This is a genomic window from Arcobacter aquimarinus (assembly GCF_013177635.1).
Lineage (GTDB): Bacteria > Campylobacterota > Campylobacteria > Campylobacterales > Arcobacteraceae > Aliarcobacter > Aliarcobacter aquimarinus.
In genome coordinates, this window is the sequence record NZ_CP030944.1 from 1,210,273 (window position 1) to 1,267,943 (window position 57,671).

General features: G+C 26.5%; 53 protein-coding genes and 1 other RNA gene (2 of these 54 only partly in view). 42 read left to right on the forward strand and 12 right to left on the reverse strand.

Translation table 11 applies throughout. The features are described 5' to 3' along the window. Positions 1 to 1,127, reverse strand: partial view of an ABC transporter permease gene (locus AAQM_RS05960; protein ID WP_129095621.1) — the 5' portion only. It extends 79 nt beyond the left edge of the window; only the first 1,127 of its 1,206 coding nucleotides appear in the window; the start codon lies at positions 1,125 to 1,127; the stop codon falls past the left edge of the window. 1 nt (position 1,128) lies between these two features. Further along, complete coding sequence (gene secA, locus AAQM_RS05965) at positions 1,129 to 3,747, reverse strand: preprotein translocase subunit SecA (RefSeq protein ID WP_129095622.1); 2,619 nt, start codon at positions 3,745 to 3,747, stop codon at positions 1,129 to 1,131. A gap of 57 nt (positions 3,748 to 3,804) precedes the next feature. Here secA and lolA point away from each other — a divergent pair, with 57 nt between their 5' ends. The 5 genes from lolA (at position 3,805) to AAQM_RS05990 (ending at position 9,798) form a co-directional block, all read left to right on the forward strand. Then, positions 3,805 to 4,338, forward strand: coding sequence for a LolA-like outer membrane lipoprotein chaperone (gene lolA, locus AAQM_RS05970; protein ID WP_129095623.1), 534 nt, complete (start codon positions 3,805 to 3,807; stop codon positions 4,336 to 4,338). 31 nt (positions 4,339 to 4,369) lie between these two features. Next, positions 4,370 to 4,694, forward strand: an RNA gene (gene rnpB / locus AAQM_RS05975) — RNase P RNA component class A. A 40-nt stretch (positions 4,695 to 4,734) separates the two neighbouring features. After that, entirely contained in the window at positions 4,735 to 6,183 is a 1,449-nt protein-coding gene (gene dgt, locus AAQM_RS05980) for a dGTPase (protein WP_129095624.1), read from the forward strand. Between the two features lie 87 nt (positions 6,184 to 6,270). Continuing rightward, a complete protein-coding gene (locus AAQM_RS05985) occupies positions 6,271 to 7,227 on the forward strand; it encodes a substrate-binding domain-containing protein (RefSeq protein ID WP_129095625.1) in 957 nt (318 codons plus the stop codon). Then, positions 7,228 to 9,798: a PAS domain-containing sensor histidine kinase gene (locus tag AAQM_RS05990; protein WP_129095626.1), complete on the forward strand. Its 2,571-nt coding sequence runs from the start codon at positions 7,228 to 7,230 to the stop codon at positions 9,796 to 9,798. Between the two features lie 3 nt (positions 9,799 to 9,801). On the opposite strand, the gene AAQM_RS05995 is transcribed toward AAQM_RS05990, so the two are convergent. Beyond that, complete coding sequence (locus tag AAQM_RS05995) at positions 9,802 to 10,980, reverse strand: glutathionylspermidine synthase family protein (RefSeq protein WP_129095627.1); 1,179 nt, start codon at positions 10,978 to 10,980, stop codon at positions 9,802 to 9,804. 3 nt (positions 10,981 to 10,983) lie between these two features. Continuing rightward, complete coding sequence (locus tag AAQM_RS06000; protein WP_129095628.1) at positions 10,984 to 11,625, reverse strand: UPF0323 family lipoprotein; 642 nt, start codon at positions 11,623 to 11,625, stop codon at positions 10,984 to 10,986. Positions 11,626 to 11,783: 158 nt separating this feature from the next. Here AAQM_RS06000 and AAQM_RS06005 point away from each other — a divergent pair, with 158 nt between their 5' ends. The 7 genes from AAQM_RS06005 (at position 11,784) to AAQM_RS06035 (ending at position 18,885) form a co-directional block, all read left to right on the forward strand. Further along, positions 11,784 to 12,092 (forward strand): ArsR/SmtB family transcription factor, encoded by a 309-nt coding sequence (locus tag AAQM_RS06005; protein ID WP_129095629.1) that lies wholly within the window; start codon positions 11,784 to 11,786, stop codon positions 12,090 to 12,092. A gap of 60 nt (positions 12,093 to 12,152) precedes the next feature. Further along, on the forward strand, positions 12,153 to 13,403 hold the full coding sequence (locus tag AAQM_RS06010) for an arsenic transporter (protein ID WP_129095630.1): 1,251 nt from the start codon (positions 12,153 to 12,155) through the stop codon (positions 13,401 to 13,403). A 19-nt stretch (positions 13,404 to 13,422) separates the two neighbouring features. Continuing rightward, entirely contained in the window at positions 13,423 to 13,884 is a 462-nt protein-coding gene (locus AAQM_RS06015) for an arsenate reductase ArsC (protein ID WP_129095631.1), read from the forward strand. 8 nt (positions 13,885 to 13,892) lie between these two features. After that, positions 13,893 to 15,038, forward strand: a complete 1,146-nt coding sequence (gene chrA / locus AAQM_RS06020) for a chromate efflux transporter (protein ID WP_129095632.1) — start codon at positions 13,893 to 13,895, stop codon at positions 15,036 to 15,038. Next, the gene (locus tag AAQM_RS06025; RefSeq protein ID WP_129095633.1) at positions 15,031 to 15,996 is read left to right on the forward strand and encodes a permease; all 966 of its coding nucleotides are present in this window, start codon (positions 15,031 to 15,033) and stop codon (positions 15,994 to 15,996) included. The genes chrA and AAQM_RS06025 overlap by 8 nt, the downstream gene beginning before the upstream one ends. Before the next feature lie 5 nt (positions 15,997 to 16,001). Further along, positions 16,002 to 16,235 carry a thioredoxin family protein gene (locus AAQM_RS06030; RefSeq protein WP_129095634.1) on the forward strand — a complete coding sequence of 78 codons (234 nt, stop codon included), beginning with the start codon at positions 16,002 to 16,004 and terminating at the stop codon, positions 16,233 to 16,235. Between the two features lie 106 nt (positions 16,236 to 16,341). Continuing rightward, positions 16,342 to 18,885, forward strand: a complete 2,544-nt coding sequence (locus AAQM_RS06035; protein ID WP_129095635.1) for a methyl-accepting chemotaxis protein — start codon at positions 16,342 to 16,344, stop codon at positions 18,883 to 18,885. Between the two features lie 15 nt (positions 18,886 to 18,900). On the opposite strand, the gene AAQM_RS06040 is transcribed toward AAQM_RS06035, so the two are convergent. Then, on the reverse strand, positions 18,901 to 19,290 hold the full coding sequence (locus AAQM_RS06040) for a hypothetical protein (protein WP_129095636.1): 390 nt from the start codon (positions 19,288 to 19,290) through the stop codon (positions 18,901 to 18,903). Between the two features lie 128 nt (positions 19,291 to 19,418). Between AAQM_RS06040 and AAQM_RS06045 the strand changes: the two genes are divergently transcribed. From AAQM_RS06045 to AAQM_RS06065, 5 genes are read left to right on the forward strand one after another with little or no spacing between them, the layout of a single operon-like run. After that, positions 19,419 to 19,781, forward strand: coding sequence for a YbgC/FadM family acyl-CoA thioesterase (locus tag AAQM_RS06045; RefSeq protein WP_129095637.1), 363 nt, complete (start codon positions 19,419 to 19,421; stop codon positions 19,779 to 19,781). 10 nt (positions 19,782 to 19,791) lie between these two features. Further along, positions 19,792 to 20,262, forward strand: a complete 471-nt coding sequence (locus tag AAQM_RS06050; protein WP_128986192.1) for a phospholipase D-like domain-containing protein — start codon at positions 19,792 to 19,794, stop codon at positions 20,260 to 20,262. Between the two features lie 57 nt (positions 20,263 to 20,319). Continuing rightward, positions 20,320 to 21,543 (forward strand): M48 family metallopeptidase, encoded by a 1,224-nt coding sequence (locus tag AAQM_RS06055; RefSeq protein WP_129095638.1) that lies wholly within the window; start codon positions 20,320 to 20,322, stop codon positions 21,541 to 21,543. Continuing rightward, a complete protein-coding gene (locus tag AAQM_RS06060) occupies positions 21,544 to 22,764 on the forward strand; it encodes a DNA recombination protein RmuC (RefSeq protein ID WP_129095639.1) in 1,221 nt (406 codons plus the stop codon). It abuts the gene before it with no gap. 3 nt (positions 22,765 to 22,767) lie between these two features. Continuing rightward, positions 22,768 to 23,826 carry an SO_0444 family Cu/Zn efflux transporter gene (locus tag AAQM_RS06065; protein WP_129095640.1) on the forward strand — a complete coding sequence of 353 codons (1,059 nt, stop codon included), beginning with the start codon at positions 22,768 to 22,770 and terminating at the stop codon, positions 23,824 to 23,826. On the opposite strand, the gene AAQM_RS06070 is transcribed toward AAQM_RS06065, so the two are convergent. The 3 genes from AAQM_RS06070 to AAQM_RS06080 are packed head-to-tail and all read right to left on the reverse strand — an operon-like array spanning position 23,823 to position 26,140. Continuing rightward, complete coding sequence (locus tag AAQM_RS06070; protein ID WP_129095641.1) at positions 23,823 to 24,716, reverse strand: DMT family transporter; 894 nt, start codon at positions 24,714 to 24,716, stop codon at positions 23,823 to 23,825. The two genes, AAQM_RS06065 and AAQM_RS06070, sit on opposite strands and share 4 nt — an antisense overlap. Next, positions 24,716 to 25,936: a molybdopterin molybdotransferase MoeA gene (locus AAQM_RS06075; protein WP_129095642.1), complete on the reverse strand. Its 1,221-nt coding sequence runs from the start codon at positions 25,934 to 25,936 to the stop codon at positions 24,716 to 24,718. Before AAQM_RS06075 ends, AAQM_RS06070 begins: the two co-directional genes overlap by 1 nt. A gap of 9 nt (positions 25,937 to 25,945) precedes the next feature. Continuing rightward, positions 25,946 to 26,140 (reverse strand): hypothetical protein, encoded by a 195-nt coding sequence (locus AAQM_RS06080; RefSeq protein WP_129095643.1) that lies wholly within the window; start codon positions 26,138 to 26,140, stop codon positions 25,946 to 25,948. Between the two features lie 118 nt (positions 26,141 to 26,258). Between AAQM_RS06080 and AAQM_RS06085 the strand changes: the two genes are divergently transcribed. Next, positions 26,259 to 27,044 (forward strand): tRNA 2-thiocytidine biosynthesis TtcA family protein, encoded by a 786-nt coding sequence (locus AAQM_RS06085; RefSeq protein WP_129095644.1) that lies wholly within the window; start codon positions 26,259 to 26,261, stop codon positions 27,042 to 27,044. Further along, positions 27,041 to 27,535, forward strand: coding sequence for a 2-thiouracil desulfurase family protein (locus tag AAQM_RS06090; RefSeq protein ID WP_129095645.1), 495 nt, complete (start codon positions 27,041 to 27,043; stop codon positions 27,533 to 27,535). The genes AAQM_RS06085 and AAQM_RS06090 overlap by 4 nt, the downstream gene beginning before the upstream one ends. Before the next feature lie 3 nt (positions 27,536 to 27,538). Here the strand turns inward: AAQM_RS06090 and trxC are convergent, their stop codons facing one another. Genes trxC through AAQM_RS06105 form a run of 3 tightly spaced genes read right to left on the reverse strand, consistent with a single transcriptional unit; the run spans position 27,539 to position 28,696 of the window. Continuing rightward, entirely contained in the window at positions 27,539 to 27,970 is a 432-nt protein-coding gene (trxC, locus tag AAQM_RS06095) for a thioredoxin TrxC (RefSeq protein ID WP_171920663.1), read from the reverse strand. 2 nt (positions 27,971 to 27,972) lie between these two features. Next, complete coding sequence (locus tag AAQM_RS06100) at positions 27,973 to 28,212, reverse strand: hypothetical protein (RefSeq protein WP_129095646.1); 240 nt, start codon at positions 28,210 to 28,212, stop codon at positions 27,973 to 27,975. After that, complete coding sequence (locus AAQM_RS06105; RefSeq protein ID WP_129095647.1) at positions 28,199 to 28,696, reverse strand: putative metalloprotease CJM1_0395 family protein; 498 nt, start codon at positions 28,694 to 28,696, stop codon at positions 28,199 to 28,201. Before AAQM_RS06105 ends, AAQM_RS06100 begins: the two co-directional genes overlap by 14 nt. 100 nt (positions 28,697 to 28,796) lie before the next feature. Here AAQM_RS06105 and AAQM_RS06110 point away from each other — a divergent pair, with 100 nt between their 5' ends. From AAQM_RS06110 to AAQM_RS06120, 3 genes are read left to right on the forward strand one after another with little or no spacing between them, the layout of a single operon-like run. Then, complete coding sequence (locus tag AAQM_RS06110) at positions 28,797 to 29,906, forward strand: GGDEF domain-containing protein (RefSeq protein ID WP_171920664.1); 1,110 nt, start codon at positions 28,797 to 28,799, stop codon at positions 29,904 to 29,906. Further along, positions 29,906 to 30,463 (forward strand): CDP-alcohol phosphatidyltransferase family protein, encoded by a 558-nt coding sequence (locus AAQM_RS06115; protein ID WP_129095648.1) that lies wholly within the window; start codon positions 29,906 to 29,908, stop codon positions 30,461 to 30,463. Before AAQM_RS06110 ends, AAQM_RS06115 begins: the two co-directional genes overlap by 1 nt. A 12-nt stretch (positions 30,464 to 30,475) precedes the next feature. Next, a complete protein-coding gene (locus tag AAQM_RS06120) occupies positions 30,476 to 31,396 on the forward strand; it encodes a Ppx/GppA phosphatase family protein (RefSeq protein ID WP_129095649.1) in 921 nt (306 codons plus the stop codon). On the opposite strand, the gene AAQM_RS06125 is transcribed toward AAQM_RS06120, so the two are convergent. After that, complete coding sequence (locus tag AAQM_RS06125; protein ID WP_129095650.1) at positions 31,393 to 32,193, reverse strand: hypothetical protein; 801 nt, start codon at positions 32,191 to 32,193, stop codon at positions 31,393 to 31,395. The genes AAQM_RS06120 and AAQM_RS06125 overlap by 4 nt on opposite strands. A gap of 173 nt (positions 32,194 to 32,366) precedes the next feature. On the opposite strand from AAQM_RS06125, the gene AAQM_RS06130 reads away from it, so the two are divergent. The 20 genes from AAQM_RS06130 to AAQM_RS06225 all read left to right on the forward strand — a co-directional run. After that, entirely contained in the window at positions 32,367 to 34,064 is a 1,698-nt protein-coding gene (locus tag AAQM_RS06130) for an acetolactate synthase large subunit (RefSeq protein ID WP_129095651.1), read from the forward strand. Further along, positions 34,064 to 34,561 (forward strand): acetolactate synthase small subunit, encoded by a 498-nt coding sequence (ilvN, locus tag AAQM_RS06135; protein WP_128986209.1) that lies wholly within the window; start codon positions 34,064 to 34,066, stop codon positions 34,559 to 34,561. Before AAQM_RS06130 ends, ilvN begins: the two co-directional genes overlap by 1 nt. Before the next feature lie 42 nt (positions 34,562 to 34,603). Beyond that, positions 34,604 to 35,551 (forward strand): UDP-3-O-(3-hydroxymyristoyl)glucosamine N-acyltransferase, encoded by a 948-nt coding sequence (gene lpxD / locus AAQM_RS06140; RefSeq protein WP_129095652.1) that lies wholly within the window; start codon positions 34,604 to 34,606, stop codon positions 35,549 to 35,551. Positions 35,552 to 35,672: 121 nt separating this feature from the next. Further along, positions 35,673 to 37,763, forward strand: coding sequence for a DNA translocase FtsK (locus AAQM_RS06145; protein WP_235684810.1), 2,091 nt, complete (start codon positions 35,673 to 35,675; stop codon positions 37,761 to 37,763). Between the two features lie 110 nt (positions 37,764 to 37,873). Further along, positions 37,874 to 38,416, forward strand: a complete 543-nt coding sequence (hpf, locus tag AAQM_RS06150) for a ribosome hibernation-promoting factor, HPF/YfiA family (RefSeq protein ID WP_129094268.1) — start codon at positions 37,874 to 37,876, stop codon at positions 38,414 to 38,416. Positions 38,417 to 38,503: 87 nt separating this feature from the next. Further along, positions 38,504 to 39,967: a ribosome biogenesis GTPase Der gene (der, locus tag AAQM_RS06155; protein ID WP_129094267.1), complete on the forward strand. Its 1,464-nt coding sequence runs from the start codon at positions 38,504 to 38,506 to the stop codon at positions 39,965 to 39,967. Between the two features lie 21 nt (positions 39,968 to 39,988). Beyond that, positions 39,989 to 41,560 carry a SulP family inorganic anion transporter gene (locus tag AAQM_RS06160; protein WP_129094266.1) on the forward strand — a complete coding sequence of 524 codons (1,572 nt, stop codon included), beginning with the start codon at positions 39,989 to 39,991 and terminating at the stop codon, positions 41,558 to 41,560. Next, positions 41,553 to 42,185, forward strand: a complete 633-nt coding sequence (locus tag AAQM_RS06165; RefSeq protein WP_129094265.1) for a uroporphyrinogen-III synthase — start codon at positions 41,553 to 41,555, stop codon at positions 42,183 to 42,185. Before AAQM_RS06160 ends, AAQM_RS06165 begins: the two co-directional genes overlap by 8 nt. A gap of 233 nt (positions 42,186 to 42,418) precedes the next feature. Continuing rightward, entirely contained in the window at positions 42,419 to 43,684 is a 1,266-nt protein-coding gene (gene purD / locus AAQM_RS06170) for a phosphoribosylamine--glycine ligase (protein WP_129094264.1), read from the forward strand. A gap of 6 nt (positions 43,685 to 43,690) precedes the next feature. Then, positions 43,691 to 44,128: an RDD family protein gene (locus AAQM_RS06175; RefSeq protein WP_129094263.1), complete on the forward strand. Its 438-nt coding sequence runs from the start codon at positions 43,691 to 43,693 to the stop codon at positions 44,126 to 44,128. After that, positions 44,121 to 46,253: an LPS-assembly protein LptD gene (locus tag AAQM_RS06180; protein WP_129094262.1), complete on the forward strand. Its 2,133-nt coding sequence runs from the start codon at positions 44,121 to 44,123 to the stop codon at positions 46,251 to 46,253. Before AAQM_RS06175 ends, AAQM_RS06180 begins: the two co-directional genes overlap by 8 nt. Beyond that, positions 46,253 to 46,906 (forward strand): phosphoribosyltransferase, encoded by a 654-nt coding sequence (locus AAQM_RS06185; RefSeq protein ID WP_129094261.1) that lies wholly within the window; start codon positions 46,253 to 46,255, stop codon positions 46,904 to 46,906. Before AAQM_RS06180 ends, AAQM_RS06185 begins: the two co-directional genes overlap by 1 nt. A 2-nt stretch (positions 46,907 to 46,908) precedes the next feature. Further along, entirely contained in the window at positions 46,909 to 49,080 is a 2,172-nt protein-coding gene (locus AAQM_RS06190) for a polyribonucleotide nucleotidyltransferase (protein ID WP_129094260.1), read from the forward strand. 167 nt (positions 49,081 to 49,247) lie between these two features. After that, positions 49,248 to 49,616 carry a response regulator gene (locus AAQM_RS06195; protein ID WP_129094259.1) on the forward strand — a complete coding sequence of 123 codons (369 nt, stop codon included), beginning with the start codon at positions 49,248 to 49,250 and terminating at the stop codon, positions 49,614 to 49,616. 14 nt (positions 49,617 to 49,630) lie between these two features. Continuing rightward, positions 49,631 to 51,730, forward strand: a complete 2,100-nt coding sequence (locus AAQM_RS06200) for a chemotaxis protein CheA (RefSeq protein ID WP_129094258.1) — start codon at positions 49,631 to 49,633, stop codon at positions 51,728 to 51,730. A 5-nt stretch (positions 51,731 to 51,735) separates the two neighbouring features. Beyond that, a complete protein-coding gene (locus AAQM_RS06205) occupies positions 51,736 to 52,581 on the forward strand; it encodes a CheR family methyltransferase (RefSeq protein ID WP_129094257.1) in 846 nt (281 codons plus the stop codon). Continuing rightward, positions 52,578 to 53,255, forward strand: a complete 678-nt coding sequence (locus AAQM_RS06210) for a chemotaxis protein CheD (RefSeq protein ID WP_129094256.1) — start codon at positions 52,578 to 52,580, stop codon at positions 53,253 to 53,255. The genes AAQM_RS06205 and AAQM_RS06210 overlap by 4 nt, the downstream gene beginning before the upstream one ends. A gap of 30 nt (positions 53,256 to 53,285) precedes the next feature. Next, on the forward strand, positions 53,286 to 54,359 hold the full coding sequence (locus tag AAQM_RS06215; RefSeq protein ID WP_129094255.1) for a protein-glutamate methylesterase/protein-glutamine glutaminase: 1,074 nt from the start codon (positions 53,286 to 53,288) through the stop codon (positions 54,357 to 54,359). 160 nt (positions 54,360 to 54,519) lie between these two features. Beyond that, the gene (gene gmtY / locus AAQM_RS06220; RefSeq protein WP_129094254.1) at positions 54,520 to 55,971 is read left to right on the forward strand and encodes a gamma-mobile-trio recombinase GmtY; all 1,452 of its coding nucleotides are present in this window, start codon (positions 54,520 to 54,522) and stop codon (positions 55,969 to 55,971) included. Continuing rightward, positions 55,968 to 57,671, forward strand: the 5' portion of a protein-coding gene (locus tag AAQM_RS06225) for a VPA1269 family protein (RefSeq protein ID WP_129094253.1). Its footprint extends 933 nt past the window's final position; 1,704 of the gene's 2,637 nt are visible here — the first part of the coding sequence; its start codon is at positions 55,968 to 55,970; its stop codon lies off the right edge, out of view. Before gmtY ends, AAQM_RS06225 begins: the two co-directional genes overlap by 4 nt.

Below are 57,671 nucleotides of genomic sequence, written 5' to 3' on the forward strand. Positions count from 1 at the left end.
ATAATAGCTCCAACAATAATAGAAATAAAATCACTCATAGCTAAATCAAGAGGTAATTTTGCACTTCCATAAACATCAGCAGGAAGAGTAACAATATCAAAGTTATCTAAAAACCAATAACCAATAAATCCTAAAATAATTCCAGTTATAATTCCTGAAAAACCTATAATTGTTCCAACTCTTAAAAATATAGATTTAATTTCTTTAGTTGAAGCACCCATTGATAAAAGTAGGGCAATCTCTTTTCTTCTACTCATAACAGTCATCAATAAAGAAGAGATAATATTTAAAGATGCAACTAAAATAATGAGCATTAAAACTATAAATAAAGCAGTTTTTTCCATTTTCATAGCAGCAAAGAAGTTACCATTTTGTTGCCACCATCCAACTATTCCTGTATTAGTTCCTTCTAATGAGATTTTTAATTTTTCAATATCAGCAAAAGCATCATCAGAGTGTATATGGATTCCATCATAAGTAAATGGTTCTTTTTTTAAAAGAGTTTGTAAAGCTTCAATTGATGTATACATATATGCTTTATCATAAGCATTTAATCCTGAAGTAAAAGATGCTATATATGTAAATCTTTTCATTTTAGGCATCATAGAAAAACCAGTAGGATTTAACTCTGTAAAATATAAAGTTGTTTTAGAACCACTATTTAAATACAATTTATCAGCAATTCCAGAACCTGTTATCACATCATATTTATTTATGAGTAAATCAGAAATAGCCTCTTTATATATTGGATTAATTGAAGCTTCTTTTTGTGGATCAACTCCAAAAATCATACCACCACTCATAACATCACCGTTTTGAATAATTGCTTGAGAAGATACAAATGGTGAAAATTTAAGTTTTGGATACTCTTTTTGAAGTTTTTCCACCAATTCTTCATTTACAGAATTTTCAAATTTTGGATAAATTGTTAGAGGATAATTCATAGTAAAAAGTTTTCTTTCAAACTCTTTTGCTGTTCCATTCATAATAGCCATTGATAGAATTAGAACCATTACTCCAATAGAAACCCCTATAAATGCTAAAATAGCACTTATAGAAATAAAAGGGTTTTTTTTATCAAATCTTAAATATTTTTTTACAATAAAATTTACTAATTTTTTATTCAAATTACTTTCCTGCAGCAAGACCAACTTTAGGTCCACTTTTACCACAACATTGTTTATATTTTAATCCACTTCCGCAAGGACAAGCTTCATTTCTAGCTATTTTTTTATCACTATTTTTTACAGCTTCTTGAGCAACATTTGTTGTTATATGTTCTGTTGAACTCTCCATTTGCTCTTTCATTTTTGCAATTGCTTCTTGCTCTTTTTGTCTATCTTCATTTGATTGAAGTTGGATTGTAAACAAAATTTTTATAATTTCATGTTTAATATTTGCTATTAGTTCAATAAACATATTATAAGACTCTTTCTTATACTCAACAAGTGGGTCTTTTTGGTTGTAACCTCTAAGTCCAATACCTGCTTTTAGCGTATCCATTGAGTATAAATGTTCTCTCCAAGCATTATCTAAAATTTGTAAATACAAAATTCTTTCAATTTCACTTTTTTGTTCAGGAGCAGCCATCGACATTTTTCTTGTATATACTTCTTTTAAGAATGAATTTAAATTCTCTTCTAAATCTTCATAAGAATCACTTTTCATATCTTCAATATCAACAAGAAGTCTTAGTTCTTCTTCAAATTTTGTTTTTATAAATTCATAATTAAAGTCTTCACTTGGCATTCCAGGAATTATATGAGCTTCAGACAATAAATTTTGAATATATTCAATTCTATTTTCATCCAATTTAGAATCGATATCATAATCAGGTCTTAATAAGTCATTTCTAAATGAATAGATTACTTTTCTTTGTTCATTTGCAACATCGTCATATTCAAGTAAGTGTTTTCTACTTTCAAAATGCATTGATTCAACTTTTTTCTGAGCATTTTCAACGGCCCTTGTAACCATTCTTGACTCAATATGTTCACCTTCTTCAATACCAAGTCTTTCCATAATACCTTTTATTTTATCACTTCCAAAAATTCTTAAAAGATTATCTTCTAAAGATAGATAAAATTGAGATTCTCCAACATCACCTTGACGTCCGGCTCTTCCTCTTAATTGATTATCAATTCTTCTAGACTCATGTCTTTCAGTTCCAATAATCGCTAATCCACCAATGTCTAAAATCTCTTGAGTAAGTTTAATATCAACTCCACGTCCTGCCATATTTGTAGCAATTGTAACTGCACCTTTTTGTCCAGCATCAGCGATAATCTTTCCTTCTTTTTCATGTTGTTTTGCATTTAAAACTGTATGAGGGATTTTTTTATCAACTAAAATTTTATGTAATTTTTCTGATTTTTCAATTGAAGCAGTTCCAACTAAAACAGGTTGCCCTTTTTCGTGTAAAACTTTTATTCTATTACAAACAGCTTCAAATTTTTCTCTTTCACTTTTATAAATTAAATCATTTTTATCTATTCTTTTAACAGGTACATTTGTAGGAATTGAAACAACATCTAATTTATAAATTTCAGCAAATTCGGTTGCTTCTGTTTGAGCAGTTCCTGTCATACCAGCTAGTTTTTTATACATTCTAAAATAGTTTTGGAATGTAATATCAGCTAAAGTTTGAGATTCATCTTGAATTGCTACACCTTCTTTTGCTTCAAGTGCTTGATGAAGACCTTCTGAAAATCTTCTTCCTTCACTCAATCTTCCTGTAAATTCATCAACAATAACTATTTGATTATCTTTTACAACATAATCAACATCTTTTACAAAAATAAAATTTGCTTTTAATGCTTGGTCAAGTGAGTGAGAAAGCATTGCATTTTCAATAGAATAAAGATTATCTACACCAAAAAGTTTTTCTGCATTTTCATGACCTTGTTCTGTCAAAATAACAGATCTATTTTTTTCGTCAACTATAAAATCACCTGTTGTCGTAGGTTTTTCAGCAGCACTTTTAGGCTCAATTAATTCACCTCTTTGTAATTTTAAAGCTATTTCATTTGCTTTAATATAATTTGCATTTTTTCTATTTGTCGGACCTGAAATAATAAGAGGAGTTCTTGCTTCATCAATTAAAATAGAGTCAACTTCATCTACGATTACGAAGTTATGTCCTCTTTGAACTTTTTCACTTATATCATAGTTCATATTATCTCTTAAATAGTCAAATCCAAACTCATTATTTGTTCCATAAGTTATGTCACAAGTATATTGTTCTCTTCTTTCAACATCATTTTTTAAACCACCAACAACAGCTCCAACACTAAAACCTAAAAAATTATATAAAGGTTTTAATTCATTTGCATCTCTACTAGCTAGATAATCATTTACAGTTACAACATGAACACCTTTTCCTGTTAATGCATTTAATGAAACAGCTAAAGAACCAACCAAAGTTTTACCTTCACCTGTTTTCATTTCAGCAATTCTTCCTTCGTGTAAAACCATTGCACCTATTAATTGTACATCATAAGGTCTCATACCTAATGCTCTTTTACTTGCTTCTCTTGTAATTGCAAAAGATTCAATTAATACATCATTTAATGATTTTTCTTCTTTTTGTACAAGCTCTTTTAGCTTATTAAATTCATTTTTTAATTCTTCATCACTTAAACTTGCATAATTACTTTCTATTGCTGTAATTGCTTCAGCTTTCTTTCTATATTTTTTTACTTCTCTATCATTTCTTGTACCAAAAATTTTTGAAAAAACATTTAACATAAAATTAGTTCCTTTTCGTTATAATCGCAAAGATTATATAAAAAAAAAGGTTAAAGTATGTTTTATAAATTGCTAATTATTTTATCGTCTATTTTTATTTATAGTTTTGCTTCAAATGATATTAAAGATTTGGATTCTTTCCAAGCTAATTTTGTTCAAAGTATAACTTCTGATTCAAAAAATGTGATTGAATATAAAGGTGAAGTTTTTATTAAAAAAAGTGGAAAAATTTTATGGAAATATAAAACACCTGTAGTAAAAAATGTTTATATTGATAATAACTATGCTTTAGTGGATGAGCCAGAACTTGAACAAGCTATATTAACTCAACTTGAAGATGAGATAAATATAATAAAATTATTGAATAGTTCAAAAAAAATAGGTGAAAATAGTTATATAACAAATATTGATGATATTGATTATTCTATAAAAACTTCAAAAAATGAAAATAAAATAGAAGAGATTAGATATAAAGATAAGCTTGAAAATAGTGTGCTTATACTTTTTTATGATACAGTACAAAATGTTGAGATTTCAGATGAAATCTTTAAATTTGAAATACCTGATTATTATGATGTTATAAGAAAATAGAGTTTAAGAATTAGTGGCTATAATTTCAACTTAGGTAAACCAGACAATAGCTTGAGTAAAATCAAGAGGAAAGTCCGGGCTGCTGTGAAGTATGGTTCCATTTAAATAATGGCTAGGGTAACCTAAGGGATAGTGCAACAGAGAGTAGACAGCCGATTTTTCGGTGATGGTGAAACGGTAGAGTAAGAGCCTACCAGCATTTTGAGTAATCTTAATGGCTTTGTAAACCCAACCTGCAGCAAGAAGACTAGGTATTTACTTCACATCTTATTGGTCTTCGCAAGACTACTAAAGTAATTTAGTAGCTAGATAAATTATTGTCCTTGACAGAACGCGGCTTACGGTTTACCTATCTTCTTCATCATTAATCAAAATAAATTTTACAAAAGAGAAAAAATGATTAATTATAAAGAAAAACTTACATTACACAGAGAATTTTATCCATCAAAAGATATTGAAACTTCAATAGAGAGTGATAGAGGTAGAATATTATCTTCATCTGCTTTTAGAAGATTACAAAAAAGAACTCAAGTTTTTGCATTAGAATTAAATGCTTCTATTCGTACAAGATTAACCCATTCAATAGAAGTTGCACAAAATGCAAGATATATTTCAAAAACAATTTTATCTTTATTAAAACAACAAAATAAATTAGAAGAGTACAATTTAATTGAACTTGAAAATGCTTTTATTTCAACAGCTGAAATGTCAAGTATTTTACATGATATTGGAAATCCACCTTTTGGGCATTTTGCAGAAGAAACTATAAATAAGTGGTTAAAAACAAACGTAATACCTATTTTTGAAAATTTAAAAAGTTCAACAAAAGAGTTGCAAGAATTAAAAAATATATTAATAAAAGATATTTGTAACTATGATGGAAATGCTCAAGCTATAAGAATTATCACAAAACTTCAAAGATTAAATCTTTCATATTCTCAAATAATATCTGTATTAAAATATACAAGAGCTGCGTATGAGGATAAGCCTTCAAATCAAGAGAGTTTAAATTATTTAAAAAAGAAACCTGGTTTTTATTTTAGTGAAAAAGAGATAATTGAAAAAATACAAAAAGAGTTAAATATAAAAAAATCTCATAGATTTCCAATTACATATATAATGGAAGCAGCTGATGATATCTCTTATTTAACAGCTGATTTAGAAGATTCCGTTGAAAAAGGTATTTTATCATTAGATGATATTTATAGAATCATTAAAAATGAATGTATAAAACAAAATGATACTTTTCTTTTACAAATAGTTGAAAAACAGTATGAAAAAGCGAAAAAAAATGAAGAACCTTATCAATTTAATATGTTCTTTACTTTTTTAAGGGTTAATCTTGTTACTAATTTTGTAAATCATGTAGCAAATATTTTTATAAATAATCACGAATCTATATTTGAAGGAAGTTTTAATTTTGCACTTTTAGAATATGACAAACAAAGTGATTATTTTAAAGCTTTACAAATTATAAAAGAGGTTTCGACTAAATATATTTATCAAAATAAAGATGTTCAAACTTTAGATTTAAAAGCATATAAAATTATTAATAGTTTATTTGATATTTATTTCCCGTTATTAAAATTAGATTCACATGATTTTGCTAAATTATTAAAAGATGAAAAAATAGATTGTTTTATTTCTAGAAGATTAATAAAAAGAGTATCTTCTAAACAAATAGTTGCATATAAAAATGAAATTGAAAAGATAGATAGGTTGAATGATGAAGAGGTTGAGATATTTGAGAGATATTATAGGACAAGATTAATAATTGATTATATAAGTGGAATGACTGATGATTATGCACTTGAAGAATATAAAATATTATTTGCTATGAATTAAAGATTTCTTATAAAGTTATTTTTTTATTAATTTTAAAAAAAAATTAGATACAATATTAAATTATAATAAATTAATATAAGGTGATTAATGAAAATTAATAAAATTATTCTTTTTCTTTTTCTTTTTTTATGTTCTTTAAATGCCAACCAATCTAATAAAAAAATAGTTTATATTGTTTCTGATTTAGAGATTCCTTTTTGGCAAATAATGTCAAAAGGTATAAAAGAAAAAGCAAATGAATTTGGATATGAAGTTGATATTTATAGTTCACAAAATTTAAAAAAAAATGAGCTTGAAAATTTAGCTATTGCCTTATCTTCAAAAATTGATGGTTTAGTCATCTCCCCAATTAACTCTTCTTCTGCTGTTACTCTTTTAGAAATAGCAAAAACAAAAAATGTTCCTGTTGTTATTGCTGATATTGGTTCAGATAGTGAAGATTATTTATCTTTTATTTCATCTGATAATCAAAATGGTGCTTATGAACTAGGAAAAATTTTAACAAAATATATGAAAGAATTAGAAATAAATAAAGAAGGAACGGTTGGAATTATTGCTATTCCTCAAAAAAGAGCAAATGGAAAAGCAAGAACTCTTGGATTTATGGAAGCTTTAAACGAAGAAAATATAAAAAGTGCTGGATTATATCAGCAAGTTGATTTTTCATATAAAGAAACATATAACTACTCAAAAAAGTTAATAGATGAAAATAAAAATTTACGTGCGATTTGGCTTCAAGGTTCTGATAAATATAAAGGTGCTTTAGATGCCATAAAAGATTCAAAAAAAGAGGGAGAAATAGCTCTTATTTGTTTTGATGCTGAACCTGAATTTTTAGAAATGATTCCAAAAGGTATTTTAATTGGTTCTGCTATGCAACAGCCGTATTTGATGGGACAAGAAGCAGTTATATCTTTAGATAACTTTTTTAATAAAAAAGAGGTTACAAAAGAGAAGAAATTACCTATTTTAGCCATTTCAAAAGATAATATTGAAGAAAAATTACAAACTATTAAATTAAATGTATTAGGAATAAAGGAATAGATGAAAAATAAAACTTTAATTTTTTCCTTTTTATTTCCTTTTTTACTTACAATAATTACAATTATGTCTGTTTATACGATTTATAACTATTTTGAGACTAAAAAAAGATTAGTAAATGATATTAATTTAAGAATGAATATTATTAGTACTCAATTAAAAGATACTCTTCCTCATTTTATAAACTCTTATGCCATCAATGAATACAAAAAATTAATTGAAAATCAAATGGAAGATAGGAATATTTTAGCAATAATTATTAAAGATTATAATTATGGGAAAATATTTGGTAAAGAGTTTATAATAAGTGGAAAAATAAGAGAAAATGAAGAAATAAAAGATTTTTATGAATCAAATAAAGAACAAAATAACTTGTTAAAAGATAAATTTTCATATATTAAAATAGATTTACACAATGATTCTGATATAAAAATAGCTCAAATAGAACTTTATAGTTCTGACAAAAAATTAAATAATAGATTAGAAGAGATAATAAAAAAGAGTTTACTTGAAATGCTTATTTTATCTTTATTTATTATTGTTTTAGTTTTTTTAATCATAAAATCTTTAATTTTAAGACCTATTTTCGATATTGTAAAAGCTATTCAAAATAATGATGAATATGGAATTCCAAAAGAAAATATTCTTCAAAATAATGTCAAAGAATTTAATGAATTATCTTTAAAAATGAATGAAATGATTTCTACTATAAAAAATTCAAGAAATAAAATTGATGAAATGAATAATAGTATGGAATTAATTTTAAGTAGTATGAATGATGGTATTTGGGATTGGAATTTAAAAACAAATAAAGTTTCTTATTCAAAACAATGGAAAAAAATTTTAGGGTTTAATGATACTGAAATTGGAAATGATTTAGCTGAGTGGGAACGAAGGATAAATCCAAAACAGTTAAAAATGGTTTGTAGTGAAATATCAAATTATTTAGAAGGGAAAAAAGATACTTATAATAATGAACATCAAGTTCTTTGTAAAGATGGTACATATAAATGGATATTAGATAGAGCAGTTATAGTTCAAAGGGATGAATTTGGAAAACCTTTACGAATGATAGGAACTCATACAGATATAACATCTATAAAAGATTTAGAAAAACAAATTATTAAAGAAAAAGATTTTATCTCAAATATTATAGATAATTCAAGTGTAATAGTAGCTATTGTTGATGATGAGGGAAGAATGTTTAAGGTTAATAAATTTGCTCAAGAGTTTACAGGTTATACACAAGAAGAGATATCAAGTGTACCATTTTTTTGGGTTAGATTCTTACCTGATTATATTCAAGATAGAATTTATGATATTATAGATGAAGCAAAAAAAGGAAATATAAAAAGATATTATAAAGCTAGTTGGTTTTCAAAAGATTCTCAAGAAAAGATATTTGAATGGTCTAATACTTTGGTAAAAAAAGAAGATGGCTCAATGGACTATCTTATTGCAATAGGAATTGATGTTACAGAAAAAGAGATTATTCAAAAGAAAATTTTGCAACAAAAAGAGGAATTAGAACTTATTTTTGACTATTCAAAAGATGGTATTGCTGTATTAGACTTAAATACAAAATTTCTAAATTTTAATAACTCTTTTTTAGATATGACAGGATTTTCTAAAGATGAATTATTAGAGAAATCAATTTTTGAATTAATAGCAAAACAAGATAATCAAAAAAACAAAAAGATAATAGAACAAATACTAGAAGAAGGTTTTATAAGTAATTATGAAGAAATTTTTGCTTTTAAAGATAAAAGAATAGTTACAAATCTAAGTATTTCATTGCTTCCAAATAAGCAAAGTTTATTGATGATAATAAAAGATGTTAGTTCTTTAAAAGTTTTACAAGAACAAGCAAAACTAGCATCTTTAGGTGAAATGATAGGAAATATTGCCCATCAATGGAGACAACCTTTAAGTTATATAAGTGTTAGTGCTAGTTCTTTAAAAGTAAAATCAGAATTTAATATGCTTACAAAAGAGGAAATTGCTGAAGTTTCAACTGCTATTGTAAAACAAACAGAATATCTTTCAAATACAATAGACAACTTTAGAGATTTCATAAAAGAAGATAAAACATATGCAAATATAAGCATTAAAGAAGTTTTAGATAATAGTTTAAATCTTGTACATGCTTCATTAAAAAACAATTTTATTAATCTTACTTTAGAACTTGATGATGATTTGATTATTTTAGGAAATAAAAATGAATTAACAGAAGCATTTTTAAATATTATTTCAAATAGTAAAGATGCTTTAAAAGAGAAAGAAGAAGAGGATAGATTTTTATTTATTAAAAGTAAAAAATTGGATGAAAATAGACTTGAATTGAAGTTTCTAGATAGTGGTGGAGGAATTGATGAATCAATAATATCAAAAGTTCTAGAACCATATTTTACAACTAAACATAAGTCACAAGGAACAGGACTTGGGCTTGCTATTGTGGATAAGATTGTAAGAGAGAGACATAAAGGAGTTATTGAAATTTACAATGAAGAATTTGCTTATAATCAAAAACAATATAAAGGAGTTTGCTTTAATATTGTTTTTGAAAAAAAATAAGAGTTATTTTACAATATGTCCTACAAATTTAGACATATTATTTAGTATTTTTCCACCTTTTCTAAAGCCTAAACCACAAGCTTCATAAGCATAAAAAACTCCAGCTTGATATGAGTTTCCATTTGAATCTTTTGGAAATTCTACATACTCTTGATAAACAGCTTTATGACCTTCATATTCACCATTTGTTTCTTCTTCTATACTTTGGTCTGCATTTATAATTTTTACATTTGCACCTTCTCTTCCAAAGCATCTTTTTTCAACTTGTTTTTTACCAACTAATGGCTCAAAAGAAGTCTCTAAAAGTAGGGGATGATTAGGATATAAATCCCATAGAATCTTCATAAAACCTTTTGATTGAAACATCAAAGTATAAGCTGGATTAAAAATAATTGCTTTTTTTTCTTTAATAATTTCTGTCAGGATTAAAGCTAATTCACTCTCTTCAATAGCTATATTTTCCCAAGGAATAAGTTTAAACCAAAACTCAAAAAGTTCGTCATCTTTAAAAATTCCATCATCACTAAATTGAACATTTTCAATAAATTCAAAATCAGTATTGAATCCAGCTTCACTTGCAATATGTTCTAAAAGTTTTGTTGTATTTATATCTTCAGATGAACTTGAAATTGAAGAAAATAATATTTTCCATCCAAGATTTGAGTAATATTCTTCAAATTTTTCAATGTCTGAATCTAATGTGATGATTCTTTTAAAATTATCTTTTAATGCTTCATATAAATTATTAAATTGACTCATCTCATCTAAACCATTTGCTTTTAGCATTGCCCATTGAATAATAGCTGTTTCAAAAAGTGAAGTTGGAGTATCTGCATTAAATTCGATTAGTTTTATAGGTTTTCCATCAATTCCACCTGCTAAATCAAATCTTGAATATAAATGCCAATGAACATCATTTTCCCAAGATTCTTTGATTATTTCAACTAAATTAAAAGGGATATTTAACTCATGAAACAAATCATTATCAATTACATATTGTCCAGCTTCAGCAAACATATCATAAAGTTCATTTGTGGCTTCATAATAAGCATTCGCTTCATCTTCACTTACTACAACTATTTCATCACTAACATAAGATGAATTGTCACTATCTGTATGCCAAACAAATCCTATAGATTCTAAATATGCATCATTTAATGGTTTTATTTTTTCTAATTTCATTTATTAGCTCCCAAAACTTGAAGATGTAGATTTTGATGTAGAAGAACTATTTCCTCCCATAAATCCACTTTTTTTAGTTGAGTTATTTGTTCCAGTTGTTGCTGGTGCTTTATTAAATGAGCTTTGAGATTTACTATATGTTTGAGGTGATTTATATTGTGCTTGTCTTTGATTTTGAAAATTTTGATTATTAAATAGTTTATTTCCAAGCCAAGAACCAATCATTGCACCTGCAATTGATGATAATAAAACTCCTCCAAGTCCCATTCCTCCACTTGACATTTCTGGATTTGTAAGAGCTGAAGTACCAGCATCAATCTTAGCTTCTTCTTCTTTTACTAGTTTATCTATCTCTTCTTGAGTTAAAATTCTTTCACTACCATCTGGTTTTCTTAAAACTATAGTTGTTTTTGAAGCAGGAAATTCATCTGCTATTGAGTATTTACCGTCTGCTGATTCTTCTATAATTACAAAAGCATCTTGTTTTTGACTTGCATTTGTAAAAGCATCACTTTGCCCTTGATTTTGGTTTTGATTGTTGTTTGAACTATCGCCACAACCTGTAAGTCCTACAACTAAAAGAGCACCAAGTCCTCCAACCATTGCATAATCTGATATTTTTTTTATGTGATTTCTCTTTTTCAAAATAAATAATCCTTTTATACTTCTATTTAATTTTTTATATGGTACTTAATTCTTTCTATAAATTAGATGAAAGAAAATGAATTAATATATCAATATATCTTGATGTATTAATTGTTATTATGCTACAATTTTCAAATCAAAAGAGATTGAGGTATATAATGGATATTTTTCTAAAAACAGTAAGTGCATTAAATGATGAAACAAGAGTAAAAATAATCAAATTTTTGAATATTTATGGGAAATGCTGTGTTTGTGATTTAGAAAATTCTTTTGATATGATTCAATCAAGACTTTCAAGACATCTAAAAATTTTAAAAGAAGCTGGATTTTTAAAAGTTGAAAGAACTGGAAGATGGGCTTATTATAGTATTAGAACACCTTTGGATGAATTTAGATTAAGTGCTATAAAAGAGATTATGACACTTGATATAGATTTACCTCAGTTAAAAAAATCTTGTGAGAGTTGAATTTTTTGGTTTTAAATATATCAATAAATCTTGATATGCTTATATAATAAAAGGAGTAAAATGTTAGTTGCTAGTTTAATTTTTTTAGTAACTTTGATTTTTGTAATTTGGCAACCAAAGGGCTTACAAATAGGAACAACTGCTGTAATTGGAGCAATTATTGCTTTACTTATTGGAGTTGTTAGTTTAAATGATGTTTTAGTTGTAAGTAATATAGTTTGGGATGCCACTTTAGCATTTATTGGAATTATAATTTTATCAATGGTTTTAGATGAAATTGGTTTTTTTGAGTGGTGTGCTTTAAAAATGGCAAAGTTTTCAAATGGAAATGGATTAAAAATGTTTATTTATTCTATTTTATTGGGGGCATTTGTTTCAGCTCTTTTTGCAAATGATGGAGCAGCGCTTATTTTAACACCTATTTTATTAGCAAAAATGAGAATTTTACAACTAAATTTAAAAACAATTGTAGCTTTTTTATTAGCTGGAGGATTTATAAGTGATAGTGCCTCACTTCCTTTTGTATTTTCAAACCTTACAAATATAGTAACTGCTAATTATTTTGATATTGGATTTGCTCAATATTTCTTTGATATGTTAGTTCCTTTTATTGTGAGTGCTATTGCTTCAATTATTTTTTTATGGTTAATTTTAGGGAAAGATATTCCAAAAACTGTTGATATAACTCTTCTAAAAGAGCCAAAAAGTGCCATTAAAAATATGAAATTATTCTATTTTTCTTGGATATTTTTAGGGATTTTATTAGTAGGTTATTTTGTGGGAGATATTTATGGTTTACCAGTTTCTTTATTTGCTTTGGGTGGGGCAACTATTTTTTTAATTATTGCAACACTATCAAAAGCTGTAAAACCAATACACATTATAAAAGAAGCTCCTTGGCAAGTTGTGTGGTTTAGTATAGGGCTTTACATTGTAGTTTATGGACTTAAAAATGCAGGATTAACTGATTATTTAACTATTATTTTAAAAGATTTAAGTTTAAGAAGTGACACCATTGCAGTAATAGGTACTGGATTTATAGCAGCATTTTTAAGTGCAATTATGAACAATATGCCAACAATTATGATTATGGATATAGCTTTACATGATATTGGAAATCAAGCAATGATTTATGCAAATATCGTTGGATGTAACCTTGGACCCAAAATGACACCATTTGGTAGCCTAGCTACGCTATTATGGCTTCATGTTTTAGCAAAAAAAGGTGTAAAAATCTCATTTGCTCAATACAGTAAATTTGGTTTGATTATCACACCACCAGTACTATTTATAGTACTTTTAGCAATTTAATTTTATTTAGGAGAAAAATTTGAAAACAAAAGTTTTATTCGTATGTAGTGCAAACACAACAAGAAGTCAAATAGCAGAAGCCTTGCTTAAAAAATATGGAGGAGAAGATTTTGAAGCAAATAGTGCTGGAATAAATCCCGGGGTTTTAAATCCATTGGCTGTTGAAGTGTTAAAAGAAGATGAAAATATGGATATTTCATCATATACTACAAATAAAGTATTAGATTATTACAAAGAAGGAAAACATTATCACTATGTAATTACTGTTTGTGATGAAGCTTCAAAAGAACCTTGTCCAGTTTTTCCTAGTCTTGATGGAGTTTTACATTGGAATATTACAAGTCCTGCGTGTGATGGAACTAATGAAGAGAAAAAAGCAAAAATCAAAGTTTCAAAAGAAGAGATAAAAACAAATATTTTAAAATTTATTGAACTTGTAAAAGATGAACATATAAAAACAGGTTTTCCACCGGAGTGGTAAAAACAAATATGATAAATATATCTATTTTTTGGCATTTTTTTATTTTAGGTCTTTTTAGTTTTGGAGGACCAATAGCTCATATTGGCTATTTTAGAAAAAAATTTGTTGAAGAATTAAAATGGCTAAGTGATGAAGAATTTTCTAAAATCGTAGCACTTAGCCAGTTTTTACCAGGACCGAGCTCATCACAAGTTGGTTTTACAATAGGATTAAATAAAGGCGGAATTTTTGGTGCGATATTGGCTTTTATTGCATTTACAACTCCTTCTTTTTTACTTTTATATTTAGCTGCAACTTTTCAAAATGCTTATGAAAACAGTAGTGTGATTTATGCTTTGATGAGTGGATTAAAACTTTTTGCTGTGGTAATTGTGGCTGATGCAACTTTTAGTATGTTTAAGACACTTTGTAAAACTACATTAAGTAAAATAATTTTTGTTTTTGCAACACTATTTTTGATTTTTAATCAAAGTTTTTTTAGTCAAATTTTAGTTTTAGTGGTTTCAGGTTTAGTTGCACTATTTTTTATAAAAGAGAAAAATGAAACTAAAATGAGATATGAAAAACCTTATATTTTGCCTTTAGTTATTTTTTTGATTTTATTGATATTTTTGCCATTTTTTGCAAATCAAGATAAATTATTAAGTCTGTTTAACTCTTTTTATCAAGTTGGAAGTTTGGTTTTTGGAGGAGGGCATGTTGTTCTTCCTTTAATTAAAAGTAACATAAATATTGATGAAAATAGTTTTTTAGTTGCTTACTCACTAGCTCAAGCAGTTCCTGGACCTATGTTTACTATTGCTTCATATATTGGAGTTGTGGCTTTAGAAGAATCACCATTTTTAGGTGCTGTTGTTGCTACATTTGCCATTTTTTTACCAGGATTTCTTTTGATTTTAGCTTTTTATAAAAGTTTTGAAAGTTACTCAAAAAATCCTACTATTTCAAAAATAGTTACAGGAATTAATGCAAGTGTTGTTGCTATTTTATTTAGTGTTTTACTTACAATAGTTATTCCAAGTGGAATTATAAATATTTATGATTTGATTTTTGCAATACTTGGATTTTTTATGATTAGAAAATTTAAAATATCCATATTACTTTTGATTTTGTTTTATTGTGGATATGGATTTATAGGAAGTTTGTATGTTTGATTGGTTAGTTAATTTAAGTGCGATATTTGTATTTGATAATTTAGGACTTGAAAAAGGAAGCCATTTAGGTGAGGCTTTACACTTTTTTATTTATGACACTATAAAAATATTTATACTTTTAGTAACAATTATTTTTTTAGTTACATTTTTACGAAGTTATTTTCCTGTTGAAAAAATAAGAGATTATTTAGTTGGAAAACATAAACTTATAGGACATATTTTTGCAGCATTTTTTGGTATTTTGACACCTTTTTGTTCTTGTAGTGCAATTCCACTTTTTTTAGGTTTTTTACAAGCTAGAATTCCTTTGGGAGTTACTTTTTCATATTTGATATCAGCACCACTTAGTGATGCAGTTGTAATTGCACTGTTATTTTCACTTTTTGGTTGGAAAATTACTCTGCTTTATATAGGTTTTGCTTTATTAATAGCAATAATTGCAGGGTTAGTAATAGGAGCTATGAATTTAGAAAAGGAGGTTTTAATAGAAGTAAAACCTCTAAATAGTTGTTGTGGTACTTTAAATGAAGATAAAACTTTAATATCTGTAAGATTAAAAGAATCGTGGGAATATACAAAAGATATATTTAAAAAAATATATTTATATGTAATTGTTGGTATTGCAATTGGAGCATTTATTCATGGATATATTCCAGCTGAATTTATAAGTAAATATGCAGGTGGAGATGTTTGGTATGCACCAATAGTTGCAGTTTTTATGGGAATTCCGATGTATTCAAATGCAGCTGGAATTTTACCACTTGTGGAAGTTTTAACACAAAAAGGAATGTTACTTGGAACTGCGCTATCATTTATGATGGCAGTTGTAGCTTTGAGTCTTCCTGAAGCCTTGATATTAAAAAGAGTTTTAAGCTTAAAACTTATCTCTATATTTTTTGGAACAGTTGGATTTGCTATACTTCTAACAGGGTATATATTTAATTATTTAATAGGATAGAAAAAATGAAAATAGAAATTTTAGGTACAGGTTGTACAAAGTGCAAAAACCTTGAAGAAAATACAAAACAAGCAGTTGCAAAAATTGGTGGATTTCATGAAGTTAAAAAAGTAGAAGATATAGTTGAAATTATGAATTATGGTGTTATGAGTACACCTGCACTTGTAGTCGATGGAGTTGTAAAAAGTACAGGAAAACTTTTAGGTGTAGAAGAGATAATAGTTTTACTTAAAAATTAAAAAATCTTATCTTACTATTATTCAAATAAAATTATTTTTATTGATATTTAATCTATTTTAATTATATTTTAAATAGAATATAAGTTACTTTCTTAAAAGGATTAATATGCAAGACTTGAGTATCAGTAAAAAGTTTACTTTAACTAATGTTATTGTTACATTATTAGTTTTAGTTATAGGCTATTTTATATTAAATAAATATAAAAATGATTTAGCTACTGAAGTACATGATAATGTAATTATTAAATTAAACTCTTTGAGTAATTTGAAATTAGAGGGAAAACTAGAAGTAGGTATTTCAAATGCTATTTCTATTTCAAATGATTCTTCTATAAAAGAGGCTTTAGCTAAAAATGATAGAGAATTAGCGATTAAAACACTGGCTAATTTATCTAAAAGTATGAAAGAGTCAACACCATTTCAGAACATTCAAGTTCATCTACATACTAAAGATAATAAATCTTTTTTGAGGTCATGGCAACCTAAAAAATTTGGTGATGATTTAAGTTCTTTTAGAGCAAGTGTTGTAAAAGTAAATAGTGATAAAATTGCTATTAATGGGTTTGAAGTTGGAAATGCAGGACTTAGTATAAGATCAGTTGTTCCTATTTTTGATGAAGCTAAAAACCATGTAGGTTCTTTAGAATTTATGCAAGGTGTAAATTCTGTTGCAAGCTCTTTTGATGCTGAAAATAAAGCGTTTTTATTGCTTATGGATAAATCTTTAGCAACAGTTGCAATTAAAGAAGAAGATGTTTTAAATAAGTATTTAATTTCTCAAAAGTTTATTAATAAAGATTTTTTAGAAGATGCTAAAAAAATAAACTTTGATAAACTTTTAAATGATAAATTTTTAATAACAAATAAGTATTTTTATACATATAGTGATATTACAGATTTTGCTGGTAAAAAACTCGGTATTGCATTAGTTGCTGAGCCTATAGAAGTTGTTAATACAGCAATTGAACATGCTTCATATATTATTTGGGTTGCTTTGATTATTTTAGTTGTTGCTTTAATGATTACTATGATTATCTCTTTAGTTAATATGAAAAAAAATATTTTAACTCCAATATTTAATCTTAAAAATTCAATTGATGCAATTAGTTCTAATAACTCTTCAGAAACTTCAAAAATAGAAGTGAAATCTCATGATGAAATCGGTGAAGTTGTTCATAGTTTCAATAATTATTTAGATTCAATTCAAAAAGGAATTATCCAAGATCAAATTGTAATTGAAGAATCAAGAGCAATTATTTCAAAAGTAAATGCTGGATTATTAAATGATAGAATTAAAGGAAAAGCACATTCTATTGGAGTTTCTTCTTTAGTTGATGAAATAAATAAAATGATAGAGAGAATGCAAAAAAATCTTACTATTTTAAGTGAGTCTTTAGTTGCTCTTTCAAATGCAAAATATGATTATAAAATTCCACATATTGAAAATCTAACAGGTATGATAGCTTCTTTATTAAGTGGAGCAAAAGTTACTCAATCATCAATTAATGAAATAATGTGTTTAATTGAAAAATCAAACAATGAATTATCTTTAAGTTCAACAGAGTTAGCAAGTGCTTCAAAAAAATTAAGTGATTCTTCAAATACTCAAGCAGCATCACTTGAAGAGACAGCAGCAGCAATTGAAGAAATTTCAGCAACAGTTTCAAGAAGTAGTGAAAATGCTATAAAAATGGCTCAATATGCACAAAATGTTACAAAATCTAGTGATGTTGGAAAAGAATTAGCACATAAAACAGCAATTTCTATGGAAGAGATAAATACACAAGTTTTAGCTATTAATGAAGCTATTTCTGTTATTGATCAAATTGCATTCCAAACAAATATTTTATCTTTAAATGCAGCTGTTGAAGCTGCAACTGCTGGTGAAGCAGGACGAGGATTTGCTGTTGTTGCAGCAGAAGTAAGAAATCTTGCAAGTAGAAGTGCTGAAGCAGCAAATGAAATAAAGAATATTGTATTAAATGCTACTACAAAAGCAAAAGAAGGACAAGATATTACTTCAAAAATGATTGATGGATACAATGACTTAAATGAAAATATTGTAGTTACAATAAAATTAATTGAAGATGTTGCAAGTGCTTCTAAAGAGCAACAAATGGCAATGGCTCAAATTAATGATACAGTTAATTCACTTGATCAAGCTACTCAACAAAATGCAGCTTTAGCTTCAACTATAAATGATATGGCAGTTAAAACTTCGAATTTAGTTGTTCAATTAGAGAATACTATAAATCAAACAAGTTTTGATAGAAATGCACATAAAAGAGTTTGTGATACAAGTTTAATTATTGATATTAATAAATTAAAATCAGACCATATAAACTTCAAAAATACAAATTTTGCACAATGTAAAGAAGGTTTTAAATTTACAGTAAAAAATCACCACGAATGTAACTTAGGTAAATGGATAGATTCAAATGAAGATAAATTATTTGCTAAAACAAAAGAGTGGAGTGATTTAAAAGATGCTCATAAAAAAGTACATGATTTAGTTCAAAATACAGTAAATTTATATGCAGAAAAAAGTGAAAATGCACCAATATTATCTACAACTAAAGAGATTGAAGACAATATAGAAGTTGTTTTTGATTTATTAAATAAAGTTAGAGAAATTAATTGTGGAAATTAAAAATATAAAGTTTATTTAATCACTAAAAGAAGCAAAAGCACCTTCAACACTAGGAATAGTTTTGTAGTGTGTTTTTGTTAATCTTACATTTTTTGTTTTTAAATCACATATTGCAATTCTAAAATTAGCTCCCATAACTGGCTCTACAACACAAACAATTTTATCTTCAATTTGTCTTGTTACATAAATAGTACCTTGCAAAGTTGGGAAAAAATATTTTGGATAACTTAAAGGAGTTATTTCTACAATATCAATGTTTTCTTGGTTTTCAAGAGTTTGCATTATATCCATAGCATCTTCATAACTTTCAAATTGAATACACCAGTCATCAAATTTTTTATTGAAATGATGTAAGTCTTCATCCAAAAAACCACCTGCTATTGATTGTAAAGCAAAAATAGACACAAAAAACACCTTTTATTATATAGGATTTTAAAAATTGATTTTAACATATAATTAATAAGAAAATTAACATCCTCTTTACACTTAAGAGTGTAAAATAGGCTAAATATTAGATATTATGGGGTTTTTTGATGAGAACAAGAGTCTATTATGAAGATACAGATTGTGGTGGAGTGGTTTATCACTCAAATTATTTAAACTTTTGTGAGCGAGCAAGAAGTGAGTTATTTTTTCAAAAAGGTTTATCTCCACACAATAATGATGAATTTTTTGTAGTTAGAAGTGCAAACGTTGATTGGATAAAATCGGCTATTTTTGGAGATGTTTTAGAAATTACTACAAAACTTATAGAGAAAAAATCAGCTTCAATTATCATGTATCAAGAGATAAAAAGAGATGATGAAGTTCTATTTAAGGCTACTTTTAAACTGGCTTTTTTAAAAAACTTTAAACCTACAAAAATTCCTTTGGAAATTTTTGAAATATTAAACTAAGGAAAAAATAGTGTTTAAACAATTACTTATCTCTTTTTTATTTGTTATAAATTTATATTCAAATGATGTTTTTTTACTGCCAAATGATTCAAAAGAGGCTCAAAACAAGATTAGTTCTTTGATTTTAGAAGCAAAATCAGAAATTTTTATAGCAATGTACAATTTTTCATATAATAAATTTGCAAATGATTTGATAAAAGCATCAAAAAATGGAGTGAAAATCACTGTTTTATTTGATAAAGAAAAAACAAATAAAGATGATGAAATTTTAGATTTATTAAAAAATAGTGGCATTAAAACTATTGTAAATAAAGATAAAAATAAAATGCATCTAAAAGTTGCTTTAATTGATTCCAAAATTGCAATTGTTGGAAGCACAAATTGGACAAAAAAATCTTTTGAAGAAAATTATGATTTGATTTTAATAAGTGAAGAGAAAAAACTTTTAGAGAAATTAATAGCCTTTAAAAATGGCATTTAATTGCTTAAAAGTAATAAAATAGTATCATATTGATAAAAATTATTAAAAAGGATTTTAATGCTAGAGATATTTGTTATAGCATTTTGCTTATATTTTGCATTCAATATTTATACTTCTTTTATGCAAATTGGATATGTTAAGGAAGCAAAAAAATTAAAAGCTATTATTTTAGATTCATCAAAATATGAAGAAGCAGCTAATTATTCTATAGAAAAAGAGAAATTAGCAATAGTTTCATCATTTTACGATTTTATTTTATTTATTTTATGGATAGGTTTTGGATTATCTTATTTGGATTCATTAATTCAAATAGAGTCATTTTGGTTAAAAGCTGTTATTTTTGTAGATTTATTCATTATTATAAATTGGATTTTAACTTTACCATTTGAGCTTTATTCAACTTTTAAATTAAATAAAAAATATGGTTTTTCAAATATGGCACCAGCACTTTTTATAAAAGATACTATGAAAACTGGATTTTTATTTTTAGTTTTTGGTTCACTTGTAATTGCTGGAATTTCATTTATCATAAATAGTTTTTCTTCTTGGTGGATTTGGGGATTTGCTTTTATTTTTGCTGTAATTATTTTAATAAATATGCTTTATCCAGTGATTAGAGATAAAATGTTTGATAAGTTCGAAAAACTAAAAGATAAAGATTTAGAAGTAAAAATCGAAAATCTTTTAAATGAAGTTGGATTCAAAAGTAGTGGAGTTTTTAGTGTTGATGCAAGTAAAAGAGATAATCGATTAAATGCTTATTTTGGTGGATTAGGTGCAACTAAAAGAGTAGTTTTATTTGATACTTTAGTTGAAAAATTAACACACAATGAATTACTTGCTGTTTTAGGACATGAATTAGGACACTTTAAAAATGGTGATATTGTAAAAAATATTGGAATTATGGGTGTTGTTATGTTTGTATTTTTTGCAATTTTTGGAAATTTACCAGATGAATTGTTTTTAGGATTATCACTAAATAATGAACCTTATGCAATTATCACAGTTTTTATGATATTTTCTCCGATTTTATCATTTTTCTTAATGCCTCTAATTTCTATGATTTCAAGACATAATGAATATGCAGCTGATGATTTTGGTTCAAATTTACAATCAAAAGAAGATTTAGTAAGTGCGTTGTTAAAACTTGCAAATGAAAATAAATCATTTCCTTTATCGCACCCTTTATATATTTTCTTTTATTACTCTCATCCACCTTTGGTTGAAAGATTTAAAGAATTAGGTTACGATGTGAAAACTATGGAATTCAAAGAAAAGTAGATGATTGAGATAAATTATCTACTTTTAATTGCTATTTTTTTCTTTTTATTTGTTTTTTTTGCTTTTATTATCTATTTTATAAAACAAAAGTATGAAAATCAGATTTTAAGTATAGAAAAATACTATGAATTAAAATTTGCAAATTTAAAAGAGTTATCAAGAACAAAAGAAGAAAATTTTAATGAAAAAATTACTCTTTTGGAAGATTCAAAAAAAGAGTTAAAACTAGAGTTTGAAAATCTTGCAAATAGACTTTTTGAAGAGAATCAGAAAAAATCCAATATCAATCTAACTCAAGTTTTAAGCTCATTTAAAGATCAATTAGACTCTTTTGGAAAAAGAGTCAATGATATTCATAATGAAGAGACAAAACAAAGAATTTCTTTATTAACTGAGATAAAAAACTTAAAAGAGTTAAACAATCAAATTTCAACAGATGCTATAAATTTAACAAAAGCTTTAAAAGGACAAAATAAAACACAAGGTGATTGGGGAGAGATGATACTCTCTTCTATATTAGAGCAAACAGGTTTAAGAGAAGGGAAAGAGTATAGTGTGCAAGGCTCTTTTACTGATGATAAAGGTAAAAAATTAAGACCTGATGTTATAGTTCATCTACCTTCAAATAAGGATATTATTATTGATTCAAAAGTATCTTTAAGTGCTTATATAAATTATTGTAAAACTGAAAATGAAGAACAAAAACAACTTGCTTCAAAAGAGTTGGTAAAATCAATAACTTCACATATAAAAGGTTTGAGTTCAAAAAGATATGAAAATATAAAAGGTGTTAGAACTTTAGATTTTGTATTGATGTTTATACCTGTTGAGGGTGCTTATATACTTGCAACTTCAAGTGATGATAATATTTTTAAATTAGCTTTTGAAAATAATATTATGTTAGTCTCTCCTTCAACTTTATATGTGACATTAAGAACTATAGAGAATATTTGGCGTAATGAACATCAAAATGAAAATGCACTTTTAATCTCAAAAAAAGCTGCTGATTTATATGATAAATTCGCTGCTTTTGTAGCTGATATTGAAGATATAGGTTTAAATATAAATAGAACTCAAAAAGCTTATGATAATGCTATAAATAAACTTAGTGTTGGAAATGGAAATCTTATAAGAAGAGCTGAAGAGTTTTTGTATTTGGGTGTAAAACCTAAAAAAGAGATTTCGAATAAATTATCAAATAATAAAAATATAGAGGAATAGAACATGGATTTAGCTTTTTCTTTAGCTAACAATTTTTTATCGTTACTTGATGCAATGGCTATTTATATTTTAATAGGTTTGTTAATTGCAGGATTTTTAAAACAGATTATTCCAGATGATTTTATTATAAAACATTTAGGAAATGGAAATATTAGTTCAGTTATAAAAGCTACAATTTTAGGAATTCCACTTCCTGTTTGTTCATGTTCTGTTATTCCTTTAGCTCAAAGTTTAAGGAAAGAGGGTGCTAGTAAGGGAGCTGTTCAAAGTTTTTTGATTTCAAGTCCAATAACAGGTGTTGATTCTATTTTAGCAACTTACTCTTTTTTTGGACTATTTTTTACAATTTACAGAGTGATTTCATCTATGATAATAGCTATTGTTGTGGGAATTGTTCAAAATATTTTTGATAAAGAAGAGAGTAAAAAAATAGAAAAAGAGCAAAATTCTTGTTCTTGTAGCTGTTCTTGTTCTAGTAAAAAAGAGAAAAAAAGATTTTCAATAAAAGAAGTTTTCTCTTATGCTTATGTAACACTATTTAAAGATATGGTAAAACCACTTTTTATTGGACTTTTATTTGCTACACTTTTTACAACTTTAGCTCCAAAAGAGTACACAAGTTTACTTTTTGAAAATCAAATACTTACTTATTTTGTAATAATTTTGTTTTCTATGCCTTTATATATTTGTGCAACAGCCTCTTTACCAATAGCAGCAGCTTTGATAATAGAAGGTATGAGTCCAGGAGCTGCTTTTATACTTTTAAGTGCAGGACCTGCTACAAGTTTGATAACTATGGGAGTTGTTTATAAAACGTTAGGTAAAACTTCATTGATTATATATTTAACTATGATTGCAATTTTATCTTTAATTTTTGGATATCTATTTGATTTGTTTTTTATAGATATAAATATATTGAATTTTAGTTTAGAAGAGCAAAGTAGCTCTTTATTTTCTCAAGTTTCAAGCTTTATAATGCTTGCTTTAATGTCATATTATCTTATAAAACCTTGGCTTTATAGAAAAAAAGAGAGTTGCTGTTCTTCAAAAGATTGTCATTAATTTTCTTTAAATAACTTAAAAAAATTTAAGTTATTTAAAATATAAATGGCAATAATAGTAAAAATTGTTCCAATTATTACATTAAAGGTTATTTCTTCACCTAAAAATATAGCTCCAAAACTCAAAGCAGAAGCAGGAACTAAAAAGATATAAGAAGATGCCTCTTTTGCACCAAGTTTAGAAGCACCTATAAAATATATAGAAGTTGCAAAAGTTGTACTTAAAATTGTGATTACAAATATATTAAACCAAAAAATAAAATCAAAATCTAAAACTTTTTCAAAAATATTTGCATCTACAAAAAAGATAAAAAGAGTAGAACTTGAAATTATATAAGTATAAAAAGTAAAAACAAAGGCATTTATTTTAGTAGCTTTTGAAGTAACAATAGTTAATATTGACCATAAAAAAGCAGCTAATAAAAAATATATATTATCCTTTGAAAATATTTCATATAAATTAAAATTCCAAATATTTAACATATTTAAAACTCCAAAAGCACCAAGAATAAGTGCAAAAGAGTGTTTTAAGCTAATAGTTTTTTTATGTAAAAATGCGATTAAAATAAAAGTTATTATTGGAATTAATGTAGTTACTAAAGCTCCTCCAAAACTTCCTGTACCATGTTCAACTCCTAAAAACATAACGATACTATAAAAAGTTAAAATAACTGAAGCTACAAGAATCAAATAAAAAGATTTTAAATCAATTTTAAAAGAGAGCTTATAAAAATAAATGATGGGAAACATTGTAATAAAACAGATTCCCATTCTTAAAAAAACTAATTCATATTCATTTACATAAGTTGTTAAAACTTTGGTACTAATCCAAGAAGCACCCCAAAATATCATGGCAAAAACCATTAAAATATGAAAGATTCGAGTGGTCATTATTTTAATTGGTCTAATAGTAAAATATCTACTAAATCCCCAATTTTTAAATCTTGACTATCTTCATCTTGAATAAGTAAAGCAGGATTTTCAAGCATATTTGTTAAAATTGCACTTGTTCCTTCTTTTTTCCCTTCAAAATCAATTTCGTATTGCCCATTTACATAGTGTACATTACAAGCTGTAAAAATAGTTTTTTTCATTTTCATTGGATAGTTTTGAGTTATTTTTGCTTTTACAATTGGTAATTTTTCATTAGAATCTCTAAATCTAAAAATCAAAGGTAAAACATAAAGTATTGCACAAACAGTAGAAGAGTAAGCAAAACCAGGAAGAGCAACTATGATTTTTTTATCTTTTATAGCAACTAATATATGCATTCCTGGTTTTATAGTAACTCCATGAAATAAAACATCAGCTTTTAGTCTATCTTTTATTACATCTTGTACAAAATCATAATCACCTACAGAAACGCCACCTGTAGTTACAACTATATCAGTTTTACTTAAAGCTATTTCAAACATATTTGTAATTGAATCTATATCATCTTTTACAATTCCCATTTGTAAAACATCTGCTTTATTGCTTTTAAATAAAGCTTCTAAAGTTAAGTGATTTGAACTTCTTATTTGAGAATCATTTGTTTGAGTTTCTCCTAAATCTAAAACTTCACTTCCTGTGCTAGCAACCGCAATAGTAGGATTTACGATTACTTCTACTTGTGAAATATTTAAAGAAGCTAAAACGCCAACTTCAGCAAATCCAATAACTGTTCCTTTTTTTATTAAAACTTCATTTTCTTTATAATTCTCACCTATTTGTCTTACAGCAAAGCCAAAAGGAACTTTTTTTATTATTTTTATTTTATTATCAATAACTTCAACGTTTTCAATAGGAATTAAAGTATCGCTTCCTTTTGGCATTAATGAACCAGTAAAAGTTTTTATACATTTACCAATACTAACCTGTGATTCAACTACATAACCAGCTGGATTTTTATCAATTATTTCTATTAAATTTTTTTCTAAATCTTCATATTTTATAGCATATCCATCCATCGCAGAAGTTGGAAAAGAAGGACTGTTTTCAAGTGCTACAATATCTTTTGCTACTACTTTTGAAATAGCATTAGTAATAAAAACTTTTTGAGTAGCTCTTTTGTTTAGTTCAATATTATTTAAAATCTCAATTGATTTTTTGTAACTTATAAAATTTCTCATGATTATTTTTTATTTAAATTTATTATATTTATGTATCATTATTTTTTCAAATAACATTGCTCCAAAACCTTCAGGTAGATTTGGATTTGTTTTTTCAACTGATAATATGATTGATCTTATTTGATCTTCTGTCATATTTATGGCAATTGGTACTATAGTATCTTGGATTTTTTGTCTAAACTCTTTTTCTTCTTCTAGCGTCATATTTTGAATCTTTCTAGTTTTGTTTATGAAATTATATATTTTTTATCTAAAAACTGAGTAAAAGAGATTATTTTATACTAATTTGATATAATTGCAAAAAATTTATAGGAATAATATTTTGGTTGAATTAAGTAAAAAGATTTCTACAATAGTTGGAAGAACAAATGCAGAATATGGATTGATAAAAGAGGGTGATAGGGTTTTAGTAGGATTTTCAGGAGGAAAAGACTCATTAACTTTAATTCATTCGTTAAATAGATTAAAAAAAGTAGTTCCATTTAATTTCGAATTTAAAGCTGTAACAGTAACTTATGGAATGGGTGAACAAATAGAATTTTTAAGTAATCATTGCAAAGAACATGGAATTGAACACGAAATTATTGATACACAAATTTTTGAACTTGCAGGTGAAAAAATCAGAAAAAATTCATCTTTTTGTTCATTCTTTTCAAGAATGAGAAGAGGGTATTTATATTCAACAGCACAAGAACAAGGATATAATAAAGTAGCTTTAGGACATCATTTAGATGATGCAATGGAATCATTTTTTATGAATTTCTTTTATAATGGAACAATGCGTTCTATGCCTCCTATTTATAAAGCAGAAAATGGTTTAGAAGTTATTAGACCTTTAATTTTTTGTAGAGAGAGACAATTACGAGCTTTTGCAAATACAAATGAAATTAATGTAATTGGTGATGAAGCTTGCCCAGGTCTTAGATTTGATGTAAAAATGCCACATGCAAGGGCAACTACAAAAGAATTATTGGCAAAACTTGAAGAAGAAAATCCAAAAATTTTTGTATCAATGAAAGCAGCTTTTAAAAATATACAATTATCAACTTTTTTTTACAAAGATATAAAAGAGATTGATGCCAATATAAAAGAAGATGATTTAGTATGAAGATACTAATATCTTCATGTTTATTGGGAGAAGATGTAAGATATGATGGAAATAATTCATCAATAGCGTTTACTCCAAGTTTTACTTTTTCAATTAAAGAACTTTTCATGGATATTTTATGTGAAAATGAGATTTACTCTTTTTGTCCTGAAGTAGCAGGTGGTTTACCAATTCCTAGAACACCTTCTGAAATTGTAAAAAATGATAAGCCTTTTATAATAAAAAATGAAAAAGGTGATGATGTTACAATAAATTTTTTATTAGGTGCAAAAAAGGCATTAGATATTTGTATAGAAGAAAACATTAAAGTAGCACTTTTAAAATCCAAATCTCCCTCTTGTGGAAATAAACAGATTTATGATGGAACATTTACTTCTAAATTGATTGAGGGACAGGGTTTAACAGCAAGATTACTTGAAGAAAATGGTGTAAAAGTATTTAATGAGAACGAAATAAAAGATTTAGATAAATTTATAAAAACTAATAAATAGTTTTTATAAATTTTCATTTACTAAATTAGCTAATCTTAATGGGTCTAAAGCACCGCTTATTCTTTTTTTCTCAATACCATTTTTATAAACAACAAGAGTTGGAATAGACCTAATAGCAAACCTTGTTCCTAAGTTTTGTTCAGCTTCAGTATTTACTTTTACAAATAATGCTTTTAACGGATATTTTTTTGCAACATCATTAAATATAGGGGCAAACATTTTACAAGGTCCACACCAAGGTGCCCAAAAATCAACAATTACTGGAATGTCAGAATTTACAATTACATGATCAAAATTCTTTTCATTCAACTCTAAAGGAGTTGTTTCAAGTAATGATTTTTTACAATCTCCACAATTTGCTTTTGTGTAACTATCTTTTAAAGGAATAGCATTGATTTTTAAGCAATGAGGACAAACTACATTTATTTTAGACATAATTAAGCTTTAATATTTAACATCATATCAGAAACAGCATTTTGTGTTTCAATGCTTTTTGCATTAGCAGAATAAGAAACTACTTCTGGAATTTGACCAACAATAGATTCAATTAAATCAGCTGTAACTTCTTGAAATTTTGGATCAGCTACTGTATTTGCAACACTTGCAAGATTTGTTGCCATTTCATTTACTTGTAATTCTGAAGCAACCATAGCATTTAAATTATTATCTATTCTCATAATTAAATCCTTCCTTTAAACTTTCTAATAACATTTTATTTAAATTTGCAGCTTGTGCAATACTTGCATCAGCTCCACTTAAAGCTCCAACTGAACTTGAAGCATCTTTTAATTGTTCAAGTTTCATTTTTGCACTTTGTGGATCTTTTGGAATTGAAGTATCAAATCTAACACTTCCTCCTGTTGCATAAAGCTTCCCATCTGGTCCAACTTGATAATTATAACTAATCGCTGTTGTTGTTTGCGCACCTGAAGCATGTATTTGCTCATGAGTTTTTATTTCATTATCTTTATTTTTAAATTTATTTAAAACTCTTTGGTAATCATTTTCATCATAATTTTTCTCACCTAAAACAACAGTATCATTTTTTTCAAATGTAGATTTTTGAAATTCTTTCTTATCTATATTTGATAATTCACTTTTTTTTATAGCAATTTGTTGATATAAAGAAGAAGCACTTTGATAACTATCGTATATTTCCATAACAAAAAACCTATTTTTAGTTTATTCTAACATAAAATGCTAGAAAAAGTAAATAAAATGTTTTACTTATTTTAAATATAAAGTTAGATAAAATAACTTAATGTTATATAAATTTTTAAAATCAACTACATTAAAATTGTTAATGCTTGTTTGCACTGTTCTTGCAACATTGATTGTTTCAGCACTATTATTTAATAGTCAAGTAGATAAGTTAAAAAAGCAAATAGATGATATTTATTTTGCTAATCTAATTCCAATAATTAAACTTCAAATTATTTCAGATAAATATCAAGAAATAGCATCTTGTAGAAAAATCAAATATAACTGTGATTTTAAAAGTGAACAAGAAGTAATTCTTCAAGAGTGGGAATATTACTATAATGCTTATAAAACAAAAGATGAAAGAATAGTTGTAGATACAATAAATCAAGAAATTATAAATTCTTTTAAAGAAAATAAATACAATATTTTTTTAGATATTTTAAAAAGAGTTGATTTTTTAATAAAATACGAAACGCAAGAAGCATTTAAACAAAGAAAAGCTTTTTTAGATGATTATGAACAAATGAAAAACTATATTTTTTATAATATAGTTCTAATTCTTTTTTTATCTTTCGCTGTTATTGTATTTATAATTTTACAAGTAATAAAAAAAGATAAGCAATTAACTGTATTAAATAAAAAATACCAAATAGAAGCAATAACAGATGGTATGACGCAGTTATATAATAGAAAATATTTTGATACTATTTTTGATAATATGCCTTTTATTTCAAATGCAAATAATTGGAAATGTGCTTTTATAATGGTTGATATTGATTATTTTAAACAATACAATGATACTTATGGACATGATATGGGTGATATTACTCTTAAAAAAGTTGCCCAAACTTTAAAATTATATTTCAATAAAAAATATGAATTTGTATTTAGATTGGGTGGAGAAGAATTCGGAGTAATTTTATTTGATATAAATGAAAATATATTAGAAAATTGTTTGAAAGATATGAATAAAAAAATATTAGAATTACAAATTGAGCATAAAAATAGTAAAATACTCGACGTAATTTCAATTTCAATGGGAGCTATAATATATAACCCAAATAGTTATATTTCAGCCAATAAACTTTATAAATTTGCAGATGAAAGTTTATATAAATCTAAAGAAAATGGAAGAAATCAATATCATATATACAATGAAGGAAAATAATGAGTTTTTTATTTAATAAACATAATCATTTTAATTTGGCTAACATAGTTACTTTTTTTAATATTGCATCTGGAATTTTTGCAATTTATTTTTTAACTCATCATGAGTTTTTTGCTGCAGCTCTTTTTGCTTGGCTTGCAGGAGGATTTGATATTATTGATGGAAAAATTGCTAGAAAATATAACTTATCAACACAATTTGGAATTCAACTTGATTCTTATGCTGATTTTTTATCTTTTGTTATTGTTCCTGCTATGTTTATATATTTTGCAGTAATTGATACAAAAGAAGCTTTTTTAAATACGCCTTTGATTATTTTTGCTTTTGTTTATTATGTAATTTCAGGACTTAGAAGATTAATTCAATTTAATATAAATGCAGATGAAGGTAAAGTTGAAAAGTATTTTACAGGAATACCAACACCTCTTGGAGCAATATTATTATGGCTTGTTTATCTAATTTTTTTAACAGGTTTTATAAATGAGACTTTTGTTTTATTTATGATGATACTTATAGGTTATTTATTAAATTCAAAAATTAAAATTCCTCATTTATAGTAGTTATAACTAATGAATAATCAAATAGTAAGTGTAGATTTAGGTTCAAACTCTTTTCGTGTTTTAAAATATGATTGTTTAAATCATAAAATAATTTCAGAACATAATGAAGTAGTTGGAATGGCTGATGGTTTAATTGATACTGGTATTATTTCTAAAGAAGCTATAAATAGAGTTGTTAATGCAATAAAACATTCTATAGAAATTATAAACTATAATCCTAAAGATGCTATTTGTGTAACAACAGCCGCAATGAGAAAAGCTTCAAATAGTCAAGAAGTTTTAGCTTATTTAAAAAAAGAAACGCAATTAGACTTTAATATTATTGATGGAGATGAAGAGGCTAGACTTACTTTACTCGCTGTCAAATATGCTTTAAAAAGAGAAAAAATCAATTCTGATAACTTTATACTTCTTGATATTGGCGGTGGTTCAACTGAAATTATTGTAAATACAAAAGATGAATATAAAGCTAAAAGTTTTGATTTTGGTATTGTTACTATGACTCAGAAATTTCTAAAAACTCATAATTTACATAGTGATTTAGAAAATAAAAAAATGGAAATAAAACAATTTTTAGATTCATTAAATTTAAATTTATCAAATTATAGTTTTGTTGCAACTGCTGGAACTCCAACAACAATAGCAGCTATTAAACTAGGACAAGATTTTTTTTCATATGATAGAAATATTGTAAATGGTGCAACAGTAAATCTTGAAGATTTAAGTTATTGTTTAGATATTTTTAAAAATTCTTCAAAAGAAGAGATTACAAGACTTGTTGGTCGTGGTAGAGTTGAATTTATTGAAGTTGGAATTTTTATTTATAAAACAATATTTGAAGTTTTAAATAAAAAAGAATCAATAGTTTTAGATGATGGATTAAGAGAAGGTGTTGCAATAAACTATTGTTTAAAAAAGTGTAAAGATTAAGAGAGTAATCTTACACTTTGTTCTTGAACTATATTTGCTTGAGAAGCAGCTAGATAACCAGCATTAGCATTTACATTTGTTTTACTAAAATCACTTGATTCTTTACCAAAATTTTTATCTTTATTTATTTTATTTTGATTAAATAAATCTATCTGTTCTTTTATAGAATCTCTTGCACTCTCTTCTAATTTATTTCCAAAATCTGTAAATTGGTCGTAAATATTTTGCAGTTTACTAGATGATGAAGCTACTTTATCCATAGAATTATTCACGTTTAAAGAATTATTTAAATCACTATTATTTATACTTTCAAAAATATCATTTGCAAAAGATGCTGTATTTGGTTTATCCATAGAAAAATTTACAAAACTTGTATTTATATCAATTGAATTTTTTTCATCATTATAGTTATTCACTAGTAGATTTTCCCTTTGATATTTTGTTTCATATGCAATTTGATTAAAAGCTCTCAAATCTTCATTTATACTTTGTTTAATATCATTTTTATTTTCTAAATTATTTATATTTTCTAATTTATTTTGAATATTTTTCAAGTAATCTTGTTGTTTTTCGATTGAATTTTGAGCAATTTTTGTAATAGCTATTCCATCATTTAAAGATTGAACATTTAAAGATAATTCATCTCTTTGTTTATTGTAATTATTTATATTTAAATTTAAGGCTTCTTTTTCTGAATTTTCAATTCTCGATTTAGAAAAGCTTCTTTCTGATTGTAAAGAAGAGACAGAAGTATTTAAACTAGATATATTATTGTTATTTATAGCATTTACATCCATTTTTTAAACCTTAGTTTTCTATGTATTGCTTATAGTATAACAAAATTTATATTATAAGTTAGAATCTTAGATATTTTAATTGTAAATTTCTCAATTAATTTTTTCATCAAACCATAGTTTAATTATAGTTTTTGTAAAATATTTGCTTATTTTTAGAACAATGGAGAATTATTATGAAGATGACTGGCGCAAAAATGGTTGTAGAATCATTACATCAAGAAGGGGTTGAAGTAGTATTTGGATACCCTGGAGGCGCTATTATGAACGTCTATGATGAAATATATAAACAAAACTATTTTCAACACATTCTAAATAGACACGAACAAGCTTCGATTATTGCAGCTGAGGGATACGCAAGAGCAACTGGTAAAACTGGCGTTGCAATAGTAACTTCAGGTCCTGGATTTACAAATGCAGTTACAGGATTAGCTGATGCATATATGGATTCTATTCCTTTAGTTGTAATTTCAGGACAAGTTCCAACAACAATTATTGGAACAGATGGTTTTCAAGAAATTGATGCGGTTGGAATTTCAAGACCTTGTACAAAACATAATTATTTAGTTAATAAGATTGAAGATTTACCAAGAATTATAAAAGAAGCGTTTCATATAGCAAGTACTGGAAGACCAGGACCTGTACATGTTGATATCCCAAAAGATATAACAGCTCAGGTTGCAGAGTTTATTTATCCTCAAGAGATAAATTTACCTACATATAAACCAACAGTTAATTACAATAAAAAACAGCTAAAAAGAGCGATGGAAGCTATTTCTAATGCTAAAAAGCCATTACTTTATGTAGGTGGTGGAGCAATTTTATCAAATTGTGGATTTGAAATTAGAGAATTAGCTAAAAAATTAAATATTCCAGCAGTTGAAACTTTAATGGCAAGAGGTGTAATGGGTGACCAGAATCCATTATTCTTTGGAATGTTAGGAATGCACGGTGAATTTGCTGCAAATATGGCTGCCTATGAAACTGATTTATTAATCTCTTTAGGAGCTAGATTTGATGATAGGGTAACAGGAAGATTAGATGAATTTGCTTCAAAAGCAAAAGTAATTCATGTTGATATTGACCCAACATCTATTGCAAAATTAGTTGTTCCTGATTATCCAATCGTTGGAGATTTAAAAATTACAGTAAAAGCAATGATTGAAGCAATTAGTGAATATGAATTTAATGATTATTCAAATTGGGTTGAATTATTGAAAGATTATAGAGAAAAAGAACCTTTAAGATATATTGATTCAAATGAAGTTATTAAACCACAATGGCCTATTGAAAGAGTAGGTAAATTGTTAGGTTCTAAAGCTATTATTTCAACAGATGTTGGTCAACATCAAATGTGGACAGCACAGTTTTATCCATTTTCATATCCAAGACAATGGATTACAAGTGGTGGTTTAGGAACAATGGGATTTGGATTGCCAGCTGCTATGGGAGTTGCAAGAGCAATCAAGGGAACAGATAAAGTATCTATTAACTTTACAGGAGATGGTTCTATTTTAATGAATATTCAAGAGCTTATGACTTGTGTTGAATATGAATTACCAGTTATAAATATTGTTTTAAATAACAACTATTTAGGAATGGTTAGACAATGGCAAACAATGTTTTATGAAAATAGATTATCTGAAACAGATTTAACAGCTCAACCAAATTTTAAAATGCTTGTTGAGGCGTTTGGTGGATTAGGGTATAGAGTTACAACAAAAGAAGAGTTTGATGCTGCTTTAAAAGATGCAGTTGAGCAAAAAAGACCTGCAATGATTGAAGTAGTTGTTGCAAGACATGAAGAGGTATTACCGATGGTTCCAAATGGTCATGCGTTAAATGAAATGACATTAATTGAAGGAGGAAAATAATGAACAATTTTAATCATTATTATGATAGCGAAACTACAAGACAAGTTATTTCTGTAGTTGTATTAAATGAACATAATGTTTTATCAAGAATTGTTGGATTATTTTCAGCACGAGGTTATAATATTGATTCATTAACTGTTGCTCCAATTACAGATAGTCAATATTCAAGAATGACAATAGTAACAACAGGAGATAAAAGAGTAATAGATCAAATTGTTAAACAATTAAATAAATTGATTCCTGTATTAAAAGTAAATGAGCATAAAAATGTTATTGAAAAAGATACAGTTTTGATGAAATTTTCAATTGATAATAATTTATCAGATATTGATGTAATTGCACGTGCTTATCATGGAAGTATACAAAATGTAACTGATGATTCTATTATTGTTAGTGCCACTGATTCAAGTTCTAGAATCATGAACTTTATAAAAGTTATGCAAAAATTCAATCCACTTGAAGTTGTAAGAAGTGGAATTGTAGCAATGGAAAGATAAGAGATTTAATCTCTTATCTTATTCTTAATTTAAGGATAGAAAATGACTCTTGAAGAGATAGCAGATTTTATTGGTATAAACTGCCAAGAGAAAAAAGAGATAACTGGTTTAAACACTTTATTAGATTCAAATGAAAATCAACTTACTTTTTTAGAAAATAAAAAATATTTATCAGATTTAAAAAATACAAAAGCAGCAGCTGTTTTAGTAACAAGTGAAAATGCTAGTGAAGTTCCAAATGGAACTATTGCTTTAATTTGTGATGAACCATATTTAAATTTAGCAAAAATCTCTAAGCTTTTTGCTCCAAATGTTGTAGAAATGGATGGTGAAAAACCACTTATTGGTGGTGGAACAAAAGTTATGCCAAATGTCTATATTGGAAAAGATTCTGTTGTAGGAAGTGATTGTACTATTATGGCAGGAGTTTTTATTGGTGATAATGTAAAAATAGGGAATAACACTATTATTTATCCAAATGTAACAATTTATAGGGATTGTGTTGTTGGAAATGATTGTATTATTCATGCTGGAACAGTAATAGGAAGTGATGGTTTTGGATTTGCAAATACAAAAGATGGAAAATATATAAAAATTTACCAAAATGGAAATGTAACTATTGGAAATGATGTAGAAATAGGTGCAAATTGCGCAATAGATAGAGCAGTTTTTAAATCAACAATCATTGAAGATGGTGCAAGACTTGATAATCTTGTACATATTGCACATAATTGTAAAATTGGTCGTGGTTCAATTTTAACAGGACAAGTTGGACTTGCAGGTTCAACAATTTTAAATGCTTATGTTGTAATGGGTGGACAAAGTGCAACAGCTGGGCATCTTGAAATTGCACCATTTACTACAATTGCTGCTCGTGGTGGAGTAACTAAAAGTATAACTGAACCTAAAAAATCATGGGCTGGATTTCCTTTATTTGAGCATAAACAATGGCTTAAATTACAAGGGAAAATATCAAATTTATTAAAATAAAAAATAAAAAGGTTTTATCATAGCTAAAAAAATCATATCATTAATTATTTTATTTATTATTATTTATTTTCAATATACTACTTTTGAAAGTGGAAAAGATGTTGTTGGAAATGTCGGATTTATATTTTCTGATTTTTCACATAAATATTTTGGATACCTATCTTATGTATATTTACTTCTATTAATTATTCCTTTGTATACAATCAATTTTAAAAGAAATATTGATAAAAAAGATTTAATTTTAAATATATTAGTAGTATTTTTACTCTTTTTTGTAAGTTTAATTTTCCAAGCATTAATTTTGGAAAATCCTTATACAAGGGGTGAAATTGGAAATATTTTAATAGATTCTTTATCTCCTGTAATTGGAAGAGCAGGATTATATATATTTGTTTTAGTAGGTTTTATAATTTCTTTTTTAGTTTTATTTGAAAACTCTGATTTTGATATAGAAGATTTAAAAAAAATAAAAAATAAGATAAAACTAAGAAAAACTTTAAATATAAAACAAATAGAAAATAAACAAAGAGAAAAAAGAATTCAACAAAATAATAATATAACTTTAAATGAATTTAATAAAAAAGAAAATAAAACTATTGAAATAGAAGAAAAAGAAATTTCTACTTTTATTGAAGATAATATTTTATCAGTTGATAATTCAACTTTAGAAACTCAAGAAGAGGTTGAAAAAATTATACAACCACAAATTCCTGAATCTCACTCAATTATTGTTGAAGAATTAGAGGAAAATAAGAAGTTGTTAGAACAAATAGAATTAGGGAAAACTGAAAAACCTAAAAATTTCAAACTACCTCCAACTTCATTTTTTCAAGATTCACCAAAAGATAATAAATCAAAAGTTTCAGAAGCTTTTATTGACCAAAAAATAGCAGATTTATTAGATAAATTAGCTATGTTTAAAATTGATGGTGATGTTGTAAGAACTTATACAGGTCCTGTTGTTACAACTTTTGAATTTAAACCAGCACCAAATGTAAAAGTATCAAAAATTTTAAATCTTCAAGATGATTTAGCAATGGCATTAAAGGCTCAAACAATCAGAATCCAAGCTCCAATTCCAGGAAAAGATGTTGTTGGAATTGAAGTTCCTAATGAAGATACACAAACTATTTATTTAAAAGAGATGTTAGATAGTGAGATTTTTCAAAACTCTAAATCTCCATTAACTATGATTTTAGGAAAAGATATAGTTGGTAAACCTTTTATTACAGACCTTAAAAAGTTACCTCATTTGCTGATTGCAGGAACAACAGGAAGTGGAAAATCTGTGGGAATTAATTCAATGATTTTGTCACTACTTTATAAAAATTCACCAGATAATTTACGTCTAGTTATGATTGACCCTAAAATGCTTGAATTCTCGATGTATAATGATATTCCACATCTTTTAACTCCAGTTATTACAAAAGCAGCAGATGCCATAAATGCATTAGCAAATATGGTTTCAGAGATGGAAAGACGTTATACATTAATGTCAAAAACAAAAACGAAGAATATTGAAAATTATAATGAAAAGGCACAAAAAGAGGGTTATGATACTATGCCTTATATTGTTGTAGTTATTGATGAGTTAGCTGATCTTATGATGACAAGTGGAAAAGATGTTGAATATTCAATAGCAAGGCTTGCACAAATGGCAAGAGCATCTGGTATTCATTTAATAGTTGCAACTCAAAGACCATCAGTTGATGTTGTAACAGGTCTTATAAAAGCTAATTTACCAAGTAGATTATCTTATAAAGTAGGGCAAAAAATAGATTCTAAAATTATTTTAGATTCTATGGGTGCTGAATCCCTTCTTGGTCGTGGAGATATGTTATTTACACCACCTGGTGTATCAGGACTTGTAAGAATTCATGCACCTTGGTCAACAGAAAGTGAAATTGAAAAAGTTGTTGAGTTTTTAAAAGAGCAAAGAGAAGTTGTTTATGATATGAATTTTATCAAAGATAGAACTTCAACAATTGGTTCTGGAAATGCTAGTTCAAATAATTCTGATAATATAGAACTTGATGAACTATATGATGATGCAAAAGATATAGTTTTAACAGAGAAAAAAACTTCAATTTCTTATATTCAAAGAAGATTAAGAATTGGTTATAACAGAGCTGCAACAATTGTAGAACAGCTTGAACAAACAGGTATTTTATCTGAGGTAAATGCTAAGGGAAATAGAGAAATACTAGTATAAATTGATAAAACTTGTCATTTACTAGTTTATATAAGGGTTATTTTGAAAATAAAATTATCCATTTTACTTTTTTTATGTTAGAATAAATAAATTATTATAAGGAGTATGTTATGAATACAAGTATTGTAGGAAGACACATAGATTTAACAGATGCAATTAAAAATTACATTAATAGTTCAGTAGAAGTATTTAAAAAATATAATTTAGATATAATATCTGTAAACTCAATAATTGACCAAGATGAAAAACATGGTAAAAAAGGTTTTACATTCGAATTTACTTTAAATATAGCTCATTTAGATACAATTGTAGTTAAACAAAAAGATAAAGATTTATATGCAGCAATAGATATAGCTGTTGATAGAGTATCTAAAGTGTTAAGAAGACATCATGATAAAGTAGCAGCTCATAAGGCAACAAAATTAACTGAAGTTGTAGCTTCAGAGATTCAAGATAAAATAGCTTTAGAGTTAGAAAAATTTGAAGATGAAATTACACCTATTAGATTAACTTCATATAAACCAATGGATATTGAAGAAGCATTAGAAGAATTAAAAGCTTCAGATGCTTTATTTAAAGTATTCTATGATAAAGATGATGTTATGAGAGTTCTATATAAAAGTTCAACACCAGGTAAATTTGGATTATATTAAGAAGAGCTTTTGTAATGAAAAAGGTATTAGCATAAAAGGCTAATACCTTTTTTAATTTATGATAAAAAAATTAGGATTAAAAAATTTATGGATAAGACACTAAAAAAAATTGCACTAATTGGGCAACCAAATGTTGGTAAATCTTCACTATTTAACAGAATAGCAAATAAAAGAATTGCTATTGTATCGGATATGGCAGGAACTACAAGAGATATTAGAAAACACGAAATTGAAATTATGGATAGAAAAGCATTAATGTTAGATACAGGTGGTATTGATGAAACTAATGATGCTATATTTTCAAATGTAAAAAGAAAAGCTATAGAAACGGCAAAAGAGGCTGATATAATACTTTTTATGGTGGATGGTAAAAATATACCTGATGATAAGGATAAAGAATTATTTTATGAGCTTCAAAGATTAGGGAAAGAGTTAGCCCTAGTTGTAAATAAAATTGATAATGACAAAGAATTAGAAAGACTTTGGGAATTCTTTGAATTTGGAATAGGAGATGAGAATCTTTTTGGGATTTCAGTTTCTCATAATAGAGGAACAAAAAATTTATTTGAATGGATTTATCAACATCTTCCAGTTAATCTTGAAACAGTTGCACGTGAAGAAGCTGAAGCATTAAAAAAACAAAGAGAAGAAGATTTTGATTTTGATGATGAAGATTATTCAAGTGAAGAGATAGAAAATATCACAGATGATAACAATAAAGAAGTTGATGAAAATAAAATTAATGTTGCAATTATAGGAAGAGTAAATGTAGGTAAATCTTCAATTTTAAATGCTATTTTAGGAGAAGAAAGATCAGTTGTATCTCCAATAGCTGGAACAACTATAGATCCTGTTGATGAATCTTTTGAATATAAAGAAAAGCAAATTACTTTTGTTGATACAGCAGGTTTAAGAAGAAGAGGTAGTATTGAGGGAATTGAGAAATATGCTTTAATGAGAACTAAAGAGATGTTAGATAAAGCAAATATGGCTTTAGTTGTTTTAGATGCATCAAGAGAATTAACTGATTTAGATGAAAAAATTGCTGGACTTGTTGATGAATATGGATTAGGTACTATTATTGTTTTAAACAAGTGGGATGAAAATATGGATACTTTCCAAAAAATGGAAGAAGAAATAAGAAGAAGATTTAGATTTTTATCTTATGCACCTATTATCGCTGTTTCTGCAAAAACAGGAAGAAGTATTGAAAGATTAAAAGAAAAAATAATAGAGATTCATAATAATTATATTCAAAGGATTCCTACTTCTCAACTAAATAGAGTTATTGAAGAAGCTGTTTCTAGACATTCTCTTCCTAGTCCAAATGGTGTTTATCTAAGAATTTATTATACAACTCAATTTGATACAAGACCACCAAGAATTGCCCTTGTAATGAATAAACCAAATCTTTTACACTTTACATATAAAAGATATTTAATAAATTATTTAAGAGATAATTTTAATTTTGAAGGAACTCCTATCCATGTTATAGCACGTGGGAAAAATGACAAAATCGGTGATGAAGAGTATTTAGAAAGAGATAGATAAACTTAATTTGTAGGAGTTTTCTTGAGCAATATAAAAAATGATATTTTTGCTGGAATTACAGCTGCTGTTGTAGCTCTTCCTTTAGCTTTAGCTTTTGGCGTTGCAAGTGGTGCTGGAGCAGTTGCTGGTTTATATGGTGCAATTATATTAGGTTTTTTTGCAGCTTTTTTTGGAGGAACTCCCACTCAAATTTCAGGACCAACAGGTCCTATGACAGTTATAGTTGCAGCTACAATTGCAACTTTTCCAAATGATATTTCTACAGTTATGACGGTTGTTTTTTTAGCTGGAATAATGCAAATTTCTTTTGGTATAATTGGAATTGGTAAATGGGTTAAATATATTCCTTATCCTGTTATTTCAGGGTTTATGTGTGGAATAGGTGTGATTATAATCATTTTACAAATAAATCCTTTTTTAGGTGTTGAATCATATAGTTCGATTATTTATACAATAACTCATTTTTTAGATACTTTTGAAAAATTAAATATACAAGCTATAATACTTTCATCTATAACTTTGCTAATAATGTTTTTTACTCCTAAAAAGATATCAAATATTATTCCTTCTGCATTAATTGCACTGGTTTTTGTAACTCTTTTTTCAATTTTTATGAATTTTGAAATTACAACTATTGGAGAGATTCCTATGGGATTTCCTGATTTTGTTTTACCAATTTCATTTGATATTTTAAAATTGAGTACTATTTTAACTTTTGCAATTACTTTAGCTCTTTTAGGTTCAATAGATTCTTTATTAACTTCTGTTGTTGCTGATTCTAAAACAAAAACTAAGCATGATTCCAAAAAAGAGTTAATAGGACAAGGAATAGGAAATACAATTTGCTCTTTTTTTGGTGCTATTCCAGGAGCAGGTGCAACAATGAGAACAGTTGTAAATATTAATAGTGGTGCAACAACAAAACTATCAGGAATGGTTCACTCTATTACACTTTTATTAATTGTTTTGATTTTAGCTCCATTTGCATCAGAAATACCACTTGCAGTTTTATCTGGTATTTTAATAAAAGTAGGTTTTGATATTTTAGATTATAAATTTTTAAAAATTATAAATAAAGTGTCTAGACAAGATTTAATTATTATGGTTACAGTATTCTTACTAACAGTATTTGTTGATTTAATTATGGCTGTTGGGGTTGGAATAACAATTTCATCAATAATTGCTGTTTATCAAGTTTCAAAAAATACTCAAATGAAAACTAGTCGATCACGAGTCTCTTTTGATATAGATATAGAAAATCATGAGATAGAAATTCTAAAAGTAAAAGGTTCATTGTTTTTTGGTACAGCATCAGCATTGGAGTCAAGATTAGAAAAAATAAAAGATAGCAAAAAAATAATTATAGATTGTAAAAATGTATCTTTTTTAGATATATCTGCAATTTTTACTCTTGAAGAAATAATAGAAAAATTTAAAAGTAAGGATTTAGAAATAATACTAGTATTAAATTATAGACATAAAAAGAAGATTTTATCGGTAGATACTTCAAATTTATTTAGAAAGATTAGAATTTATCATAATTTAGATGATGCAATAAATTATACACAAAAATACGAGTTGGTACATGGCTAAAATATATCTATTAAATAATCAAAAATACCCTAATATCGAAAATTTAGAAGTTTTTGGAATAGAGCATATTGTTTCTGATATTGATTTATCTAAATATGATTCTTTGGTATTTACATCAAAAAATGCTGTTTACTCTCTTGATTCTTTTAATAAGAATTGGAAAAAAATAGATTCATATGCAATTGCACAAAAAACAGCAAATGTTATAAAAGAGTTGGAAGGAAAAGTTACTTTTATTGGAAATTCAGGTCATGGAAATGAATTTGCAAATGAATTAATAAAAGTGTTAAAAAATAAAAAAGTTTTATATGTTAAAGCTTTAAAAACTGTATCTGATTTACCTAATATATTAAGGCAAAATGGTATTGTTTTAGATGAGTTAATAGCATATAAAACATCTTGTAAAAAAACGTGCGCTAATTTAGAAAAGAATTCAACATTTATTTTTACTTCACCTTCAAGTGTTGAATGTTTTTTTAAACAATATACATGGGACAACTCATATAAAGCTATAGTTATAGGACATACAACAGCAAGGTTTCTTCCAAAAGAGATAAAATATAGAGTTAGTTCTACAACCTCAGTTGAGGAGTGTATAAAACTAGCAAAGCAAATACTTCTTTAAACTCAAATTTAATCATATTTAGATAAAATAAATAATCTAAGTAGTTCGAGATTTCCATTGTTGCGGGTCCGATAATGTGTTAGTGTATACAATTTTGTAGTCAATACTGTGTGTAGCGATTCATTGTGTTTTCGCTCCTAAAGTTATGCTCTTGTATACAATTTTTGGCTTTTAGGGCCATTTTGATGGTTAACGGCTACTTGGATTTTTAAAATTATTACTAAGGAATTATTGTGAATATATTGATACTAGGAAGTGGTGGTAGAGAATACTCTATTGGATTAGCAATATACAAAGAAAATGCTCACAACTTGTATTTTATGCCAGGAAATGGTGCTACTGATAAATTAGGTACAAATATAAATATTAAAGATTATAATCAATTAGCAGTATGGGCAAAAGATAATTCTATTGATTTAACTATTGTAGGACCTGAGGCTCCTTTAGTAGATGGTGTTGTTGATATATTTAAAGAAAATGATTTAACTATTTTTGGACCAAGTGCAGCGGCAGCTAGACTTGAAGGTTCTAAAGTTTACATGAAAAATATATTAAAAAAATATAACATACCAACAGCAGCATTTATAGAAACTTCAAATGAAAAAGAGGCTTTTGATTTTATCGATACTATGAATGAACCAATAGTTGTAAAAGCAGATGGTTTATGTGCAGGAAAAGGTGTAATTATAGCTCAATCTAAAGATGAAGCAAAAATAGCAGTTTCTGATATGCTTTCAGGAGCTTCATTTGGAGATGCTGGAGCATCTGTAGTTGTAGAAGAGTATTTAGATGGTTATGAACTTTCAGTTTTTGCTATTTGCGATGGTGAAAATTATAAAGTATTGCCAGCTGCTCAAGACCATAAAAGAGTAGGAGATGGAGATACAGGTCCTAATACTGGAGGAATGGGTGCTTATGCTCCAACTCCACTTGTAAATGATGAAATTTATAAAAAAATTGAAGAAAGAGTAATAAAACCTACTTTAAAAGGAATGCAAAATGAAGGTGCTCCTTTTGAAGGTGTTTTATTTATCGGTGTAATGGTAGTGAAAGGTGAGCCAATTATTTTAGAATATAATGTAAGATTTGGTGATCCTGAGTGTGAAATTTTAATGCCACTTTTAGCTACTCCTGTATCTGAATTATTTTATAAAGGTGCCACAAAACAACTTGATAAATTAGATATTAAAATTAAAAATGAATTTGGTGTTGGTGTTGTTATGGCTAGTGGAAATTATCCTTATGGTTCAAGTACTCCCGCTGAAATCATAGTTGATAGAATAGTAGATAATGATTTACTTGAAAATTCACATATTTCTTATGCTGGTGTTGAAAAAATTGATGGTAAATTAATGGCTACAGGTGGAAGAGTTTTAGTTTGTGTTGGATTTGGAAAAAGCATAAAAGAAGCAAGAGATAGAGCTTATGCTTTATGTGGACAAGTTCATTTTGCTGGTAAAAAATGTAGATCAGATATTGCATATCAAGCTTTAAAGTAAATATAAATGCAAAATAATACAAATAATCTTCAATTAGCATCAATGCGTTCAAGAGCTTTTGCTTATGTAATTGATGATTTGATATTAACTGTTATTGTAATGGTTATTTTTTGGGGAAAGATATCAGCTGTTAGTCATGATATGGAAGCTTTAATGTTTCTTTTGAAAACTGATTTAGTTATGCCTTTAATTACTTTAAAAGTTTTATATCATACTTTCTTTGTTTGGTATTATGGTGCAACTATAGGAAAAATTGTTGCAAAAATAAGAGTTATTGATGCAGGACATTGGGGTAGAGTTTCTATTTTTTCTGCATTTTTGAGAGCTGTTGGAAGAATTTTTTCTGAAATGTTTTTTTATGTAGGTTTCTTAATTGGATTTTTTAATGAAGGAAGAAAAACATTTCATGATATTACAGGTAAAACGTTGGTAGTTAATGTATAAAAAAATAATTAGTACTTTAGTAATAACATCTGCTTTATTACAAGCTCAAGAAATTAAAAATGAAAAATTTCAATTAGTTGCTGAGGATTTAAAATCAAAGGAAAATGTGTTAACGGCAACTGGAAATGTTGTTATATTTTCTCCTACTTATTATTTAAGTGCAGATAAAGCTATATATCACAAAGAAAGTGAAATTTTTGAATTATTTGATAATGTTTTAATTATAAAAGATAATAATATCCAAACTCAAAGTAATTATGCTTTTGTAGACTTAAAAACTGATTCTTTAAATCAAGAACCGACTTTTTTGTATGAAAATAGTAGTAAACTTTGGGTTAATTCAAAAGAATCTTCAAAAAATAATGAATTAGTAGAACTTGATAATTCTATTATTTCTTCTTGTGATTGTATTGATCCTGCTTGGAGTATCAGAGCTAGTTCCATTGATTATGATACAGAAAAAAAATGGGTTGATGCTTATAACCCAAGATTATATGTTAAAAATGTTCCTATCCTTTATAGCCCATACTTAGGGTTTCCAACAGATACTACTAGAAGAACAGGTCTGTTGTTACCTACAGTTGGTTATTCAGGTGATGAAGGAATTTATTATTCTCAGCCAATATTTATTGCTCCTGCTGATAATTATGATATAGAATTAATTCCTCAAATTAGGACATTTAGAGGAAATGGTATTTATGCACACTATAGATATGCTGATTCTGTTGATTCTATATTAAGAGTAAAAGCAGGGGTATTTAAAGAATATAAAGACTATAAAGAAAAAAATAATTTAGAGAATAATGAACATTTTGGTTTAGATATTAATTATATAAGAAGAAATATTTTTTCAAATTCTAATACAAGCGATGATGGATTATATTCATCATTAAGATATTTAAATGATGTTGAATATATAACTTTGGAAGATGAAGATGCTATTTTATCAACAGATAAAAAGGTTGAATCTAAAATCAATTATTTTTATAATACACCTGATTATTATACAGGAGCATACGCTAGATATTATATAGATACATCAAAAAAATCAAATAATCAAACTTTACAAGAGTTGCCTCAATTACATTTCCATTCATATAATAAAGAGTTATTTCTTGATGGATTATTATATTCTATAGATACTAAATTTATGAATTACACAAGACCTGAAGGATTAACTGCTAGTATTTATGAAGTAAGTGTTCCTATTAGTTATAGTAAATATTTTTTAGATGATTATTTATATTTTACAGTTGAAAACAAAACTTTATTAAGCAAATATAAATATGGAAATATAGATAAAATAAAGTATGAAGATGGTACTTTAATTCAAAATAGAACCTCTTTTTTAGTTGGAAGTGATTTAATAAAACCTTATGAAGATTACTTACATACTATGAATTTAACAAGTGAATATATAATTCCTAAAAATTTAAAAGAAGATGGTGATTTATATGGTGCAACTATTGATAAAACTTCGCAAAAAGGTCGAGAGTTAAAAGCTTTTCCAATTATTGAAGAAGATAAAAATATAGTCTTAACATTAAATCAATCTTTATATGATAAAGATAGTTTAAAACAAATAATAAATCATAAGATGTCTCAATCTATTTTTTATGATGAATTAGATAATCCAAAATTACAAAATTATGAAAATTATCTAAAAATAAATCATGATTATGGTTCTATTTCAGGACGAGCAGTTTACAATGTACAAGATGAACAGTTTATTGAAAGTAGTGTAGATAAAACATTAACTTATAGAGATTTATCTTTTAGTGCGGGTTATTATGAATCTAAAGAAACAGAAAATTCAAATAAAGAGGATTTAGAATCATATAGATTTAGTGCTTCATACAAAATAGCAAAAGATTATTCTATTAGATATTATGAAAATTATAATCTAAAAGAAAAAGTTAGAAATAGACAAGGAATAGGTTTTAATATAGATGATAGTTGTTGGAATTTAGATCTTAGTATAGAAAGAGAAATAGAACCAACAACAAGAATAGATTACTCAAATAATTATAAATCTATTGAACAAGATATTATATTAGTGAATTTAACATTGAAGCCAATAGGTGGAGTTAAATACAAGCATAAAATTGAAAATAATGAAGAATAATGAATCCAGATAGCATATATTTTAAAAATAGAGAAGTTGCAGCATATAGATTAATTGATGCATTACCAATAGATAATATGAAACTAGAAGAATGGATTGTAATTGCAAGTTCTTATGGTGGATTTGAAATAGCAAAAATTGTTGCAAAAGCATTAAATGGTAAATATGATATTATGTTTTCAGGAAAAATTTATGCACCAAATAACGAAGATTGCGAAATTGCAGTTGTTACAGAAAGAGAAGAAGTTTTAATACATGAGGAGTTAGTAAAATCATTTGATATAAGTTTAGATTATGTTTATTCAAAATCTAAATATGTTTTAGAAGAATCTATCACAGAACAAGTTAATAGATTTAGGCAAGGTGAGAAAATTGAAAAATTAGAAGATAAAAATGTTTTAATAGTTGATGAGGGTATTAATACAGGTCTTACGATGATGGCTTGTATTAAAACTGCTATCAACTTAAAAGCAAAATCTATTTCAGTAGCAACTCCAATTTTACCAACAGCAAGTATTCCAACTATAGAATCAATTGCAGATGATTTATATTTTGTAAAAAAATTGGATCATTTTGTAGAGATTGATTTTTATTATGATAGTTTAGAAGAACTTAGCTTTGAAGATATAGAAAAAATAAAAAAAGGATTATAATAATGTCAATAGTTTGTGAATTTGATTTAAATGGAAAACAAGAAATTTTTGAATTTAATAAAGTTGCTAAACAAGCAAATGGAGCTGTTTTAGCAAAAATAGGAAATGCTGTAGTTTTGGCTACTGTTGTAAGTGAATTTGATAATCCTGTTAGTGAAGATTTTACACCTTTAACTGTTCAATATATAGAAAAGACTTATGCAGCAGCTAAATTACCTGGTGGATTTATAAAAAGAGAAGGAAAACCAAGTGATTTTGAAACTTTAACATCAAGAGTAATAGATAGAAGTTTAAGACCTCTTTTTCCAAAAGGTTACGTATATCCTACAACTATTACAGTTATGGTTTTAAGTGCAGATAAAGATGTTGATTTACAAACATTATCATTAAATGCTGCAAATGCTGCTTTATACACATCAAATTTACCAATCAAGAAATCTGTTTGTGGTGTGAGAGTTGGAAGAATTGAAAATAATTATGTAATCAATCCAACACCAGAACAAATAGCTAATTCTACTTTAGATTTATATGTTGCTGGATCTAAAGATGAATTATTAATGATAGAAATGAAGACTATATCTTCTAGTGAGTTAATTGAAGTTGATATTGAAGCTTTTACAAAAGTTCATAATGCAAATGAAATGAATGAAGATACATTAGTTGAAGCAATTACTTTTGCTCAAAATGCATTAAAAGAAGCAAATTTAACTTATGAAAAAGCTTTTGAAGAAGTTTCAAAAGAAAAAGTTCAAGTTGAATTAATTAAATTTACTATTGAAGAGTCTGTAATAAATTATGTTAGAGATAATTTTTCAAATGAAATAAAAGAAGCTATAAAAAAACTTGCAAAAAGTGAAAGAGCTACTCAATTAAAAGATGTTGCAAAAATGATAGCTTCAAATGAATATTGTACAACTAATGAATTAGAATTTAATACAATTTATGAAGCAGTTTCAATTGTAAAAAGAGAAATTGTAAGAAAAATGATAGTAAATGATAAAGTAAGAGCAGATGGAAGAGGTTTAAAAGATGTTAGACCAATTTCTATTGAAACAAATATTTTACCATCAACTCACTCTTCTTGTTTATTCACAAGAGGTGAAACACAAGCATTAGTTATAGGAACTATTGCAGGACCAAAAGATGGACAAATGTATGAAGTATTAACTGATAAATCAACTTCTATGGAAAGATTTATGGTTCATTATAACTTTCCAGGTTTCTCTGTTGGTGAAGCTAAACCTATGTTTGGAATAGGAAGACGTGAATTAGGACATGGTAATTTAGCTAAAAAAGCCCTTGAAACTACTATTGATGATGATTACAATGAAACAGTAAGATTAGTTTCTGAAATTTTAGAATCAAATGGTTCTTCATCAATGGCAACTGTTTGTGGAGGTTCTTTAGCGCTAAAAGCAGCAGGTGTACCTATATCAAATCTTGTAGCTGGTGTTGCAATGGGAATGGTAGTAGAAAATGATAAATATTCTATTTTAACAGATATTATGGGACTTGAAGACCATGATGGAGATATGGATTTTAAAGTTGCAGGAACTAATAAAGGAATTACTGCTTTACAAATGGATATTAAACTTGGTGGAATCGAATTATCAGTTTTAAAAGAAGCATTACTTCAAGCAAAAGAGGGTAGAGATCATATTTTAGGTTTAATGGAAGAAGCTGCTAAAGATATTGTACCAAGTGGTGCATTACCATTAGTTGAGCAATTTATAATAGATCCAAGTAAATTTATGGTTATTATAGGAAAAGCAGGTGCTACAATAAAAGAAATCATAGAAAGATTTACTGTTTCTATTGATCTTGACAGAGATAATGGAATTGTTAAAGTAAGTGGAGATAATAAACAAAATATTATGGATGCTTGTGAACATATAAAAACTATATCTAATAATGCATCACCAAGAAAAGAAACAAAAAATATAGATTTTGAAAAACTTTATCAAGTTGATGAAATAGTTACAGGTAAAGTTGAAAGAGTTGTAGATTTTGGAGCATTTATACTTTTACCAAAAGGTGGAGAAGGATTATTACATATTTCAAAAATTTCTAAAGAAAGAGTAAATAATGTATCAGATATCTTATCTGTTGGTCAAGATATAGAAGTAAAAGTTTTAAAAGTAAAAAAAGACCGAATTGAATTATCTTCAAATTAATCCTTAATAAGGATTAATTTAACTCTCCATAACCCTTAGAAAGGGTTTCATTTAATAATTATTTTTCCAATCTTAAAGATTTATAATAAAATCTAATCCTAAATTAATATTTCTTACGTTAGTATAAGTAAAATAATTTTTTATAAGTAAACTTAAGGGGTTTTAATATGGCTAAGCTTTTAATAGTGGATGATTCTACAATGCTAAGAGATATGCTCAACTATGCATTAAATGAAGGTGGATATACTGATGTTACTGAAGCTGTAGATGGAGTAGATGGTTTAGCAAAAGCAAAGGCTGCTGATTTTGATTTAATAATAACAGATGTAAATATGCCAAATATGGATGGATTAACATTAATAGGTGAATTAAGAAAAGTACCTCAATATTCAAAGAAACCGATTCTTGTACTTACAACAGAAAGAAGTGATGAAATGAAAGCGAAAGGTAAAGCAGCTGGGGCTACAGGATGGATTGTAAAGCCATTTGTTCCAGACCAGTTGTTAAAAGCAGTTAATATAGTTTTAAGTAGATAATAAAAGGATCTTTAATGTCGTTCGATATTTCTAAATATAGGGAAATGTTTCTTGAAGAAGCTGCAGAACTTTTTGAGTCAGCTGATAATGTTCTTTTAGAAGCTGAAAATAATGGTACTCTAACTGATGAAGAGATGGGTCAACTTTTTAGAGATGTTCATACTTTAAAAGGAAGTGGTGCTTCTGTTGAATTAGCTTTTTTTGCTGAATTTACACATGACGTAGAAAACTTAATGGATAAATTAAGAAATCATAAAATTGAGTTTATCCCTGAAATGGCTGAAACACTAATTGATGGTCTTGATGTGATGAAAGAGATTCTAGAATTAGAAGTATCAAATAAACTTGATAGAGAAACATTTACTAGTATGACTAGTGCCTTATTGGATGAAATTAGAGCTTATTCAAGTGGGAATGTAGTTAAAAAAGAAGAACTAAAAGTTGAAACTAAAAAAGAAGAAGTAAAAATTCTTGAAGAAGTTAAAGAAGTTGAAAAAGAAGTATTAGATAGTGATAACTTTGGTTTCTTTGATGATGATTTAAACGAACAAAGAGATAATAAAAATAAACCTTATGGAATTTTTGCTGATGATGATATTGATGAAGCACATGAAAATATAGGTTTTTATGATGATGATTTACAAACTATTTCAAAAAATACAAAAGATAGTGATTTTAAAATATCTTCAGAAGATAAAGAAAATTTTGGTTTCTTTGACGATGTACCAGAAATTACTCCAACATCTATTATGCAAACAAATGATATAGAAGAAGAGAATATCAAAAATGAAGAAAAAAAGGAAGTTAATCAAGTAGCAACTACAGAAAAAACTCCTTTAAGAAAACCTAGAGAAACAACTAATAATGAAGAAGATAGTGGGAAAAAATCAGTTTCAAACAATAATAATAGCATTAGAGTTAATTTAGATAAAATTGACTTACTAATGAATAATGTTGGAGATTTAGTTATTACAAATGCAATGTTAACTCAATTTTCATCAACAATTGAAGAATCAAAAACAAGAAATTCTGTTTTAGAAAGATTAGAATTACTTGAAAGACATATCAGAGATATGCAAGATTCTATTATGAGTATTAGAATGGTTCCTATGGATTCTATTTATTCAAAATTCCCAAAAGTTGTTAGAGATATTTCTAAAAAATTAGGTAAAAAAGTTGAGTTTAAACATTATGGAGATAATGTTGAAATTGATAAAGCAATGATTGAAGGATTAACAGACCCTTTAATGCATATTATTAGAAATTCTTTAGACCATGGAATAGAAACACCAGCTGAAAGAGAATTAACAGGAAAAGCTGAAGTTGGTTCAATTAGCATTTCAGCAGAACAAGCTAATGGTCAAATGATTATTACCATTGAAGATGATGGTAAAGGTATAAATTCTGAAAAAGTTGCACAAAAAGCTTTAGAACAAGGTCAAATTGATGAAAATCAATATAATACTATGACAGAAAATGAAAAAGCAATGTTAATTTTTGGAGCAGGAGTTTCAACTGCAGATCAAATTACTGATATTTCAGGTCGTGGTGTTGGAATGGACGTTGTTAAAACAAATATCCATAAACTAGGTGGTGCAATTAAACTTGATACCCATATAGGTGAGGGTACAACAATAACTATTATGTTACCTTTAACACTTGCTATTTTGGATGGATTAGATATCAGAGTTGGTAATCAAAAATATATTTTACCTTTAAGTTCAATTGTTGAATCATTACAACCAACATCAGAGATGATTAAGAAAATTGGTGATGGAACACAAGATTTATTAATGCTTAGAGAAGAATTTATTCCTGTTGTTAAACTACATCAATTATTTGGTTTAGAAAAAAGTTTTGAAAAACTAGAAGATGGAATGTTAATAGTTGTAAAATCAGGAAATACAAAAGTAGCTCTTTCTATTGATGAATTTTTAAATCAACATCAAGTGGTTGTAAAACCTTTAGATAAAAATTTTAGAAGTGTTCAAGGAATTGGTGCAGCAACAGTAAGAGGGGATGGAAGTATAGGTTTAATTTTAGATGTAGTTGGAATAATAAATGCACAAATTAAAATTGAAAAAGATATGAATGCAGCAAGAAGGGCTTCTTAAAAAAAATGAGATATACAACTCAGGATGTTCATGACAAAGTAAAAAAGCTTCTTTATTCTTTAACAGGCATTACATTGTCTGATAATAAAGATATTATGATTTCAAATAGAATTGATAAATTAAAGAGAAATTGTAGATATTCAGGCGATATTATGGATTTATTAATCTCAATAGAGCAGGGAAATTATGTAACAGAATTTATTAATTCTTTTACTACAAATAAAACTCATTTTTTTAGAGAAGATTTTCATTTTGTTGATTTAAAAGATAGAGTTCTTCCTTCTTTTGCAAATAGTGGAACTAAAATTAATATGTATTGCTCCGCTTCCTCTACAGGTGAAGAACCTTATTCTATGGCAATGACCATTTTAAAGGCTATAGAGGATTTAGGAAGAAATATTAATGCATCAATAATTGCAACAGATATAGATACAAATGTTTTACAGTATGCAGCTGATGGTATATACAGATACTCTAAATCTTCAAAAGAATTTCCAGAGTGGATAAAACCTCAAAAATATTTTAAAAGAAGAGTTCAAAAAAATCTTGCTGGCGAAGAAGTTTTGATTAAAGTAAATGATGAATTAAAAAAAATGATTACATTTCATGTGATGAATTTAAATGATTCTTCATATCCTTTTTCTCAAAATCAATTTGATGTAATTTTTTGTAGAAATGTATTAATATACTTTTCTGCTGAAGACCAAAATAAAATACTTAAAAAATTATTTAAACATCTAAAAATAGGTGGGACCTTATATTTAGGACATTCAGAGAACCCGCAGGATTTAGTACATTATGTAAAAAGGGTTGGACAAAATATTTTCGTAAAAGAAAAGGAAATAACTTGATAGTAATTGGACATAAAGATGGAAGTATAGAAAAAACTTCATCAGTTAGATTTACACAAAAGACAAAAGGATATCCAACTCATACTGTAATTGGTGGAGAGTTTGCTGTTGGTAGTGATACTGAAGAAATAGCTTTTAAAACTTTACTTGGTTCTTGTGTTGCTATTATGTTTTATGATAAAGTAAAAAAAATAAAAGGGATGAATCATTTTTTGCTTCCTAAAACAAATAATACTAATGATGATATGAAATATGGTTTATATTCTGTTGAAGCCATGCTAAATGAAATGTATAAATTAGGATGCAGTAAAGCTAATATGCTAGCTAAAATATCAGGTGGTGCTGATATTATGCAAATTAATATGTCAAGTCAATCTATAGGTTTTAGAAATGTAGAATTTGCAAAAGATTTTTGTAAATCAGAAGGATTTAAATTAATAAGTGAACATACACGTGGTGAACATGGAAGATTGATTTTATTAGCAAATGATTTTGAAACATTTATTAAAGTTACACAAAAATCTGAAACTGATAATAAAATTCTATCTGAAGAAAAAACACTACAACAAGAGATTACAAAAGCACCTGTTATCAAAGAATATGTTGGTGGAGTGGACTTATTTGGTATTGATACTAAAGAAGTTGAGCCTCAAATGGAAATTGAACTTTTCTAAAATAAAAAAGTAGGGTAGAGGTAAAATAGTTTGTATACAGTTTTAGTGATAGATGATTCTCCTTCAATGAGAAGAATCATAAAAGATATGATTAACTCTATTGACGAATTTGAAGTTGTTTGTGTTGCAACAGATGCTTATGATGCAAGAGAAAAAATCAAGGAATATGAACCTGATTTGGTTACAATAGATATTAATATGCCCAAAATGGACGGTGTTACATTTTTAAGAAATTTAATGAGACTTCACCCTATGCCGGCTGTTGTTATTTCAGGTGAAAGTGTAAGAGGGAATGATATTTTTGATGATGGTGCTGTAGGTTTTATTCCTAAACCTGAGACAGGTGAATCGATGAATTCATTTCAAGAAAGAATTAAAGATACGCTTTTAAATTTAACATTTTTATTAAAAAGATATACATTAAAAAAGCCTCCTGCTCTTAAAAAAAATCCTAAATCTTCATCAAATATTGAGTTCAAAATTCATCCTGATGAAGTTATACCATTAAAAGCTGCGATATTCCCTGGTATGAAGTTAATAGCAATAGGTTCTTCAACGGGAGGAGTAGAATCTTTATTAAAAGTTTTTAGAAGACTTCCAGCTGGCTTACCACCTATTTTAATAACTCAACATATTCCTTATGGTTTTTCTAATTCTTTTGCTCATAGATTAAATGATAATTCAGAAGTTATAGTTTGTGAAGCAAAAGATGGAATGATTTTAGAAAGAGGTCATGGTTATTTAGCTCCGGGAAATATGCATTTAACAATTGAAAAGTATGCAAATGAATATAGAACAAAACTTTTGGATACAAAAAAAGTTAGTCAACATAAACCAAGTGTTGATGTTTTATTTAGATCAGTTAATAATGCAGTTGGTGGTAGTGCTATGGCTATCATGATGACAGGAATGGGTGATGATGGAACAATTGCAATGAAAGAGCTTCATGATAACGGTGCATATACAGTTGCACAAAACGAAGAGAGTTGTGTTGTTTTTGGAATGCCGATGAAAGCCATTCAAGCAGGTGCAGTAAAAGACATAGTTCATTTAGATGAAATTGCTGATTATATAATTGAATTCTCAAAAGGAAGAAGGAAATAGCTTCTTCCTTTAATATGTTTTAGTATTGAAAACTTTAATTATATATAGTATAATAAATATAATACTATAAAAAGTGATTGTAGTATTTTTCTAAAGAAATTTATATTTTTTATATATTAATTAAGTACAAAATTATAGTAATAAATATAATATTGTAATAATGAATAAACAAAATAATTCTCCCAAATTTCATACTGTTGTTACTATAAATGTTAGAACAGAATTTATTACTAGAAATTTTAAAGTAATATTTACTAATAATGGTATTTTTTATCCTTTGCTTGACTATTTTATTAATAATCAATTTAAAAGTATTTCTTGGCAAAATAATGCAACATATATAGTTGGTTTATTTATTGATTATATTTTTGTGAACAAGAATTTTGATTTAAATAATGATAGAAATAGAAAAATCTATTTTATGCCAAATTTTATTAAATTATTACAAAATGGTAGTATTACGAATGAAGGTGAAGATTCTTTAGAATTATTTTGGTTTCCTAAAAAAATTTCTAGAGTTAATTCATTAATAAATGTACTTTATAGTTTTTTAGATTGGTACTATAAAAAGAGTAGAAATAAAGATAGTATTTTTGTTAAAGATTATAACGATTTATCAATGAATGAGAAAATATTATATCTTAGACATTGGAATAATAAAAGGCAAACCTCATTATTAAGCCATATAAAAACTTTGGATAAGAATCCTTCAGCTATATATGAAATTAACAAAAAAGTTAATTTTTTTAAATCAGAAATATATGATATTAAATATTTTGATAACAGTAAAATAATAGATTTATTATTTACGGGATTTAAAAGAGGTTCTGATTCATATGATATAAGAAATATTATGATTACTATATTAATGCATTTTGGAGGAACAAGATTATCTGAGCCTTTTCATTTATTTGTTAATGATGTTATGGAAGATCCAAATAATCCAGGATGTGCATTAGTAAAATTATATCATCCAGAAGATGGTTATATAACTTATTTTGATAAATACACTAATAAAACTGTTGAATTAACAAGAAAAGAATATTTACAAAAGAAATACAATCTGACACCTAGAAATTTACAAACAGGAACAAATCATGCTGGCTGGAAAGATTTAGCACTGGATAAAACAGGGAAATTTAATTATGCTATAGTTTATTGGTTTCCAACTTGGGCAGGTAAATTATTTTGGGATTTATATAAAAAATATATAATGGAAATACGACCTAAAAATTTATATAATCCATATTTATTTGTTAGCACTCATCATAAAAGTTTTGGATTACCATATACAATTAATGCTTTTAGAGATTCTCATAAAAATGCTATAAAAAAAATCAAATTACATTATAAAAAAGAATTTGGAACAACACCTCATTCTCATAGACATGCATATGGTCAAAATTTACATAATAGTGGTCTTTCTAAAAACATCATTCAAAAAGCCCTACATCATAAATCACCATTTAGTCAAATGGTATATACATTACCTTCTGTTGAAAAAATTAATCAAGTATTAAATGAAGCAAGCAATAATATAAATGAACAAATATTTATAGAAAAAAACAATGAAAATTTTTTTGAAAATTTAAAGGAGAAGTTTCTTAGATGAATGAATGGAATTTATATATTGACAAATGGGCATTAGTAAAAAATATTAATATTGATTTTCTAAAAGAATTTAAAATAATATTTTTAGAATTTTTATACGAAAATACTATAGAGACTACATTAAGAGAGAATTTTCAATTAATATTATTAGAAAATATTGATAAGTTTGAAAAAAAAACATTTAGTTTGATTATAAACTTTGTGATATGGTTTTACAAAGAAACAAATAAAAGTTTTAATAAATTTCAAATTGATGATCTAATAAATAAAACAAAAGGAATATCTTTTACTAAAGGGAAAAGAAGCGATCCTTTTTTTGAATGGGCTCTTCATTATGATATATCCCTATACTTATGGACTATTTTTTTCTCAACTTACTTAGAATTAAAAAAAAATTCTTATAATTTATATCGACAAGCTTTTATAAATTTTTTAGATTATTTAATTTACTATCCTAATATTACAAGGGATCCTTTTTTATATCTAAGCATAAATTATGATATACCTGAAGAATTTAAAAGATATGCAATTAATATAAAAAAATTACCAGAAAACAATACAGGACTTCGAAATAATTTATCAAAACTATGCGATTTCTTTGATTGGTTTTTAATTGTTAATTGTACTTATGATAAAAATCATCAAATTATTGATACAAATTATAAAAATCCCATTGAAAAGATTTCAATAAAAAATAAAAATTATACGGAAACCTATAGAAATGCTTTACCTAGTAGATATTTACGTATACTTGAAGAAATAATAACAAAAGATGATTTCAAATGGCCTAAAACATTGAAAAATGAATGGATAATTCATAATAATGAAAGAATTTGGAGTCCTGTAACAACATATTTAATACTACTTAAATTAAAAACACCTATTAGAACTTATCAATTAAGATATTTAGATAGTGGAGAAGGGGATAAATTTTATTTTGATTATGATAAATGGAATTGGGAAATAAATGCTAACGCTATTTATAAAAATCAAAAAAATTATAAAGGTGTTTTAAAAAAAATTGTGGATAACAATACTCAAAATGAACTTATTGGATTATATATTAATACAAATAAAACAAAAGATTCAAATAGTGATTTAAAGGGTTATACTATTCCATGGGAAAATAAAGAAATTATAAAAATAATTTCAGATTTAATAAAATGGCAAAAGAAATACAATCCTGTGAAAAAACCTTATAAATGGGTAGATATAAAAGATATAAATTTAGCAAAGAAATCAAAAGAAATATTAAAAGAAATGGGTGAAAACTTCTTTTTATTTAGAGATAAATCAAATGAAAATCATGAAGAGCCTATTATTGATTCAAGAGTTCAATATTATTGGAAAGCATTATTAGCTGAATTAGAAAAAAGAATAAACAAAGAAAGAGAATTGTCAAACGATAAGCCTATTTTTTTTATAGAAAAATGGCAAGGAACAAAACCAGTGGTTAGTTATTATGATTTACACTCTCTTAGAGTTACAAATCTTACAGCGCTACATCAAGTAGGAGTTCCATATACAATTTTAAGTAAATATCTTGCTGGACATAGCACAATATTAATGACTATGTATTATACAAAATATAATCAAACACATATTTCAGAAACTTTAAATAAAGCAACAAAGGAAATTTCATTAAAAGAACAAGAAAATTTTAATAATTTTATAGCTAATGCAAAATATGAAGAATTAGAA

Excerpts from the sequence above, each read along its gene's own strand:
- secA (WP_129095622.1), bottom strand. The coding sequence starts at position 3,747 with ATGTTAAATGTTTTTTCAAAAATTTTTGGTACAAGAAATGATAGAGAA.
- lolA (WP_129095623.1), top strand. The coding sequence starts at position 3,805 with ATGTTTTATAAATTGCTAATTATTTTATCGTCTATTTTTATTTATAGT.
- dgt (WP_129095624.1), top strand. The coding sequence starts at position 4,735 with ATGATTAATTATAAAGAAAAACTTACATTACACAGAGAATTTTATCCA.
- AAQM_RS05985 (WP_129095625.1), top strand. The coding sequence starts at position 6,271 with ATGAAAATTAATAAAATTATTCTTTTTCTTTTTCTTTTTTTATGTTCT.
- AAQM_RS05990 (WP_129095626.1), top strand. The coding sequence starts at position 7,228 with ATGAAAAATAAAACTTTAATTTTTTCCTTTTTATTTCCTTTTTTACTT.
- AAQM_RS05995 (WP_129095627.1), bottom strand. The coding sequence starts at position 10,980 with ATGAAATTAGAAAAAATAAAACCATTAAATGATGCATATTTAGAATCT.
- AAQM_RS06005 (WP_129095629.1), top strand. The coding sequence starts at position 11,784 with ATGGATATTTTTCTAAAAACAGTAAGTGCATTAAATGATGAAACAAGA.
- AAQM_RS06010 (WP_129095630.1), top strand. The coding sequence starts at position 12,153 with ATGTTAGTTGCTAGTTTAATTTTTTTAGTAACTTTGATTTTTGTAATT.
- chrA (WP_129095632.1), top strand. The coding sequence starts at position 13,893 with ATGATAAATATATCTATTTTTTGGCATTTTTTTATTTTAGGTCTTTTT.
- AAQM_RS06025 (WP_129095633.1), top strand. The coding sequence starts at position 15,031 with ATGTTTGATTGGTTAGTTAATTTAAGTGCGATATTTGTATTTGATAAT.
- AAQM_RS06030 (WP_129095634.1), top strand. The coding sequence starts at position 16,002 with ATGAAAATAGAAATTTTAGGTACAGGTTGTACAAAGTGCAAAAACCTT.
- AAQM_RS06035 (WP_129095635.1), top strand. The coding sequence starts at position 16,342 with ATGCAAGACTTGAGTATCAGTAAAAAGTTTACTTTAACTAATGTTATT.
- AAQM_RS06045 (WP_129095637.1), top strand. The coding sequence starts at position 19,419 with ATGAGAACAAGAGTCTATTATGAAGATACAGATTGTGGTGGAGTGGTT.
- AAQM_RS06055 (WP_129095638.1), top strand. The coding sequence starts at position 20,320 with ATGCTAGAGATATTTGTTATAGCATTTTGCTTATATTTTGCATTCAAT.
- AAQM_RS06060 (WP_129095639.1), top strand. The coding sequence starts at position 21,544 with ATGATTGAGATAAATTATCTACTTTTAATTGCTATTTTTTTCTTTTTA.
- AAQM_RS06065 (WP_129095640.1), top strand. The coding sequence starts at position 22,768 with ATGGATTTAGCTTTTTCTTTAGCTAACAATTTTTTATCGTTACTTGAT.
- AAQM_RS06070 (WP_129095641.1), bottom strand. The coding sequence starts at position 24,716 with ATGACCACTCGAATCTTTCATATTTTAATGGTTTTTGCCATGATATTT.
- AAQM_RS06075 (WP_129095642.1), bottom strand. The coding sequence starts at position 25,936 with ATGAGAAATTTTATAAGTTACAAAAAATCAATTGAGATTTTAAATAAT.
- AAQM_RS06080 (WP_129095643.1), bottom strand. The coding sequence starts at position 26,140 with ATGACGCTAGAAGAAGAAAAAGAGTTTAGACAAAAAATCCAAGATACT.
- AAQM_RS06090 (WP_129095645.1), top strand. The coding sequence starts at position 27,041 with ATGAAGATACTAATATCTTCATGTTTATTGGGAGAAGATGTAAGATAT.
- trxC (WP_171920663.1), bottom strand. The coding sequence starts at position 27,970 with ATGTCTAAAATAAATGTAGTTTGTCCTCATTGCTTAAAAATCAATGCT.
- AAQM_RS06100 (WP_129095646.1), bottom strand. The coding sequence starts at position 28,212 with ATGAGAATAGATAATAATTTAAATGCTATGGTTGCTTCAGAATTACAA.
- AAQM_RS06105 (WP_129095647.1), bottom strand. The coding sequence starts at position 28,696 with ATGGAAATATACGATAGTTATCAAAGTGCTTCTTCTTTATATCAACAA.
- AAQM_RS06110 (WP_171920664.1), top strand. The coding sequence starts at position 28,797 with ATGTTATATAAATTTTTAAAATCAACTACATTAAAATTGTTAATGCTT.
- AAQM_RS06115 (WP_129095648.1), top strand. The coding sequence starts at position 29,906 with ATGAGTTTTTTATTTAATAAACATAATCATTTTAATTTGGCTAACATA.
- AAQM_RS06120 (WP_129095649.1), top strand. The coding sequence starts at position 30,476 with ATGAATAATCAAATAGTAAGTGTAGATTTAGGTTCAAACTCTTTTCGT.
- AAQM_RS06125 (WP_129095650.1), bottom strand. The coding sequence starts at position 32,193 with ATGGATGTAAATGCTATAAATAACAATAATATATCTAGTTTAAATACT.
- AAQM_RS06130 (WP_129095651.1), top strand. The coding sequence starts at position 32,367 with ATGAAGATGACTGGCGCAAAAATGGTTGTAGAATCATTACATCAAGAA.
- ilvN (WP_128986209.1), top strand. The coding sequence starts at position 34,064 with ATGAACAATTTTAATCATTATTATGATAGCGAAACTACAAGACAAGTT.
- lpxD (WP_129095652.1), top strand. The coding sequence starts at position 34,604 with ATGACTCTTGAAGAGATAGCAGATTTTATTGGTATAAACTGCCAAGAG.
- hpf (WP_129094268.1), top strand. The coding sequence starts at position 37,874 with ATGAATACAAGTATTGTAGGAAGACACATAGATTTAACAGATGCAATT.
- der (WP_129094267.1), top strand. The coding sequence starts at position 38,504 with ATGGATAAGACACTAAAAAAAATTGCACTAATTGGGCAACCAAATGTT.
- AAQM_RS06165 (WP_129094265.1), top strand. The coding sequence starts at position 41,553 with ATGGCTAAAATATATCTATTAAATAATCAAAAATACCCTAATATCGAA.
- AAQM_RS06175 (WP_129094263.1), top strand. The coding sequence starts at position 43,691 with ATGCAAAATAATACAAATAATCTTCAATTAGCATCAATGCGTTCAAGA.
- AAQM_RS06180 (WP_129094262.1), top strand. The coding sequence starts at position 44,121 with ATGTATAAAAAAATAATTAGTACTTTAGTAATAACATCTGCTTTATTA.
- AAQM_RS06185 (WP_129094261.1), top strand. The coding sequence starts at position 46,253 with ATGAATCCAGATAGCATATATTTTAAAAATAGAGAAGTTGCAGCATAT.
- AAQM_RS06190 (WP_129094260.1), top strand. The coding sequence starts at position 46,909 with ATGTCAATAGTTTGTGAATTTGATTTAAATGGAAAACAAGAAATTTTT.
- AAQM_RS06195 (WP_129094259.1), top strand. The coding sequence starts at position 49,248 with ATGGCTAAGCTTTTAATAGTGGATGATTCTACAATGCTAAGAGATATG.
- AAQM_RS06200 (WP_129094258.1), top strand. The coding sequence starts at position 49,631 with ATGTCGTTCGATATTTCTAAATATAGGGAAATGTTTCTTGAAGAAGCT.
- AAQM_RS06205 (WP_129094257.1), top strand. The coding sequence starts at position 51,736 with ATGAGATATACAACTCAGGATGTTCATGACAAAGTAAAAAAGCTTCTT.
- gmtY (WP_129094254.1), top strand. The coding sequence starts at position 54,520 with ATGAATAAACAAAATAATTCTCCCAAATTTCATACTGTTGTTACTATA.